The following is a 56,236-nucleotide window of genomic DNA, read 5'->3' as shown; positions in this document are numbered from 1 at the left end:
CCGAACGGCATGCCGTCGGCATCGGTGCCGAGCGGCATGCAGACCGACGGATGGCCGGCCAGGGTGACGGCGTAGGCCAGCGCCAGCCAGTGGTAATAGGATTTCGTCGCCACGCCGTCGATTTCGGCGGGGAACAGCTCGGTCCATGGTCGGGGCTGGATGGTCACCGCCGGTGTGATCAGCACGTCATGCGTCGCGAAGAAGCGCTGCCAGGCTCCGTAGAGCGTGGTCTGCGCGTGCAGGGCGCGGGCGACGTCGGCCGCGGTGTAGCGCAGCCCTTCCTCGACATTGGCGCGGACATTGGGGCCGAGCCGGTCGGGGTCGGTGTGGTAGGTGGCGCCGAAGGAGGCCAGGAAATTGACGGCGCGGAGGATGGCGAAGGTCTCGTCCGCGTGGCGGCAGTCGGGCGTTGCGTCCTCGGCGCTGGCGAAGAGCGGGGCAAGGCGCGCGGCGCGGTCGGCGAAGAGGGCGCGGGTCTGACGCGAGGTGGGCGCGAAGCCGAAATCCGGGGTGAAGGCGGCGCGCAGCGTGCCGAGATCGGCGGCGGCCCGGGAAGCTGCCTCGTCGGTCGAGAGCGGCGCCGAGAGCATGTCGCGCGGATCGTGGCTGGCGGTGGCGTCGAACATCAGGGCGAGGTCGGCGGCGGAGCGCGCCATCGGGCCGAGCACGCCGAGGCCGGAGGGGCCGAGCAGGCGCTTTTCCGAGGGGAACAGGCCGGGCGAGGGGCGCATGCCGACGATGCCGCAAAACGACGCCGGGTTGCGCAGGCTGCCGCCCATGTCCGAGCCGGTGGCGAGCGGGACCATGGCGGTGGCGAGGGCGACGGCGGAGCCGCCGGAGGAGCCGGCGGCGGATTTCGTGGGATCGAACGGGTTGCCGGTGGCGCCATAGACGAGGTTGCGGGTATTGCCGCCGGCGCCGAATTCCGGCGTGTTGGTCTTGCCGAGGACGATGCCGCCCGCCGCCCGGATGGTGGCGACGAGGTGCTGGTCGGCCTTCGGCACATTGTCGCGGAACATCAGGCTGCCATAGGTCGTGCGCAGCCCCTCGGTATCCTCCAGGTCCTTGATGCCGAGCGGCAGGCCATGCAGCCGGCCGAGGCGGTTGCCCGCCATCACCGCGTCCTCGGCGGCATGGGCAGCGGCGCGGGCGCGCTCGAAATCGCGCGCGACCATCGCATTGACGGCGTGATCGACGCGCTCGATGCGGGCGATGCAGCTTTCGGTGAGTTCGACGGGGGAGAGCTTCCGGCTGCCGATCAGGCGGCGCGCTTCGGTCGCTGGCAGGTCGCAGGGTTCGGTCATCGCGGGCGAACATCCTCTGGCTGGGGTCGGATGCGATAACGCCCCGGCGATGCCGCCTGGTCAAGCCGGTCTGCCGCCGCTTTCGTGCATCGGCCGGAACGGGTAATCTCCGCCGCGCCGGGCCTCGGACGCCGCGGCGGGGGAGAGACGGACGTGCGGGAAGCGAGCAAGTCGATCATGCGGCGCCTGACCGATTCGCGATTCGCCACGCGATATTTCGTGGGCGAGGGGATCGATATCGGCTCGGGCCCGGACCCGATTTCCTTCTATGCCGAGCTGTTCCCGCTCATGCGCGAGGTGCGGAGCTGGGATCTCGCGGACGGCGATGCCCAGTATCTCGAGGGTGTGCCGGACGCGAGCTTCGATTTCGTGCACTCCTCGCACTGCCTCGAACACATGCGCGACCCGCTGGTGGCGCTGCGCAACTGGCTGCGGGTGCTCAAGCCGGGCGGGCACATGGTGGTTCTGGTGCCTGATGAGGATCTGTACGAACAGGGCGTTTTCCCATCGACATTCAACGCCGATCACAAATGTACCTTCACGCTGTACAAGAAGACGACCTGGAGTCCCCGCTCGGTGAACGTGCTGGCCCTGATCGCGCAGCTCGACGGCGTGATGCCGTTGAAGGTCGAATTGCTGGATTCGACCTTTCTCTACCGCATGGAGCGCATGGACCAGACGATGCTGCCGGCGTCCGAATGCGCGATCGAGGTCGTGCTGCGCAAGGCCACCGCGGCGGAGGCTGCGCGCGGCGGGCGGCTGCCGGAGCCGCGGAACTGATATTGCCGCCGGCGGGCGGGTTTGCTCTTCTGGCGGGAACGCGACGGACGGACAAAGGAGCAGGACAATGGAAATCTGGCGAAGCGGCGCGCGGGACTCAACGCCTGGACCCCAGGCGTATTTTACCGGATCGGTGCGGATCGATCCGGTCAACACAGCGCCGGAGCCGGCGCGGGTCGCGGCGGCGCATGTCACCTTCGAGCCCGGGGCGCGGACGGCCTGGCACACGCATCCGCTCGGGCAGACGCTGATCGTCACGTCGGGGCTCGGCTGGGTGCAGCGCGAGGGCGGGCCGGTCGAGGAGATCCGGCCGGGTGACGTGGTGTGGTTCGCGCCGGGCGAGCGGCACTGGCATGGCGCCACGCCGACGACGGGAATGAGCCATTACGCGATCCAGGAGCGGCTCGATGGTTCGGCCGTCACCTGGCTCGAGCATGTGACGGACGACGAGTACCGCCGCTGACGTCCGAAATGCGTCTCCGCGGTTGCGGCCGCGGGAGATTGGAGAATATATATAAAAGGTAGAAACGTCGCCCTGACCCGTGTTGAGTGGCGCGGGCCGGCGGCGGCATGAGGCAAGACAGACGGGAATGCGCGCAGGCGCGATCAACGGCGGAGGAACGGAGCGGATATGCAGGTGATGATCATCGGGGCCGGGGGCATGCTCGGCCGCAAGCTGGCGGCGCGGATCGCGGCCGACGGGGCGCTGGAGGGCAAGCCGGTCGAGGCGCTGAGCCTGATCGACGTGGTCGCGCCGGAGGCGCCGGCGGGGTTTGCGGGAAAGGCGTCCTGCGAGGCGGCGGATCTTTCGGCGCCGGGCGTTGCCGCCGCACTGGTCGCCGCACGGCCGGAGGTGATCGTGCATCTCGCCGCCATCGTCTCGGGCGAGGCGGAGGCGGATTTCGACAAGGGATATCGCATCAATCTCGACGGCACCCGCCTGCTGTTCGAGGCGATCCGGGCGGAGGCGGCGAAGGCGCCCTACCGGCCGCGCGTGGTGTTCACCTCGTCGATCGCGGTGTTCGGCGCGCCCTTCCCGGAGGTGATCGACGACGAGTTCTTCTGCGCGCCGCTGACCAGCTATGGCGCGCAGAAGGCGATCGGCGAGCTGCTGCTCAACGACTACACGCGGCGCGGCTTCATGGACGGCATCGCGATCCGGCTGCCGACGATCTGCATCCGTCCCGGCAAGCCGAACGCGGCGGCCTCGGGCTTCTTCTCGAACATCCTGCGCGAGCCGCTGGTGGGGCAGGAGGCGGTGCTGCCGGTGGAGGAGAGCTTGCGGCACTGGCATGCGAGCCCGCGCGCGGCGGTGGGTTTCCTGGTCCGCGCGGCGTCGATGGATCTCGCCCCGCTCGGCAACCGGCGGACGCTGAACCTGCCCGGCCTGTCGGCCACGGTGGGCGAGCAGATCGAGGCGCTGCGGCGGGTGGCCGGCGAGCGGGCGGTGAAGCTGATCCGCCGCGTGCCTGACCCGACCATCGCGCGGATCGTCGCCGGCTGGCCGGAGAATTTCACCGCGACACGGGCGAAGACGCTCGGCTTCGCGGCGGAGACGACATTCGACGAGATCATCCGCGTGCATATCGAGGATGAGCTTGGCGGCAGTCTGCCGGGCTAGAGCATCATCCGATCGGATGGAGTCATCTGATCGGATGAAGATGCTCTAGGTATCAACGAGATAGAGCACGACATCCGATCGATCAGGATCGGAACGTGCTCTAACGCGCAACGGGACGGGAGCGGGATGATGAGCAGGATCGCGATGGTGACGGGGGCCGGCAGCGGCGTGGGGCGGGCGGCGACGCTCGCGCTGCTGGCCGATGGCTGGACGGTGGCGCTGGTCGGGCGGCGGCGCGAGGCGCTGGAGGAGACGATTGCCGAGGCGGGCGCGGGGGCCAAGGCCGAGGCGTTTCCGGCGGATATTACCGATCCTGACGCGGTGGAGGCGCTGTTCGCGGCGGTGCGCGCACGGTTCGGGCGGCTCGACCTGCTGTTCAACAACGCCGGCAACAACGTGCCGACCACCAATTTCGGCGACATGACCTGGGCGCAGTGGCGGCACGTCATCGCGGTCAATCTCGATGGCGCGTTTCTCTGCGCCAACGCCGCCTTCCGGATGATGCGCGACCAGGCGCCGCGCGGCGGGCGGATCATCAACAACGGCTCGATCTCGGCGCATGTGCCGCGGCCCGGCTCGGCGGCCTATACCGCCAGCAAGCACGCGATCACCGGGCTGACGCGCACCATCGCGCTGGACGGGCGGGCGCATGATATCGCCTGCGGTCAGATCGATATCGGCAACGCCGCCACCCCGATGACGCGGCGGATGACCACCGGCGTGCCACAGGCGGACGGCTCGATGAAGGCGGAGCCGACGATGGATGTCGAGTCGGTGGGGCGGACGCTGGTCTACATGGCCGGGCTGCCCGCGGATGCGAACGCGCTGTTCGTCACCGTGATGGCGACCAACATGCCCTTCGTCGGCCGCGGCTGATTTTTGCATCCCCCGCACCCGGCCCGGCGCGAGGCGGGTCGGGTGCGGGGGGTTCGGGAAACCGTCAGTTCAGGCGGTCGAGGATCGAGACGTAGTTGGCGACCCCGGCGCCGCCCATGTTGTAGATGCCGGCGAGGTCGGCGCGGGGGAGCTGCATGTCGCCGGCGGTGCCGGTGAGCTGCATCGCCGCCATCACATGCATCGAGACACCGGTGGCGCCGACCGGGTGGCCCTTGGATTTCAGCCCGCCGGAGCGGTTGACCGGCAGCCTTCCATCCGGCGCGGTGATGCCCTCCAGCACGGCGCGCGCCCCCTGGCCGCGCGGGACGAGGCCCATCGCCTCGTATTCGATCAGCTCGGCGATGGTGAAGCAGTCATGCGTCTCGACGAAGGACAGGTCGTCCAGCGTGAGGCCGGCGGCGGCGAGCGCCTGCGCCCAGGCGCGTTCGCCGGCTTCGAACCTTGTCGGGTCGCGGCGGGAGAGCGGTAGGAAATCATTCACATGGGCGGCGGCCCGGAAACGCACGGCCTGCGGCAAGGCGCGGGCGGTGTCCTCGTCGGTCAGAATGAGGGACGCGGCGCCGTCGCTGACCAGCGAGCAGTCGGTGCGCTTCAACGGGCCGGCGACGATAGGATTTTTTTCCGATTCACGGCGGCAGAACTCGAAGCCGAGATCGCGGCGCATCTGCGCGTAGGGATTGTCGACCCCGTTGCGGTGGTTCTTCGCGGCGATGGCGGCCAGCGCGTCGGACTGGTCGCCGAAGCGCTGGAAATAGCTCTCGGCGATGCGGCCGAACACACCGGCGAACCCGGCCTGGATGTCGCCCTCCTCGCGCCGGTAGCAGGCGCCGAGGAGGTTTTCGCCGACCTGCTCCTTGGGGCAGGCGGTCATCTTCTCACCGCCGAGAACCAGCGCGATGCGGCCGCGGCCGGCGGCGATGAAATCCCGCGCCGCATGGATGGCGGCGGAGCCGGAGGCGCAGGCGTTCTCGTAACGCGTCGCCGGCTTGAAGCGGAGTTCGGGGACGGCCTGCATCGGCAGCGAGGAGGGGAAATCCTGCCTGGTGAAGCCGTTGTTGAAATTGCCGACGAAGACGGCGTCGATCTCGTTCGGGTCGATCCCGGCATGGGCGATGGCGCCGGTGGCGGCCTCGGCCAGGAGATCCTCGAGATCGGGGCTGTCGGATTTGCCGAAACGCGTGTGCGCCCAGCCGGCGATGGCGGTGCTGGTCATGGTGGTCTCCTCGCGGTGCCGCGCAAGCGCGCGGCGTTTTCACGAATATGGGACGCGCCTGCCGCCGAGGGCAAGATGGCGGATCAGAGCTCCGCCACCTCGGCGACGCCGCGGATCATTTTCATCGCCTGGGCGAGGCGGGGCGAGACGTTGAAGCCGCCGGGCAGCGCGATGTCGAGCCGGGCACCGGTGTCGATCCGCGGGGCGAGCAGCACGCGGCCCTTGCCGCGGCCCTCGCGCTCCAGCAGCGCGCGGATCGAGCCGAGCGCCTCGCGCCCCTCGACGGTGATGCGCAGCCCCGCGCCGGCATTGGCCGCCGCCTTGTCGAGCGGTTCGACATCGACCGCGGTGACGCGCAGGCTTTCGCCATCGAGCCGCAGATCGGCGGTGACGAGCAGCATCGCGCCCTCGGCGAGCAGCTCGCGCGCGGTGGCAAGGAGTTCGGAGAACAGCGTGACCTCGAAGCCGCCGGCCTGGTCGGACAGCATGACCCAGGCCATGCGGCTGCCGGTGCGGGTGGTGCGCTCCTTGCGGCCGACCACGGCGCCGGCGAGCTTGACCCGGCCGATGCCGGCCTTCGCCCGTGCCTCGATCAGGTTCGAGGGAACGACGCCGAGGCGGCGCAGCACGGTGTCGTAGGCATCGAGCGGGTGGGCGGTAAGGTGATAGCCCACCGCCTCGGCCTCGAAGCTCAGCCGCTCGAAGGCCGGCCAGTCCGGCACGTCGGGCAGGGGCAGGGGTTCGGGGGCGGCGGCGTCGCCGAACAGGTTGATCTGGCCGGAGGCGCGGGACTCGGCCTCGGCCTGGGCGCGGCGGACCAGCAGCTCGGCGCCGGCGGCGACGCGGGCGCGGTTGGGGTCGATCCGGTCGAAGGCGCCGGCGCGGGCGAGCTGCTCGATCTGCGCCTTGTTGAGCGCACGGGGATCGACGCGGGCGGCGAAATCGGCGAGGTCGGCGAAGGGGCGGTTGGCGCGGGCGCGCACCACGTCCTGCATCGCGCCGGCGCCGACGCGCTTGATCGCGGCGAGGGCGTAGCGGATGGCGAGCGTGCCGTCCGCCTGGCGTTCGACGGTGAAATCGGCCGCAGAGGCGTTGATGTCAGGCGGCAGGACGGGAATGCCGATCCGCACCGCGTCCTGTTTGAGGGCGGCGAGTTTCTCGTGGTTGGCTTGCGAGAGGCTCATCGACGCGGCGATGAAGGCGGCGGGGTGGTTCGCGCGCAGCCAGGCGGTCTGGTAGGAGACCAGCGCGTAGGCGGCGGCGTGGGATTTGTTGAAGCCGTAATCGGCGAATTTCGCCATCAGGTCGAACACCTCGACGGCCTTGGCCTCGGCGGTGCCGCGCGCGACCGCGCCCTCGACGAAGATTTTCCGCTGCGCCTCCATCTCGGCGCGGATCTTCTTGCCCATGGCGCGGCGCAGCAGGTCGGCGGCGCCGAGGCTGTAGCCCGCCATTTTCTGGGCGATCTGCATGACCTGCTCCTGGTAGACCATGATGCCGTAGGTCTCGGAGAGGATCTCGTGGATCGACGGGTCGGGGCTTTCCCAGGATTCGCCGTGCTTGCGGGCGCAATAGGCGGGGATGTTGGCCATCGGGCCCGGGCGGTTGAGGGCGACGGCGGCGATCAGGTCCTCGAACCGGTCGGGGCGCATCTGGCGCAGCACGTCGCGGAAGCCCTGGGTTTCGAACTGGAACACCCCGCCGGCCTCGGCGCGGGAGAGCATTTCGTAGGTTTTCGCATCGTCGAGCGGGATCTTCGCGATGTCGACCGGGGTACCGAGGCCGTCGAGGAAGTTCAGCGCGCGGCTGATGATGGTCAGCGTGGTCAGGCCGAGGAAGTCGAACTTCACGAGGCCGGCCTGTTCGACATGCTTCATCGAATACTGGGTGATGAGCATGTCCGAGCGCGGGTCCTTGTAGAGCGGGACAAGCTCGTCCAGCGGGCGGTCGCCGATGACGACGCCGGCGGCATGGGTGGAGGCGTGGCGGTAGAGGCCCTCGACCTGCATCGCGATCTCGATCAGGCGCTTCACCGATTCATCGGAGTCCCGCATCTCGCGCAGGCGGGGCTCGGCATCCACGGCCTCGGCCAGCGGGATCGGCTTGGCCGGGTTGTTGGGCACGATCTCGGCGACCTTGTTGACCTGGCCATAGGGCAGGCCGAGCACGCGGCCGACGTCGCGCACCGCGGCGCGGGCCTGGAGCTTGCCGAAGGTGATGATCTGGGCGACGCGGTCTGCACCGTATTCGCGGCGGACATAGGCGATCACCTCGTCGCGCCGCTCCTGGCAGAAATCGATGTCGAAATCCGGCATCGAGACGCGCTCGGGGTTGAGGAAGCGCTCGAACAGCAGGTTGAAGGGGATCGGGTCGATATCGGTGATCAGCAGCGCCCAGGCGGCGAGCGAGCCGGCGCCGGAGCCGCGGCCGGGGCCAACCGGGATGCCCTGGGATTTCGCCCACTGGATGAAGTCGGCCACGATCAGGAAGTAGCCGGGGAAGCCCATCTGCTCGATGATGCCGAGTTCGAGGGCGAGGCGCTCGCGGTATTTCGCCGCCGTCGCCGCATCGGCGTTCATCGCGGCGAGGCGGAGCGCGAGGCCTTCCTCGGCCATGGCGCGGAGGGTTTCCGCCTCGGTCGCGCCGTCGCGCACCTTGGGGCAGATCGGCAGCAGCGGCTTGCGGGTGGGGGCGGCGATCGCGCAGCGCCGGGCGATGGCCAGCGTGTTGTCGCAGGCATCGGGCAGGTCGGCGAAGCGGCGGCGCATCTCCGCCGCCGGCTTGAACCAGTGATGCGGTGTTACGCGGCGGCGCTCGGCCTCGGAGAGAACCCGGCCTTCGGCGATGCAGAGCAGCGCGTCATGCGCCTCGTGCATCGTCTCGGTGGCGAAGAAGCATTCGTTGGTGGCGACGAGCGGCAGGCCGGCTTCGTCCGCCAGCGTGATCAGCCCTGGCTCGACCGCGCGCTCAGTTGGCAGGTCGTGACGTTCCAGCTCGACAGCGAGACGGTCGGGGAAGGTTTCGGCGAGGGCGGCGAGCAGGCGCGCGGCCTCGGGGCGCTGGCCGTCGCCGAGCAGGCGGCCGACCGGGCCGAAGCGGCCGCCGGTGAGGAGGAACAGGCCCTCGTGATGGTCGCGCAGCGTATCGAGGCTGATTTGCGGGCGGAGGCCGGGTTCGGTGTCGAGAAAGCTGCGGGAGGAGAGTTTCGAGAGATTGGCGAAGCCGGTGGCGTCCTTCGCGAGCAGCACCAGCGGGTCGGGCGGCAGCCGCGGCAGGTCGGTTCGGGCAAGGCCGATCTGGCAGCCGACGATGGGCTGCACGCCCTTGCCCATGCAGGCCTGGGAGAACTCGATCGAGCCGAACAGGTTCGAGGTGTCGGTGATGGCGACGGCGGGCATCGCGTTGTCGCGCGCGAGGGTGGCGATCTTGTCCGGCTTGATGGCGCCTTCGGAGAGGGAATAGGCGGAGTGGACGCGGAGATGGACGAAATCGGCGTGCGGCATGAGGCCGCTCTAGCACGAACCGGCCGGGCCGGTCAGCCGGCCAGGTCGAGTTCGCTGCAGACGCGGTTGCGGCCGAGTTCCTTGGCCCGGTAGAGTGCCGCATCCGCGCGGCTGACCCAGCTCGCGAGGTTTTCGCCGCCGATGAACTGGGCGACGCCGGCGGACAGGGTAACCTGGGTCAGCTGCTGGCCTGAGGAACGCTTGACCAGTTTGCGATCGGCCATCGACTGGCAGATCTGCCGTGCCACGGAAATGGCCGATCTGAGATCTGCTCCGGCGAGCAGCACCGCGAATTCCTCGCCGCCATAGCGGGCGACGGTGTCGCGGCCCTTGACGCTGTCGGACAGCAGGCGCGCGACGAGGCGGAGGATCAGGTCACCGGTCTGGTGGCCATGGACGTCGTTGAACCATTTGAAGTTGTCGATATCGAACAGGACGAGGCAGGCGACGAGCGGGGCCGCGCCGCGCGTCTGGGTGATGAACCGCCGTGCCTTGGTGTCGAAGGCGCGGCGGTTGGTGATGGCCGTCAGGGAATCGGTGGTGGCTTCCGCCCGGGCGACGCTGAGGGACTGCCTTAGCCGGTTGATCCGCTGGACCGAGTTCGCGAGTTTTTCCTCGAGCGCACGGTTGCGCGCGGCGGCGCGGGTGGTTTCCGCCGTCAGCGCCGCGACCGCGGCAACGAGACTCGCGATGGTCGGCTCATGGTCGAGGCGTTTCGCCCAGCCGGCGAGCGTGTCGCCATAGTCCCTGAGCGCGGACTGATTGCCGGTGATATGGCCGACAAGCGTGTCCGCGGCTTCCTGCAGACCCAGCACGTTGCTCGCGAGGTCCTCGCTGACGGACGAGTCATTGAAGAAGCGCGCGTGCAGCGACTCGATCGCGTCCGGCGTGAGGTTCGCAAGATTCGGGTGGTGCTGGTCGATAAAGTCGCAAAGGGTCGGGTTGTCGCCCCTGCGATAGGCGAAACAGATCTCATAGGCGTGCGGCGTCGGCACGATGCCATGCAGCGCCATCTCGGCCCAGACGGCCTGCGCGACGCCGATGATCGCGACATTGCTGTCGTCGTCGGGCGCGTTGTCAGAAAGAGGAGACCGGTTGATCACCTGTTGCATGAGTCATTGCTATCATCCACAGGTAAAGCCCCGGTTAAATCCGGCGATGACAACAAGTCATTCTTGGCTGTTATACAATAATAAGAAAATAGTCGCATATTGAGACGCGCCGTTTCCGTCCCGCGCATGGAACGGAAACGGTCACGGTTCAGCGGGACAGGCCGTCGAGTTGGCCTTCGAGGGCGGCGGCGAGGATGCGGCGCAGGGCGGCGGTGTCGGCCGGGCGGGGATTGTCCGGCGTGTTCGGATCGCGGAAGGCTTCCTCGGAAAGCTGGTCGAGCATCGGCGCGGTGACGCCCAGCGCCTCCACCGTGTGCGGGATGCCAAGCGCCTTCCGCAGGTCGATCACCCAGTCGCGGAAGCCCTCGAACCCGCCCCCGATGCCGAGGCAGCGCGCGACCTGCACGATTTTCGGCTCGATCGCCGGGCGGTTGAATTCCAGCACGTAGGGCATCAGCACGGCGTTGGTCAGGCCGTGATGGGCGTGGCAGTGCGCGCCGATCGGGTGGCTGAGCGAATGGATCGCGCCGAGGCCCTTCTGGAAGGCGGTCGCGCCCATCGAGGCGGCGGCGAGCATGGTGCCGCGGGCGGCGAGGTTGCGGCCATCGGTCGTCGCGGTGACGAGGCTGCCATGGATCAGCCGCATCCCCTCGACCGCGACGCCGTCCGCCATCGGGTGCCAGGCGTCGATGCAATAGGCTTCGAGATTGTGGGCGAGCGCGTCCATCCCGGTCCAGGCGGTGAGGGTCGCGGGCAGGCCGATGGTGAGTTCGGGATCGAGCACGACGAGGCGCGGCAGCATCTGCGGGTGCAGCAGGATCACCTTGCGGGCGGCCTCCTCGTCGGTGATGACCGAGGCGCGGCCGACTTCCGAGCCGGTGCCGGCGGTGGTCGGCACCGCGAGAATGGGCACCATTGGCCGGTCGAGCGCGGGGGCGGCGAGGGTGATCTCGAAATCCCAGAGCGGCCGGTCGGTCGCGGCGGCGAGGGCGATGGTCTTGCCGCAATCGAGCGCGCTGCCGCCGCCGATCGCGACGACGAGGTCCGCCTCGTGCGCGCGGAAGGCGGCAACGCCGGCGGCGACGTCGCTCGCCAGCGGGTCGGGGTGGGTGCCGGTGAAGCGCGCGGTGGCGATGCCGGCGGCGGCGAAGCCGGCCTCCAGCGGCGCGAAGAAGGGCAGTTTCGCCACCTGCGCGTCGGAGACGAGCAGCGCGCGGCGGGCGCCGAGATCGCGCGCGCGGGCGGCGAGTTCGCCGATGCGGCCCGGCCCGGCAAGCACCTCGGTGGGGAAGCGCCAGGTTCCCTGCAGAATGGTCATCGCGGGTTACATCCTTTCAAAGCAGCGTATGCGTTCCCAGTCGGTCACCGCGGCGGCGAAGGTCTCGACCTCGACCTCGGCCATCCTTGCGTAATGCGCCACCACCTGCTCGCCGAACGCCTCGCGCGCGAAGGCGCTGTGGCGCCAGAGGGCGAGGGCGTCGGAAAGCGTGCGGGGCACGCGCGGCAGGTCGCCGTGATAGGCGTTGCCGGTGAAGGCTGGTTGCGCCGGCAGGCGGCGTTCCATGCCGTCGAGCCCGGCGGCGATCATGCCGGCGAGCGCGAGATAGGGGTTCACGTCGCCGCCCGGCAGCCGGTTCTCGACGCGCAGCGACCGCCCGTGGCCGAGCACGCGGAAGGCGCAGGTGCGGTTGTCATGCCCCCAGACCAGGCCGGTCGGCGCGAAGCTGCCCACGGCGTAGCGCTTGTAGGAGTTGATGTTGGGCGCGAACAGGACGGAAAGCTCGGCGGCGTGGGCGGCGAGGCCGGCGAGGAAATGGCCGAATTCCGGCGCGTGGCCCCCGCCTGCGGCGAAGACCGGACGGTTCGCTTCATCGCGCAGGCTGAGATGGATGTGGCAGGAATTACCCTCGCGCTCGTTGAACTTCGCCATGTAGGTGATGGCGTGGTCCTGCGACTGGGCGATCTCCTTCGCGGCTTCCTTGTAGATCACGTGGCCATCGGCGCATTCCAGTGCCGTGGCGTAGGCGAAGTTGATCTCGTGCTGGCCGAGATTGCACTCGCCCTTGGAATTCTCGACGCGGATTCCCGACGCCTCCAGCGCGTTGCGGATGGCGCGGATGACCTTCTCCACCTTGGCGGTGCCGAGGATCGAATAGTCGACGTTGTAGAGATTGGCGGGATCGAGGTCGCGATAGCCGCGCCGCATGCACTCTTCATAGGTGTTGCGGAAGAGCATGAATTCGAGCTCGGTCGCGGCGAGGGCGGTGAGGCCGGCGGCGGCGAGGCGGTCGAGCTGGCGGCGCAGGATGCTGCGCGGGGCGACCGGCGCCGGGGTGCCGTCATGCAGCGCGATGTCGCAGAGCACGATCGCGGCTCCTTCCTGCCAGGCGGCGCGGCGCAGGGTGGAGAGATCGGGGCGGAAGACGAAATCGCCATAGCCGCGGTCCCATGAGGCGAAATCGTAGCCGGAGACCGGCGTCATCTCGACATCGACGGCGAGCAGGTAGTTGCAGCCCTCGGAGGCGTCGGCCAGGACGTTGTCGAGGAAGAAGCGGGGCATCACCCGCTTGCCCTGCAGCCGTCCCTGCATGTCCGGCGCCGCCATCACGATCGTGTCGATCGCCCCGGCATCGACCGCCGCGCGCAACTCGTCGAGCGTCATGCCGCCGGACGCGGTGATGTTTTGTGCAGAAAGATCGTTGTTCATGATCGCACCTCCCGGCGGAACATCGCATGGCCGCAGTGTGACGATCTTGACATTCGGCGACAAGCGGGCGCCGCGCGCGGGATTGTGTTCTAATGTCAAAGCCGGCCGGGGTGGAATTTGCCACAGTCGGCACGCTGCCGAATTTCGTTGCGCAACCGCCGCGCCGCCCGGCATTCTGGTGCGGCATCGTCGGATTTGAAGGGGATCATGGGTCTGCCTGCCGCCGCGTCCGGATCGACATCCTGCCATGTGCTCGCCGCCGCGGCGTCGGGCGTGACGGCGTTCATCCGCGGAGCCGGGGCGGATCCGGACCTCGTGCTCGGCGAGGCGGGGTTCGATCCGCGCGACCTCGAGGACCCGCGCGCGACCGTGCCGCTCGCCCGCTATGTCGCGATGATGGAACGGGCGGCGGCGCGCAGCGGGGATTCGCATTTCGGCCTGCGCTTCGGCCAGCAGTTCCAGCCGGAGGCGCTCGGGCTGATCGGCGAGCTCGCGCTGGCGGCGCCGGATGTCGGCACCGGGCTTGCCGCCTTCGCCCGGCATTTCATCCAGCACCAGCAGAATACCGAAACCCGCCTCGCGCGGGAGGGCCGCTCGCTGCGGCTGGAATACCGGATCGTCGATCCGCGGATCTGGTCGCGCCGGCAGGATGCCGAGCTGACGATGGGGATGTTCGCCAACCTGCTGCGGCGCGCGCTCGGCGGCGCGCTGGAGATCGAGGAGGTGTGGTTCGAGCATCCGGCGCCGGAACAGGCGCAGGCGCATGCGGCGGCGTTCGGCGCGCCGGTGTTCTTCGCCGCGCCGGCGAACGCGATCAGCTTTCGCGCGGCGGGGCTGGAGCGGCCGATGCCGGCGCGCGACCCGGCGCGCTTCGCCGCACTGGCCGAGGAGCTGCGCCGGATCGGCGGCGGCGGCGGGCCGCGCGACCTGCTCGGCGCGGTGACCAGCGAGATCCGCCGGAAGCTGCCAGAGGGGCCGGCCGGGATCGACCGCGTGGCCGCGAGCCTCGGCCTGCCGCGCTGGACGCTGCAGCGCCGCCTCGCCGAGCACGGGCTCACCTATTCGGACTGCATCGACCAGGTGCGGGCGCGGCTCGCGCTGATGTATCTCGCCGAGCCGCATCTCTCGATCGCCACGATCGCCGAACTGCTCGGCTATTCCGAGGTGAGCGCCTTTTCGCGGGCCTGCCGCCGGCTGCACGGCGCCTCGCCCGAGGCGGTGCGGCGCAAGCTCGGCGCCCGCGCGGCGCCCGACAGCACGACCGGGCGGGAAAGCCCGGCGCACACGGCCTGACGGTCAACATGGGAGACGGAGATGTCGAACGACCAAGATGAGGCGCGGATCCTCGCGGAGGATACCGCAACGCTGCACAAGATGGGCTATGCGCAGGAACTCTCCAGGCGCATGCACGGGTTTTCCAACTTCGCCATCGCCTTTTCGATCATCTGCATCCTTGCGGGCGGAATCACCTCGTTCCAGGCGGCGTTCTCCGCCGCCGGGCCGGGGGGCGTGTTCGTCGGCTGGATCGTGGGGTCGATCTTCTCGATGGTGATCGCGCTGTCGATGGCGCAGATCGCCTCCGCCTATCCGACGGCCGGCGCGCTCTATCACTGGTCCTCGATCCTCGGCGGGCGCGGCTGGGGCTGGGCGACCGCCTTCGTCAACCTGCTCGGGCTGATCTTCGTCGTCGCTTCGGTGAATGTCGGCGCCTACGATCTGTTCACCAGCCTGATCCTCGGCAACATGTTCCATATCGACACGTCGCACTGGGGGTTCTGGCAGCAGACCATCGCGGTCATCCTGATCACCGCGAGCCAGGGCGCGTTCAACCACATGGGCATCCGCACCACCACGCGGCTGACCGATTTCTCCGGCTACCTGATCTTCTTCATCGCCATCGTGCTGACCATCGCGATGCTGGTGGGCGCGCAGCATTACGATTTTTCGCGGCTGTTCACCTTCATCAACTATTCCGGCAAGGCCGGCGGCGGGGTGGTGCCGCATAGCGGCAACCTGTTCTACCTCTTCATGCTCGGCCTGCTGCTACCGCTCTATACCATTACCGGGTTCGACGGCGCGGCCCACACCTCGGAAGAGACGGTGAACGCAAGGCGCACCGTGCCGCGCGGGATCATCAATTCGGTGTTCTGGTCGTTCGCGTTCGGCCTGGTGATGGAGGCCTCGATCCTGCTGGCGATGCCGGATCTCGGCAAGGCGGCGGCGCAGGGCGGCAACGTGTTCTTCAACCTGCTCGCCGGGCTGCCGGTGATCCTGCCGGTGAAATACCTGCTCTATGTCGGCATCGTCGTCGCCAACTATCTCTGCGCGCTGGCGGGGGTGACCTCGACCTCGCGGATGATCTTCGCCTTCGCCCGCGATGGCGGGCTGCCGGGCCACGCGATCTGGCGGCGGGTGAGCCCGACGCACCGCACGCCGGTCGGCGCGATCTGGCTGACGGCGGTGCTCTCCGTCGCGGCCACGCTGTATTCGCCGGCCTTCGCGGCGCTGGCGGCGGGCTGCGCGATGTTCCTCTACATCTCCTACGCCATGCCGGTCGCGGCCGGGCTGCTGGCGGAGGGCAAGACCTGGACCGAGTTCGGCCCGTTCCGCCTCGGCGCGCTCTCGAAGCCGCTTGCGGTCATCTCGATCATCGGCGTGTTCGTGCTGATCTATATCGGCATCCAGCCGCCCAACAATATCCTGATCACCTACGGTCTCGGCCTGATCGTGCTGATGCTGGTGCTCTGGTTCGGCGTGGCGCGGGTGCGCTTCCCCGGCCCGCCGATCAGCCGCGAGGCGATCGCCAGCCGGGCGGCGGAAATCGCGGCCGAGGAACGCGCGGTCCATGAAGGGACGGGAGGCTGAGATGGTTGCATCCCTGCCCACGCAACTGCTGATCGGCGGCGCGTTCGAGGCGGGCGCGGGCGCGCCGGTGCCGGTGGTCAATCCCCGGACCGGCGCCGTCATCGCCGAGATCGCCGAGGCGGATGCCGGCCAGGTGGCCCGCGCGGTGGAAGCCGCCGGGCGCGCCTTTCCGGCCTATGCGGCGCTGCCGCCGGCCGAGCGCGCGGCGATGCTGCTGCGCTTCGCCGATGCGATCGAGGCCGAGGCGGAGGACTTCGCCGCGCTGGAGGCGCTGAACTGCGGCAAGCCGCGCCCGGCCGTGCTGCGCGACGAGATGCCCGCCATCGTCGACTGTTTCCGCTTCTTCGCCGGCGCCGCCCGCTGCCTGTCGGGCAGTGCGGCGGGCGAGTATCTCGCCGGACATACCTCGATGATCCGGCGCGATCCGGTCGGCCCGGTCGCGCAGATCGCCCCGTGGAACTATCCGCTGATGATGGCGGCGTGGAAGATCGCCCCGGCACTCGCCGCCGGCAACACGGTCGTGCTCAAGCCCTCGGAACTGACGCCGCTGACCGCGCTGAAGCTCGCCCGGATCGCCGCCGGCATCCTGCCCGAGGGCGTGCTCAACGTGATTTCGGGCCGCGGGCCGAGCACCGGCCAGGCGCTGATCGACGCGCCGGGGATTGCGATGATCTCGCTGACCGGCTCGATCGGCACCGGCGAGCGGGTGATCCAGGCGGCCTCGGCCTCGATCAAGCGCACCCATCTCGAACTCGGCGGCAAGGCGCCGGTGATCGTCTTCGACGACGCCGATATCGACGCCGCCGTCGCCGCGGTGCGGGACTTCGGATACTACAATTCCGGGCAGGACTGCACGGCGGCCTGCCGGGTCTATGCCGGTGCGAAGGTCTATGACCGGTTCGTGGCCGACCTCGCTTCGGCGGTGACGCAGCTCCGCTACGACCGGGCGGATGATTCGGAGAACGATATCGGCCCGGTGATCTCGGCGCGCCAGCGCGAGCGGGTGGGCGGCTTCGTCGCCCGCGCGGCGGCGCTGCCGCATGTCGAGGTCGTCGCCGGCGGGCGCGATGCGGCGGGGAGCGGCTTCTACTACGAACCCACCGTGGTCGCCGGTGCCGCGCAGGACGACGAGATCGTGCGCCGCGAGGTGTTCGGCCCCGTCGTGTCAGTGACGCGCTTCACCGATCCGGAGCAGGCGATCGTCTGGGCGAACGATTCCGATTACGGCCTCGCCTCGTCGGTCTGGACCCGCGATGTCGGGCGGGCGATGCGCCTGGCCGCCGGGCTGCGCTATGGCGCGACCTGGGTGAACTGCCATTTCATGCTCGCCAACGAAATGCCGCATGGTGGGCTGAAGCGGTCGGGCTACGGCAAGGACCTCTCGGCCTATGCGCTGGAGGACTATACCGTGGTCCGCCATGTCATGGTCCGGCTGGACTGATCCCGCCCGCGCCGGACGATGCGTCAGGGTGCTTTTTTCAGGTGGAAGGATTTCGGCCGGGTCAGATGCTCGAAGCCGATCCGCGACAGGGTGCAGCCGCGGCCGGAATCCTTCACCCCGACCCAGGCCAGCGCCGGGTCGAGATAGTCGCAGCGGTTCATGAACACGGTGCCGGTCTCGATCGCGCCGCCGATGCGCGTCGCGGCCTCGATGTCGCGGGTCCAGACCGAGGCGGTGAGGCCATAGGGGCTGTCGTTCATCAGGCCGATCGCCTCCTCGTCCGAGCCGACCTTCATGATGCCGACGACCGGGCCGAAGCTCTCGCTGCGCATCACGTCCATCCGGTGATCGACATTCACCAGCACCTGCGGCGCGAGATAGGGCGTGCCGGGCCGGCTTTCGGGGAACCGCGCCTCGTCGATCAGCGCGGTGGCGCCGGCGGCGAGGGCTTCGGCGATCTGCCCGCGCACGAAATCGGCCCCGGCGGCGTTGACCATCGGGCCGAGCGTGGTTGCGGGGTCGAGCGAATGGCCGAGGCGATAGGCGTTGGTGGTCTCGACGAAGCGGGCGATGAAGTCGTCATACACCGCGGCGTCGACATAGATGCGCTCGATCCCGCAGCAGGACTGGCCGGAATTGAAGAAGGCGCCGTCGACCAGGTTGTCGGCGGCGTGGACGATGTCGGCATCGCGGCGGACATAGGCGGGGTCCTTGCCGCCGAGTTCGAGGCCGATGCCGGCGAAGCGGTCGGCGGCGGCGCGGACGACGCGATGGCCTGTCGCCACCGAGCCGGTGAAGGCGATGAAATCGACGCGCGGATCGCGGATCACCGCCTCGGCGTCGGCATTGGCGAGGTGGAGCACCTGGAAGACGTGCTCGGGCAGGCCGGCGGCGGCGAAGGACGCGGCGAAACGCTCGGCGCAGAGCAGCGTCTGCGAGGCCTGTTTCAGCACCACGGCGTTGCCGGCGAGCAGCGCGGGGACGACGCTGTTGACGGTGATCAGATAGGGATAGTTCCAGGCGCCGATGACGAAGACGACGCCGAGCGGCTCGCGGGTGATGAACCGCTCGAAGCCGGCGACCGGCGCGGGCCGGACCGGCGCGAGCGACTCCGCGGCAAGCGAGATCATCATCCGCGCGCGTTCGGCGACACCGCGGATTTCTCCCGGTGTCTGGCTTACCGGCCGTCCCATCTGCGCGCTGATCTCGGCGGCGATCGCAGCACCATTGGCGGTGAAATGCGCGACGAAGCGCTCGCAGATCGCCATGCGCTCGGCGAGGCCGACGCGCCGCCAGGCCTTCTGCGCGGCGGCGGCCCGCTCCAGCGCCTGCTCGATCTCCGCCGGCCCGGCAAGGGCGCGGGCGGCGACCTCGGTGCCGTCGGCGGGGGAGAGGATGCGGTGAATCCGGGGATGCTCGGCCACGGCGGGAACTCCATTCTGCGCCCGCGCAGTCTGCCACGCCGCCGCGCGGCCCGGCAATGACATCAGAGCGCAGAATGGCGGGCCGGCCCGTCAGCCTTGCGGGACGAGCTTGTCCTGCGTGCGGGTTTCGAAATCCGAGGCGTCGTGCCGCTCGTGCAGCTGCTCGGCGGGGTCGCCGAAGGTGCGGTTGACCATGCGGCCGCGGCGGACGGCGGGACGCGCCAGGATCTGTTCGGCCCAGCGCACGACGTTGCGGTATTCATGCACCTGCAGGAATTCGGCCGCGTTGTAGAGCCAGCCCAGCACGAGCCCCCCATACCAGGGCCAGACGGCCATGTCGGCGATCGTGTATTCCGTGCCCGCGAGGTACTCCGCCTCGGCGAGCCGGCGGTCGAGCACGTCGAGCTGGCGCTTGGTTTCCATCGCGAAACGGTTGATCGGATATTCGAACTTCTCCGGCGCATAGGCGTAGAAATGGCCGAAGCCGCCGCCGAGATAGGGGGCGCTGCCCATCTGCCAGAACAGCCAGGAGAGGCATTCGGTTCGCGCATCGAGGTCCTTCGGCAGGAATTCGCCGAACTTCTCCGCGAGATAGAGCAGGATGGCGCCGGACTCGAACACCCGGCGGGGCTTGCCGCCACCATGGTCGACCAGGGCGGGAATCTTGGAGTTCGGGTTGGCGGCGACGAAGCCGCTGCCGAACTGGTCGCCCTCGCCGATGCGGATCAGCCAGGCGTCGTATTCGGCGCCGGCATGGCCGCGGGCGAGCAGCTCCTCGAGCATGACGGTGACCTTCACCCCGTTCGGCGTCGCGAGCGAATAGAGCTGGAGCGGATGCCGGCCGACCGGCAGTTCCTTCTCATGGGTGGGGCCGGCGATCGGGCGGTTGATGCTGGCGAAACGTCCGCCGCTGGGCTGCTCCCACGTCCAGATTTTCGGGGGTGTGTAGGCGGTCTCGCTCGTCATGGTCTGTCTCCACGTTTCAAATTCTGGAATCGTCAGCCCGGCGGGGCTGCGCCGATTGTGCCGGATGGCACGCGCGACGGGAGATGGGGCCAGGAGGCGCGTTTTTCAGGCCCCTGGCGCGGGGTCGATCAGGCGGGCACGGGCACCGGGTGCGGCCGCGCGGCACTGCGCCGGATCGCAGTGGGCGGCGCGTCCTGCGCCGTGCGGAAGCCCGCCGCCTGCGCGGCGAGCTTCGCGGTTTCCTCCTTCAGCGACACGGTGGCGGCCGCGGTCTGCTCGACCATGGCGGCGTTCTGCTGCACGGCCTGGTTCATCTGCCCGGCGGCGGCATTCACCTCGGCAAGGCTGCGCGCCTGGCGGTTGGCGGAGCCGGAAATCTCGGTGATGAGCTGTTCGAGCGCGACCACGTTCTGCGCGATCGTCTCCAGCGCGGCGCCGGTCTCGCCGACCAGGCGAACCCCGTCGCCCACCTGTTTCGAGGACCGGGCGATGAGTTCCTTGATCGATTTCGCGGCCTCGGCCGAGCGGTGGGCGAGGGCGCGCACCTCGGAGGCGACGACGGCGAAGCCCCGCCCGGCATCGCCGGCGCGCGCGGCCTCGACCCCGGCATTGAGCGCGAGCAGGTTGGTCTGGAACGCCACCTCGTCGATCAGGCCGATGATCTGGTCGATCTCGCGCGAGGAGGTTTCGATCTGCCGCATCGCGGCGACGGCGTTGGCGACGATATTGTGCGACCTGTCGGCGGCGGCGTTGGCCGTCTGGGCCGCGGTGTTCGCGCGCGCGGCGTTCTCCGCCGTGCTCTGCACGCCGGAGGTGATCTCGTTGAGCGCGGCACTGGTCTGTTCGAGGCTGGCGGCCTGCTGCTCGGTGCGGCGGGCGAGATCCTCGGCGGCGCGGGCGATCTCGTCGACGCCGTTGTTGATCTCGCCGGTGCTCTTGCGGACGCCCGAGAGACTGTCCGACAGGCGGCTGAGGGCGCCGTTGAAATCGTCGGCCAGGCGATGATAGTCCTCCGGCAGCCCTTCGGTGATGCGGTAGGACAGGTTGCCCTCGGCCAGCGCGGTAAGGGCGCGGCCGAGCGTATCCATTACCACGCGGTTGGTCGCGGCCGCCTTGTCCTCGGCCTCGCGGCGCCGGCGGTCGAGTTCCTCGAGATAGACGGCGATCGCGAGATCCATGTCGAGGAAGGTGGCCTTGACCAGCGCGCCGAGATCGGCGGCCGGGCTGGTTTCGGCGTCGCGGCGGAACAGGGGGCGCCGTTTCGGTTTCCGCGAATCGAGCACGCCGGCGATGATCTGTTCGAGGATGAGCGCGTAACCGGCGATATACCAGCGCGGCTCGAGCCCGATCCTGGCGTGCACCTCGCCGACTCGGGTGACGGCGTCGACATAGTCGGTGTCGAACCGCGCCTCGGCGATGCGGGTCCAGTGGCCGGCCTGGCGGGATCGGGCCGTGCCGATCGAGGCGTCGGTGGCGAAGAAGGCACGGGCTTCCGGGCTGCGGCGGATGCGCTCGTAGAAATCCGCGAGTGCGGCCGGCACCGCCTGCGCAAGCACCGGCTGCATGTCCCGCAGACGGCCCCTGACCTGTTCGTCGAGCCCGATGAATTCCAGTCGCTGCGCGAACGTTTCCCGGCAAGTGTTCATCGTGGTTGACCCATTCTGTTGAATGCAAATATCTATGTTTTCGAATAATTAAGAGCCGCCTAACGTTACAATTTTAATTTCGATTATTGAGATACTGCATTCGACCAGGCTTGATCTGCACAGCAGGCGAATGTTCGAATTCCGGAAAACGAACATTGAAGCCGAGGATCGGGATGTTCGTTTCGGGCGGCTGGCATTCGGCGGCCCGCTGCGCGACAAAGGCTACCGCGGAAGGGAGACACAGATGACCATGACGATGAGCACCAATTCGGACCTGCAGCGGGCGCGCCGGTGATGGACGGCGCCTCGCCCCGCGCGGGAAGCCGCCGACAGGCCGAGATCATGAGCCTGTTGCAGGAAGCCGGGCGGGTCTCGGTCGAGGATCTGGCGGCGCGCTTCGGCGTGACGCCGCAGACGATCCGGCGCGATCTCAACGAATTGTGCGAGGTCCACCGCCTGACCCGGGTGCATGGTGGCGCGATGATCGCCTCCAGCGTCGCCAATCTCGCCTATGACGCGCGCAAGCTCGTGGCGCAGCCGGTCAAGCAGCTGATCGGCGAGGCGGCGGCGCGGCTGATCCCGGACAATTCCTCCCTGCTGATCAATCTCGGCACCACCACCGAGGAGGTCGCCCGCGCGCTCGCGCAACACAGCGGCCTGCTCGTCATCACCAACAACCTGCATGTGGCGGCGGAGCTGTATCGCCTGCCCGGCGTCGAGCTCATCATGGCGGGCGGCACGGTGCGCCGGGCCGATGGCGGCATCGTCGGCGCGACGACGGTGGAGCAGATCCGCCAGTTCCGCGCCGATTTCGCGGTGATCGGCACCTCGGCGATCGACCGCGACGGCACGCTCCTCGATTTCGACAGCCGCGAGGTGCAGGTCTCCCGCGCAATCATCGAATGCGCCAGGCGGGTCATGCTGGTGGCCGACAGCAGCAAGTTCACCCGCTCCGCGCCGGTGCGGATCGCGCATCTGAAGGATGTCGACGTGCTGGTGACCGACCGGCTGCGCACGCCCGAAAGCCGCGAACTCTGCGAACGTCTCGGCATCGAAGTGGTGGAAACGGCGGGGGAGGAAGACGCCGACACGGCCGACTGAGTCGGTCGATATTCGTTTCATATTTCGTTTTGAGTGTTGACGCCCGGTTTTTGTTCGTATTAACGTTCGCTTCGACAAGCGATCGAATACGAAACGCAAACGCGGGAGGTTTGCCTGATGGCGTCCGCAACGGACACTTCAGTGGTCCACGACATCGCGATCATCGGCGGTGGCATCAATGGCTGCGGCATCGCGCGCGATGCGGCGGGGCGCGGCTGGTCGGTCTTTCTCTGCGAGGCGGGCGATCTCGGCGGCGCCACCTCGGCGGCCTCGACCAAATTGATCCATGGCGGCCTGCGCTATCTCGAATATTACGAGTTCCGGCTGGTGCGCGAGGCGCTGATGGAGCGCGAGGTGCTGTGGGGCATCGCGCCGCACATCATCTGGCCGTTGCGCTTCGTGCTGCCGCACCACAAGGGGTTGCGCCCGGCCTGGATGCTGCGGCTCGGCCTCTTTCTCTACGATCATCTCGGCGGGCGGAAGAAACTGCCGCCGACGCGCGTGGTGCGGTTGCGGCGCGATCCCGCCGGCCGCCCGCTCGATCCGCGCTTTGTCCGCGCCTACGAATATTCGGATTGCTGGGTGGAGGATTCGCGCCTCGTCGTGCTGAACGCGCGCGATGCGGCGGATCGGGGCGCGGTGATCGAGCCGCGCACCCGCTGCATCAGCGGCGCGCGCGAGGGCGGGCTGTGGACCCTCACCGTGCGCGACGAGCGCAGCGGCGAAACCCGCACGGTGCGCGCCCGCGCCCTGGTGAACGCCGCCGGGCCCTGGGTCGCCGAGGTGCTGCAGAAGGTGCTGCGGGCGAACACGCCGGCCTCGGTGCGCGCCGTCCAGGGCAGCCACATCGTCGTTCCCCGGCTCTACCCCGAGGATCATTGCTACATCTTCCAGAACGCCGATGGCCGCATCTTCTTCGTCATCCCCTATGAGCGGGATTTCACCCTGATCGGCACCACCGACCGCGACTATCAGGGCGACCCCGCCGAGGTGCGCGCCTCGGCTGACGAGATCGCCTATCTCTGCGAGTCCGCCAGCGCCTATTTCACGAAGCCGGTCACGCCGGCGGATGTCGTCTGGGCCTATTCCGGCGTCCGCCCGCTCTATGACGACGGCGCCTCGAAAGCCCAGGCCGCCACGCGCGACTACGTGCTGGAGATGGACGCGCCGGCCGATGGCCCCGCCCTGCTCTCGGTCTTCGGCGGCAAGATCACGACCTACCGCCGCCTGGCCGAATCGGTGCTCGGCAAGCTCGCGCCGCACCTGCCGCCCGCCACCGCGCGGAAGCAGGGCTGGACCGGCGACGAGCCCCTGCCCGGCGGCGATTTCCCGACCGACGGGTTCGACGCCCAGGTGGCGGCGCTGTTGCGCGACTATCCGTTCCTCGCGCCGGCCACCGCGGCGCGGCTGGTCAGGGCCTATGGCACCCGCGCGCGCGTCCTGCTCGGCGATGCGCGGCGGGCGGAGGATCTCGGCGCCATCTTCGGCGCCGACCTGACCGAGGCGGAACTGCGTTACCTGCACGCCCACGAATTCGCGCTGACCGCGGAGGACGTGGTGTGGCACCGCAGCAAGTTCGGCCTGCGGCTGAGCGATGCCGAGATCGCCGCTGTCGAGCGGTTCATGCAGACCCTCGCCGCACAGGACGCCCACGCATGATGCGCGAGGCGCAACAGAAATTCCGGAGTCCGGCGGAATCCGGCGCCCGCCGCGCCAGGGGCGCGCCAGAGCCGGCTGCACTGCTACCCGGACGTTAGTTCACATCGTTGCCAGCAAAGGGAGGAATAAAATGTCGCGTTATGTAGGGGCCATAGACCAGGGCACGACGAGCTCGCGCTTCATCGTGTTTGACAAGGGCGGGAACATCGTTTCCGTCGCCCAGAAGGAGCACCGGCAGATCTATCCGAAGCCGGGCTGGGTCGAGCACGACCCGATGGAGATTCTCTCCAACACCAACGAGGTCATCGGCGCCGCCCTCGCGCGGGCAAACCTCACCGCGTCCGACCTCGCCGCCGTCGGCATCACCAACCAGCGCGAGACCACCCTGCTGTGGGACCGCAAGACCGGCCAGCCGCTCTGCAACGCGCTGGTCTGGATGGACACCCGCACCGACCAGCTCGTCCAGCAGTTCACCCGCGATGGCGGGCAGGACCGCTTCCGCGCCAAGACCGGCCTGCCGCTGGCCACCTATTTCGCCGGGCTGAAGCTGCGCTGGATTCTCGACAATGTCGAAGGAGCGAAGGCCAAGGCCGAGGCGGGCGACGCGCTGTTCGGCACCGTCGATTCCTGGCTGACCTGGAACCTGACGGGTGGCGTGAATGGCGGCCACCACGTGACCGACGTGACCAACGCCAGCCGCACCATGCTGATCGACCTCGCGACCTGCGCCTGGGATGACGACATGCTGAACGCGTTCGGCATTCCGCGCGCCTGCCTGCCGAAGATCGTGCCGTCCTCCGCCGTCTATGGCGAAATCCGCACCGCCCCGCTGCAAGGCACGAAACTCGCCGGCATGCTGGGCGACCAGCAGGCCGCCCTGGTCGGGCAGACCTGCTTCGCCCCCGGCGAGGCGAAGAACACCTATGGCACCGGCTCGTTCCTGCTGATGAACACCGGCACCGAGCCCGTGCAGTCCAAGGCCGGGCTGCTTACCACGCTCGCCTACCAGCTCGGCGACGAGAAGCCGCGCTACGCGCTGGAGGGAGCGATCGCCATCACCGGCGCGCTGGTGCAGTGGCTGCGCGACAACCTGAAACTGTTCGACGTCGCCCCGCAGATCGAGCCGCTCGCCCGCAGCGTCGAGGACAATGGCGATGTGTATATCGTGCCCGCGTTCTCCGGGCTCTACGCGCCCTACTGGAAGGACGACGCCCGCGGCGTCATCGCCGGGCTGACGCGCTATGCGACCCGCGCCCACCTCGCCCGCGCCGCCCTCGAATCCACCGCCTACCAGGTGCGCGACGTCGTCGAGGCGATGCAGGAGGATTCCGGCATCCGGCTCGCGGCGCTGAAGACCGATGGCGGCATGGTCGCCAACGAATTGCTGATGCAGTTCCAGGCCGACATCCTGAACGCCCCGGTGGTCCGCCCGAAAATGACCGAGACCACCGCGCTGGGTGCCGCCTACGCCGCCGGCCTCGCCGTCGGCTACTGGGCGAATCTTGAGGATCTGCGCGCCAACTGGGGCGTGGACAAGACCTGGGAGCCGTCAATGCCCGCCGAGACGCGCGAAAAATACTATCGCTCATGGAAGAAGGCCGTGCAGCGTTCCTTCGCCTGGGTCGATTGACGAAAAACAAACCAGTCATCAAGAGAAATCAAGAAATGTCCATTTTCACGGGTGAATTCCTTGGCACCGCGACACTGATCTTGTTCGGTGACGGTGTCGTGGCCGGTGTGCTGCTTAACCATTCCAAGGCCCAGAATTCGGGCTGGATCGTCATAACGACGGGGTGGGCCTTCGCGGTGCTGGCGGGTGTGTTCGTCGCCAAGGCCTGCGGTAGTCCGGCTGCGTATATCAATCCGGCCTTCGCGATCGGCATCGCGGTGGATCACAATAACTGGACCGGAATTCCGCAGGCCATTGCGGGGGATTTTCTGGGAGCATTCTTCGGCGGCATTCTCGTCTTCCTGCAATACCTGCCGCACTGGAAGGAAACGCCGGATCAGGGTCTGAAGCTCGCGGTGTTCTGCACTGCACCGGCCATCCGGAACACGGTCGCGAACCTGATCAGCGAAATTATCGGCACCTTCGCACTGACGTTCATCATCGGTGCGATCTTCTCGAAGGCGGCCTCGCCCCACGGGATTGCGGATGGCATCGGCCCCTATCTGGTCGCGGCGCTTGTCTGGGGGATCGGTTTGTCCCTCGGTGGCACGACCGGTTATGCGATCAACCCGGCGCGTGATCTCGGGCCGCGCATCGCCCATGCGGTATTGCCGATCCCGGGCAAGGGCGGGTCGGATTGGGGCTATGCTGCAATCCCTGTCGTCGGGCCGGTGATTGGCGCGGCGCTGGCCGGGCTTGCCATGGCCGCTTTCCATATGTGAGCAGAAATGCCGCCAGCTATCCGCTCCTGAAATTCTCGCGTGAATTTCGGGATCAGTCAGAGTCACGTACGCTCGCGTGATCGCGCCCGCCCGGAGCAAACCTCCGGGCGGGTTTTTCACATCGCCTCGGCGATGACGGGAATGGATTTCGCCGCCGGCGTCAGCGCAAGCTCGTCGTGGTGGTAAAGCGGCAGCAGCGGGTTGGCTTCGGGATAGTAGGCGCCGATCGACCCTTTCGGAATATTGTAGGGCAGGGCGGTGAGATTCCCGACCGACCGGTCCACGCCATCCTCCGAGACGGTTCGCAGCCGGATCCTGTCGCCCGCGGCGATGCCGCGTTCGGCCATGTCCTGCTCGTTCATGAAGGCCACCATCCGGTCGCCCTTCACGCCGCGATAGCGGTCGTCCAGGCTGTAGATCGTGGTGTTGTACTGGTCATGGCTGCGAAGCGTGGCAAGGCGCAGCGTGCCGGGATTCCGCTCCCGCGCCGGATCTTCCGCCACGCCGCGGAAGACGAGAAAATTCGCCCGGCCCGTATCCGTCTTCCACACCCGCTCGCTGGCCGGGTTGTAGAGGCGGAAGCCGCCGGGCTGGCGGAGGCGTTCGTTGAAATCATGGAACAGATCGGGATAGACCGCCTCGATATCGTCGCGGATGCGGGCATAGTCCGCGACATAGCCATCCCAGTCGATCCGGGGGGGCCGGTCGCCGAGGATCGCCTTCGCCATGCCGCAGACGATCGCGACCTCCGAGCGCAGCTGCGGGCTCGCGGGCTCCAGCAGGCCGCCGGAGGCATGGACCATGCTCATCGAGTCCTCGATCGTCACCGATTGCAGGACGCCGTTCTGCGGGTCGAGCTCGGAGCGGGCGAGGCAGGGCAGGATCAGCGCGTCTTGCCCGTGCACGACATGGCCGCGATTGAGCTTGGTCGCCACGCTGACGGTCAGGCCGATGCGGCGCATCGCGGCATCGGCCAGCGGCGTGTCCGGCACGGCGGCGGCGAAATTGCCGCCCATGCCGATGAAGACGCGAACGTCGCCGCGCAGCATGGCCTCGAGCGCGGTGACGACATTATGGCCATGTTCGCGCGGCGGCTCGAAGTTGAAGACCTTGCCGAGACGGTCGAGATACGCCGCCGAGGGCTGGTCGTCGATGCCGACGGTGCGGTCGCCCTGCACGTTGGAATGGCCACGCACCGGCGAGATGCCCGTCCCCGGCCGGCCGATATTGCCGCGCAGCAGCAGCAGGTTCACGCATTGCTGGATGTTCTGCGAGCCGTGACGATGCTGGGTGATTCCCATGCCGTACATCAGGATGACGTTCCTTGACGCCGCGTAGATGTCGGCGATCTGCTGCAGGGTCTCCCGCGAGAGGCCGGACGTCTCGAGAATGGCGTCCCAGGCCGTGGCGTCGAGATCGGCAACGAAAGCGTCGAATCCGCTGGTGTGGGCGGCAATGAAGTCGTGATCGAGAACCGGGGTGCGGCCGTTCGCCCGAGCGTTGCGGTCGGCCTCGACCAGCAGCTTCATCACGCCTTTCAACGCCGCAACGTCACCGCCGACTTTCACCTGGCAATACAGATGGGCGATGCGCTGGCCGCGATTGGTGAGTATGTCGCCCGCGTCCTTCGGGTCGGCAAAGCGTTCGAGCGCGCGCTCGCGCAGCGGGTTGAGCACAACGATGCGCGCGCCGCGCCTTGCCGCGTCGCGCAGCGTGCCCATCGCCCGCGGGGAATTGGTGCCGGGGTTCTGGCCGATCGAGAGGATCATGTCGGCGTGTTCGAAATCCTCGAGGGTCGAGGTGCCCTTGCCGATGCCGATCGACTGCGGCAGGCCGCGGCTGGTGGGCTCGTGGCACATGTTCGAGCAATCGGGGAAGTTGTTGGTGCCGATCAGGCGGCCGAGCAGGGCGAAGAGGAACGCGGCCTCGTTCGAGGTGCGGCCGGAGACGTAGAACTCCGCCTGGTCGGGGTGGTCCATCGCGGCGATGTGACGGGCGATCATGGCGAAGGCGTCGTCCCAGGCGATGGGGACGTACCGGTCGGTCGCGGGGTCGTATCGCATCGGCTCGGTCAGGCGGCCCTGGCTTTCCAGCCAGTGGTCGGACTGCTTCGCGAGATCGGCGAGGGTGTTTTGCGCGAAGAAATCGCGGGTGACGCGGCGGTCGGTCACTTCCCAGGCGACCGCTTTTGCGCCGTTCTCGCAGAATTCGAAGGAGGAGGTGTGGCGCGGGTCGGGCCAGGCGCAGCCGGGGCAGTCGAATCCTTCGGGCTGGTTGGTGGCGAGCAGGGCGCGGCTGCCGCGGGCGACGGCACTTTGCTGGCGCAGCGCGCGGGCGGTGGCGGCGAGCGCGCCCCAGCCTCCGGCGGGAGCATCGTAGGGGGCGAAGATATCGTCGGGATTGGCCATCCTGTCCTCCTTCCGTGGCCCGATTCACATGGAGGGCGGAGGTGGCGATGCAACCGGCGGCGGAACACGATCCGCCTCGGCAACAATGGCGTCGGCCTCAGCCGAACAGGCGGCCCGAGCTGGGGACGAGGCGGAGTCGGAGCCAGTCGTGCAGGGCCTCGCCGCTCATCGGCATCGCGAACAGGCTGCCCTGTCCCTCCTCGAAGCCGAGTTCGATCAGGCTGACGCGGTGATGATCGGTTTCCATGCCCTCTGCGGTGATGGTGAGGGCGACATCGCGCGCCATGCGGCCGATATGGAAGAGAATGGTCCGCCGGCGGGGATCATCCATCGCGTCCTTGATCAGGGAACGGTCGATCTTCAGCCGGTCGAAGCGGAAATAGTACAGGGTCGAAATCGAGGAATAGCCGGAGCCGAAATCGTCGAGCGCGAGGCGGCAACCGAGTGCCGTGATCGCCTCAAGGATGCGGCGGGTCTCGGGCGAGACGTCGAGGATCGCGGTTTCGGTCAGTTCGAACTCGATCCGGCCCGGGCCGAGGCGGTGGCGGACGAGGGCGGCGCCGATCCGCTCGATCAGCGCCGGATCGTGAAGCTGTACGGGCGAGAGATTGACCGCAACCGCGATGTGATCGGGCAGGGTGGCGGCGTAGGCGCAGGCGGCCTCGATGACGAAGGCGCCGATGCGAATGATGGCGCCGTTATGCTCCGAAGCCCGAATGAACTGGTCCGGCGGGAGAATGCCGTATTCCGGATGCTTCCAGCGGACCAGCGCCTCGACGGTGGTCACCGCGCCGCTGTCGAGCCGGACGATCGGCTGGTATTCGAGGAAGAAAACCTGCTTTTCGAATTCGTTCACCAGCGCGGCATCGATCTGGCGGAGGCGGGTCGTGTGCCGGTCGTTTTCCGGATCGAACAGGCGGGCGGAGCCACGGCCGCTCGCCTTGGCGCGGTAGAGCGCGAGGTCGGCGGCATGGCGGGCATCCTCCGGCAGGATGCCGGGGCGGGTGATCATCGCGATGCCGGCGCAGGAGCCGATCGCCACCGTGACGTCGGCGAGGCGAAAGGGATCGGCCAGCCGATCGATGATACGGCCGGTGACCGCCTCGGCATCGGCGATCGTCGCATCGGGCAGGAGGATCGCGAATTCGTCGCCGCCGAGGCGGAAGCAGCGATCATGGCTGCGCACGCATGACAGGATGCGGCGGGCGACCGCATGCAGCAGTTCGTCGCCGGTCTTGTGGCCGAAACGGTCGTTCACCGACTTGAAATGGTCGAGGTCGAGACAGATCAGCCCGGTGCCGACACCGACCGGCCCCGAGCAGGCCGCCTGTAGCGCCTCGTCGAAACTCATGCGGTTGCCGAGGCCGGTCAGGCTGTCGTGGCTGGCGATGTGGGCGATCTTGCGTTCGGCCAGGCGGTGGGCGGTGACGTCGGACCCGACGCCGCGATAGCCGATGAAGACCCCTTCGCGGTCGAACACCGGCTTGCCGGCAATCGACCAGCACCGCTCCTCGTTGCTGAAATGCAGCGGGGTCCGGGGTTCATTGAAGGTTTCCCGCCGCCCGATCCGGTGGATCAGGTTGCCGACCGCGGCGTTGCACGAATGATCCGGCCCGGCTCGGCCGTGTTCGACGAGAAAGCGGATGATCGACATGCTGGCGAGTTCCGCCGGCGTCGAACGCGCGACCTCGGCGAAGCGCAGCGAGGGGCGGATCAGCGTCAGCGAGGCATCGGTCTCCCAGAGGAAGTCGCTCGCCCCCTCCTCGAAATCGCGGAGGAGGAGGTTGATTACCTCGCTCTGGCGCTCGGCCTCGAGGCGGCGCAACTCGCGCTCCATCGTGTTGGCGTTGACGTAGAGGATGGTCGAGAAGGTGAGGAAGGCGTAGCTCGCGAGACCGATCAGCGTCGCGGCCGGGGGGATTGCCGAGTCCGCCATGATGGCGATGACGGAGCCGATCGTCACCGGTGTCCAGAGGGCGAGGGCGTAGAGTGCTGGACCCGAGAAGGCCGAGGTCGACATCAGCCCGATCGCGACCGCGTAGAGCATGCTCGTCTGCACCGGATCGGCATGGTGCAGCCCGCCGATCAGGATGAACGACCAGAATATGCCGATCATGAGGGCCAGGCCGGAAAAGGCGAGCTTGAAAACGACGGGCCGCACGTCCGCCGGTCGGCGGGCCCAGAGAATCGCGGAGATCGAGAGCAGGACGTAGCCGGTGAACAGGCCGGCGAAGCCACCGGTCAGCAACGGCGCGCCATGCAGCCGGTTCCAGAAGCTCCAGCACAGCGCACCCGAGACGAGCCCGCCTGTGACCACCATCCGGGGGACCAGCGCGGTTCTCATGTCCAGTAGCGATATGTCGATCTGACGTCGTGTTTGCGGCAACAGATCGAGGGTAGTCTGGCCTGACTGTCTCAATTTCAGTTTCTTTGCGACAGCGAATGGAAAATGATCAAATTCAAAATCCATCTTCCGACAACTTGCAAACCACTATAGGTTGAAATGATTTGTTAAATCTTAAAGCAGATCGGTTAAATTGCAAACGCGAACAACTTTCGGTGGAGACCAAAATGGTATATTCCCCCTTGGATACCGATGTCGAGCCGCGCACGGGCGTGAAGCGGCTGCGCGAGACCGGCAATATCATCGAGGCACAGCTGGTCACGTCGCCGCAGCAGGCGCGCCTGGCCTACGGCATGCGCTACGACGCCTACCGTGAATACGGCTTTGTCGGCGAACGGCCGGATGGCCTGTTCAGTGACGAATATGATACGAGGCCGAATTACTCCACGATCCTGGTATTCCGCAACGGAACGCCGGCGGCGACGATCCGCGTCGCGCTGTTCGATCCGGGCCACCCTGATCCGGTGTTTCACCGGACCCAGGCCATGGAGATCTTCGAGGCGGAGATCCGGGCGGTCGTCGCGGCCGAACGCCGGCCCGGCACCGCGGGCAGCGCGATCGAGCTTGGCAAGCTCGCGCGGGCGGCCGATGCGGCGAACGATGTCGAGGTGCTGTTCGCAGCCTTCCGCGCGGCGGGCTATATCGGGTTGCATCACGACGTCGATGCCGTGCTGAACGCGGTGCGCGCGCATCACATGCCGATGTACCGCCGCTGCGGTTTTCGCGTGCTGGAGCGGCCGCGGCCCTATCCGGGACTGACCTTCCAGACCGGGCTGATGGGGCTGTTCAGAGACCAGTATGCCGTGGCGCAGCATACCGTTCCGTTCATGGCCGGGATGGCGGCCGGCGACCCGACGCATCAGGCGCTGATGGCGGGCGAACCAGCGCGGCTTTCGGTGTTCTCTGCCCTCGAATGCTTGGCGGCGCGTGCGGCACCCCTGGCGATGCCGGCCGTTGCCGCGTCCTGAGGCGGCGGTACTCAGCGACGGGCGACGAAGTTCTCGAGCCAGTGGATCGTGTATTCACCGGAGCGGAAACCGGGGTCGTCGAGGATACGCAGGTGCAGCGGGATCGTCGTCCTGATGCCTGAAAGGGCGAATTCCTCGAGCGCGCGGCGCATCCGGGCGATGGCTTCGGCCCGGCTGCGCCCATGCACGATCAGCTTGGCGACCAGGCTGTCGTAATGGGAGGGCACGCGATAGCCGGCATAGATCGCTGAATCGAGCCGCACGCCGAGGCCGCCGGGGGCGTGGAACACCTCGACCTTGCCCGGCGAGGGGGCGAAGGTTTCCGGATCCTCGGCGGTGATGCGGCATTCGATGGCGTGGCCGTTGAACGAGATGTCGGCCTGGCCGTAGCCGAGCGTCTCGCCGGCGGCGATGCGGATCTGCTCGCGCACGAGATCGACGCCGGTGACCATTTCGGTGACCGGATGCTCGACCTGCAGGCGCGTGTTCATCTCGATGAAGGCGAACTGACCGTCCTGATACAGGAATTCGAGCGTGCCGGCGTTGCGGTAGCCGAACTTCGTCAGCGCCGCGGTGGCGATCTCGCCGAGTCGGTCGCGCTCCTCGCGGGTGATGCCGGGCGAACCCGCCTCTTCCAGCAGCTTCTGGTGGCGGCGCTGCAGCGAGCAGTCGCGCTCGCCGAAATGCACCACGTTGCCGTGATTGTCGCCCAGCACCTGAAGCTCGACGTGGCGCGGCCGGTCGAGATATTTCTCGATATAGACGGCGTTGTTGCCGAAGGCCGCACCGGCTTCGGCGCGGGCGGTGCGGAAGGCTTCCTCGACCTCGTCAAGGGTGCGGGCGACCTTCATGCCGCGCCCGCCGCCGCCGGCCGCGGCCTTGATCAGCACCGGGCAGCCGATTTCCGCGGCGACGCGCTTCGCCGCCTCGACATCCGGCACCTCACCGTCCGAGCCGGGGACGAGCGGCACACCGAGATCCGCCATCGTCGTCTTGGCGGTGATCTTGTCGCCCATCATGCGGATATGGGTGGGCGAGGGGCCGATGAAGGCGAGGCCATGGGCTTCCACCATCTCGGCGAAATCGGCGTTCTCGGAGAGGAAGCCGTAGCCGGGATGCACCGCCTCCGCCCCGGTGATCAGTGCCGCACTGATGAGGGCGGGCATGTTGAGATAGGAGTCGCGCGCGGCGGCGGGGCCGATGCAGACACTCTCATCGGCGAGGCGCACATGCATCGCATCGGCATCGGCGGTGGAATGCACCGCGACGGTGGCGATGCCCATCTCGCGGCAGGCGCGCTGGACCCGGAGCGCGATTTCGCCCCGGTTGGCGATCAGGATCTTCGAGAACACGGGCACCGGCCGTTTATTCGACGATGACGAGCGGTTCGTCGTATTCGACCGGCTGGCCGGAGGCGACGAGGATGGACTTCACGGTGCCGGCGCGCGGCGCCTTGATCTGGTTGAAGGTCTTCATCGCCTCGATCAGCAGCAGCGTCTGCCCGGCCTCGACCGTCGAGCCGACGCTGATGAACGGTGCCGCCCCCGGCTCCGGCGAGAGGTAGGCGACGCCCACCATCGGCGACTTCACCGTGCCCGGATGGCTCGCCGCGGCGGCGGGGGCGGCCTCGGGCGCGGCGGCGGCCGGCACTGGCGCCGGGGCGGCCTGCGGCATCGCGTAGGGCGGCGCGGGATAGGCGGGCGCGGCGACAAACTGTGCCGCCTGCGCGCTGGCGCGGGCCAGGCGCAGCCGCCGGTCGCCTTCCTCAAGCTCGATCTCGGCCAGGTCGCCGTCCTTGAGAAGGGCGGCGAGGGCGCGCAGCACCTCGGGGTCGAAGGAGAGACTCATGCTTCCTGCTCCACAATCTCGGCGATCGCCTGAAGCGCCAGCCGGTAGCCGGTGAAACCAAGGCCGCAGATCACGCCGCGCGCGGCCTGCGATACGTATGAATGATGGCGGAACGCCTCGCGCTGATGGATGTTGGACAGATGCACCTCGATGACCGGAAGGTCGACCGCGTGCAGCGAGTCCATCAGCGCGATCGAGGTGTGCGAGTAGCCCGCCGGGTTGATGATGATGCCGGCGGCGCGGCCGCGGCATTCCTGCACCCAGGTGATCAGCTCGCCTTCGCCGTTGGTCTGGCGGAAATCGATGGCGAGGCCCAGTTCCTCGGCCGCCTCGGCGCAGAGCGCCTCGAGATCGTCAAGGGTCTGGATGCCGTAGATTTCCGGCTCGCGCAGCCCCAGCATGTTCAGGTTCGGGCCGTTCAGCACGGCGATCAGCGGTACAGGCATGATGCGCGCCTATCACAGGCCGGCGGAAAGGGAAACCGGCGAGGGTTCGAGCGTGGTCTTTCCGGCGGGCGAATCGAGGATATAGGTCGGCAGGGCATGGCCGGAAATCGTGCCGCGCAGGGCGGCGATCAGCGCCCGGCCCTCGACGATCGGCACGTGGAAGCGGGCGGTGCCGGGGGCGGGGTCGAGCTGGTGCAGGTAATACGGTTTCACGCCGCATTCGAGCATGGTCTCGAACAGGGCGCGCAGCGTGTCCGCCGAATCGTTGACGCCGCGCAGCAGCACCGACTGGCCGAGCAGCGGAATCCCGGCGCGGCGCAGCGCCCTCAGCCCGGCGCGGGCCTCGGCGCCGAATTCGCGCGCGTGGTTGGCGTGCAGCACGAGGAAGAGCGGCGGGTCGAGATCGAGCGCCGCGAGCAGCGCCGGCGTGATCCGCGCCGGATCGGCCAACGGCACGCGGGTGTGCAGCCGCAGCCGGCTGATATGCGGGATCGCGCGCAGCCGGGCGAAGATCGCGCCAAGGCGGCGGGGCGAGAGGATGAGCGGGTCGCCGCCGGTCAGGATTACCTCACTCACCGCATCGTGATCCGCGAGCCAGCGGAACGCCGCCTCGAGCTCTGCTTCGGACAGCACGCCACCCTCCGGGCCGACATGCTCGCGGCGGAAGCAGAACCGGCAATAGACCGGGCAGGCAAGGGTGGGCTTGAGCAGCGCGCGGTCGGGGTAGCGGTGGACGATGCCGGGCACCGGGGAGAGCGCGTCATCGCCGATCGGGTCGGCGCGCTCGTGGGGGGCGGTTTCGAGCTCGGCGGGGTCGGGGATGAACTGAAGGCCGATCGGGTCCGCCGGATCACCGATCAGGGCGGCGAGCGGTGCCGGGATCGCGGTGGCGTAGCGCGCGGCGACGGCCTCGAGCCCCGCGCGGGCGGCGGGCGGGGCGAGCCCGGCCTCGATCAGCTGGTCTGCGGTGCGGAGCGTGGGAGTGGCCATGCGGCGGTGCTATCCTGCGGCGCATGGCCAGACAAGCATGGGACCCCGACCGCCTCGCCGCCCGGCTGCCCTTCCTGCGGCGGCGCGGGCTGCTCGCGCAGGCGACGCGCGCCTTCTTCACCGCCCGCGGATATATCGAGGTGGAGACGCCCTGCCTCGTCCCCGCGCCGGGCGAGGAAGTGCATCTCGCCGCCCTGTCGACCATTGTGCATGCGCCGGATGGCGCGGCGGCGCGGAAATGGCTGCATACCAGCCCCGAATTCGCGATGAAGAAGCTGCTCGCCGGCGGCGCCGGGCGGATGTTCCAGCTCGCCCGGGTCTGGCGCGACCATGAGGGGTCGGACACGCATGCGCCCGAATTCACCATGCTCGAATGGTATCGCCCGGGGGCCGATTTTTCCTCCATGATCGAGGAGACGACGCAGCTCCTCCGCGCCGTGCTGCCGCCGGTCGTGACGTGCCGGGGGGTGACGACCGATCTTGCCGCGATCGAGGTGCTGAGCGTCGCCGAGGCCTTCGCGCGCCATTGCGGTGTCGATGTGCTGGCGAGCGTCGGCGATGCCGACCGGCTGGCCGCCGATGCCGGGGTGGCGCGCCGCGACGGCGAGGACTGGGAGGACCTGTTCTTCCGCCTCATGCTCGGGCGGATCGAACCGCATCTCGGTCGCCAAAATCCGACCTTCCTGACCGACTGGCCGGCGCCGCTCGCCGCCCTCGCGCGGCGGCGGGCGGACGATCCGCGCGTCGCCGAGCGCTTCGAGCTGTATGTGTGCGGGATGGAGCTTGCCAACGCGTTCGCCGAGCTGACCGATCCGGTCGAGCAGCGGGCCCGCTTCGAGGCCGACCGGGCGCGGCGGCACGCGCTGTATGGCCGCGAGGACTGGCCGCTCGATGAAGATTTCGTGGCGGCGGTGGGGCGGATGCCGGATTGCGCGGGGATTGCCCTGGGGTTCGACCGCCTGGCGATGATCGCCGCCGGCGCCGCGCGCATCACCGATGTGTTATGGCTCTGATATAAGCCGGAAACGGACCCACTGTAGACATTCCACATCACCAACGGGCCAAGGCCCGGAGACGAGGAGCGTGCGATGCGAAGGAAGCTTGTTCTGGCTGCGCCGGTCGTGGCCCTGGTTCTGGCCGGCTGCGCGGTGGGGCCAAGCCTTGCCGAGCGGATGTCGGCCTATGTCGGGCGGCCGGAATCGGCGCTGGTGGCCGCACTCGGCGTGCCGGACCGCAAGATCACGGTCGATGGCAAGACCTATTTCGCCTATGTCGAGCGGTCGTATTCCTACCAGCCGGGCTTCGTGCCGCCCTATCCGGGCTTCTACGGCCCCTATTACGGCCCGTTTTTCCAGCCCGATACCTATACGCGGCAATGCACCGTCACCTTCGCGCTCGAGGGCGGCATGGTGAAATCCTTCACCTTGCGCGGCAACGATTGCTGACCGCCCCGCCGCCGGCGCTGCCTGCCTCGCCGCTCTGGCTGCCCTTCGCGCCCGGCCCCTACCGGCCGGCGATGGGGCTGATCGCCCGTCCGCCCGCGGAACTGACCGCCTTCGGCGCCGACTACCCTGCGCAGATGGCGGAACGCCGGGCGCTGCTCGGCCTGCGCCGGGCCGAGGTGTTCGGCGCGCTGCCGTCCAGCGAGGCGGCGCGGCGCGAGACATTGCTCCTGGTCGCCGGCCACCTGCTCGCCGATCGTGCGCCCTGGTTCGCCCTGGCCGGCGCGATGCTGGAAAACCGCCTCACCGGCGAGCGGTGGAACCTTGCGGCGCCGGAATGCGACCCGCTCGAACTCGCCGGAAGGCTGGTGCAGGAGGATCTCTGCCTGCTCGACCCGGCGACGGCGACGCTCACGGCGGCGGTGCTATGCTTTCCCTCGCGCTGGCGGCTGGCGGACAAGCTGGGCCGCGACCTTGCCGCCATCCATACCCCGGTACCGCTCTATGCCGAGCGGCTGGACCGCCCGGTGGCGCGGTTCATCGCCGCGCTGGCGCCGGGCCGGCTGGTCGAGCGCTTCAACTGGACGATCCATGACGGATCGGACCTGTTCCAGCCGGAGCCGCATATCGCCCCCGGCCCGGCGGTCACCGCCGGCACCGCTCCGGCGCGGCTGCATCTGCGGGTCGAACGCCAGACGCTGAGCCGGCTGCCGGAGAGCGGGGCCGTGCTGTTCACGATCCGCACCCGGCAGGCGGCGCTGGCCGAGGTGATGGCGGTGCCGGGCGCCGCGGCGGCGCTGGCCGAGGCTGTGCGCGGGCTGCCCGAAACTGTGGCGGCCTATCGCGGCATCGCCCCGTTCCGTGCCGCCCTGCTCGCCGCGCTGGACCGGGTTGCCCCGCCGCGCTAGAGCAAGGCCCGGCCGGCGGGGCCGGAATGCCCGCGTTGTCAGACGGATAGAGCCTGCTGCCCGGAACGGGCGGCGTGGCTGCGGGCCGAGCGGAAAGGAAAAGCGGCATGAGTGAGGGCGATCTCGACCTGTTGCGGCGCATGTTCGCGGCGGCGGTAGACGCTGCCGCGCCCTCGCGCTGCGTGCCGCCGCATCTGCCGCCGCCGCCGAAGGGGCGGACCGTGGTGATCGGCGCCGGCAAGGCGGCGGCGGCGATGGCCGAGGCGGTCGAGGCGCACTGGCCGGACGAAGCGCCGATGTCCGGCCTCGTGGTCACCCGCTACGGGCATGGGAGCAAAAAGCCGCTCGGGCGGATCGAGGTGGTCGAGGCATCGCACCCGGTGCCGGACGCGGCCGGGCAGGCGGCGGCGGCGCGCATCCTCGCGATGGTGCGGGGGCTGACCGCGGACGATCTGGTTCTCGTGCTGATGTCCGGCGGCGCCTCTTCGCTGCTGGCGCTGCCGGCGCCGGGGATTTCGCTGGCCGACAAGCAGGCGGTGAACCGCGCCCTGCTGAAGAGCGGTGCGAACATCCAGGCGATGAACTGCGTGCGCAAGCATCTCTCGGCGATCAAGGGCGGGCGGCTCGCCGCCGCGGCGGCGCCGGCGGCGATCGTGACCCTGATGATTTCCGACGTGCCGGGCGACGATCCCTCGGTGATCGGCTCGGGGCCGACCGTGCCGGACGCGACCACGGCGGAGGATGCGCGGGCGATCCTGCGCCGCGCCGGGATCGCGGTGCCGGAACCGGTTGCCGCGTGGCTGGCGCGGCCGGAGGCGGAGACGCCGAAGCCCGGCGATCCGGCCTTTGCCCGCGCCCGCGAAATCATGATCGCCACCCCCTTCGCCTCGCTGGAGGCGGCGGCCGCGGTCGCCCGCGCGGCCGGGGTGACGCCGCTGATCCTCGGCGATGCGATCGAGGGCGAGGCGCGCGAGGTGGCGGCGGTGATGGCCGGAATGGCGCGGAGCTGTGCCGCGCATGGCGCGCCGCTCGCCCCGCCCTGTGTGCTGGTTTCGGGCGGGGAGACGACGGTGACGGTGCGCGGCGGTGGGCGCGGCGGGCGGAATCTGGAGTTCCTCGCCGGTCTCGCGGTCGCCCTCGGCGGGGCGCCGGGGATTCACGCCATTGCCGGGGATACCGACGGGATCGACGGCACCGAGGACAATGCCGGAGCCGTGCTGGCGCCGGACACGCTGGCCCGCGCCCGGGCGATCGGCCTCGATCCCGCGTCATGCCTCGCCGACAATGACGGCTACGGGCTGTTCGCCCCGCTCGGCGATCTCGTGGTGACCGGGCCGACCCGCACCAATGTCAACGATTTCCGGGCGATCCTGATCCGCTGAGTGTTTTTTCTCCGGCGAGGGCGAGCGGGCTCTGGGCGATGCCCGCCGCCGCACCTTTCGGGCCACAGATCGTCGCGGCGAGCGGGAGGGTCGTCTCGCCGCCTGGCCAGGCGATGCGCAATGCGGCCACCTTCATGCAGGCATTGCGGGTGTAGACCGGATCGGCCACCCAGCGCAGCGCGGTCGTCGCCGCAGCGCCCGCCTCAAGGCGGACCGGCAGCACCACGGGGCCGGGGTGCATCCCGACGGGCGGGCGGCGGACGACCGGAAGCTCGTGATCCGCGGCATCGAGAAAGACGAGGCGCGGCAGGCCGGGCAGGGTGCAGGGCGCCGGCCCCGGATTGCGCAGCACCACTAGCGTGCCGGAATGCGACATGCCGTCGAACGCGCCGCCTTCGGAATCGGTGCGTGCCACGATCCGCGCGCCGGAGCAGACCGTCACCGCCGCCGGCCGCGCGCAGCCCGCCACCAGCAAGGGCAGGGCGAGTCCGGCGGCGGCTCTCATTTCGGCTCGTAGCCAGGCTTCTTGTAGAGCGTCTCCGCCCTGGAGCGAATGTCCGGCTCGAAAACTTTCTCGTTCCAGTGCTCGGGATCGACGTCTTCGATACTGACCGACACCGCAGCCTCGCTGCTCCCCGCCGAGGCCATCACCGCCTGCGCGACCGCCTCGGCGATCTGGTGCTTCTGCGCCTCGCTGCGGCCGGCATAGAGCTTGATAATGACATGAGGCATGGCGCGGGTCCTTCTCTGGAGGGCGATCAGCCTACACCAGCCCGTCAGGTGCGGGCAGGGGGGAGTGGACCGGTGGAATGATATAACATATCATTTCTGCCGAAGGGTCGCAGGAGGACCGGGGGACATGGCGAAACGGCGGGGACTTCTGGCCGGGCTGGTGGCGGCGCCGTGGATCGCCCGCGCCGCCGGTCGCATCCCGGCGGTGGGGATCGAGAGCCAGTATGCCGACGTGATCGCCGCGATCGGTGGCGACCGGGTCGAGGTTGCCGCCATCGAGACCAATCCGAACGCCGATCCGCACGGCTTCGAGGCGAGCCCGGCGGTGGCGCGGCGAATCGCCGCAGCGCGGCTCGTGGTGCTCAACGGGCTTGGTTACGATTCCTGGGCGCGGCGGATCATCCGCGCGACGGCGGGCAGCGCGCGGGGGCGGCATGTGATCGCCGCACAGAACGTGCTCGGCCTGCCGGATGCGACGCGCAACCCGCACATCTGGTACGATCCGGCGGCGATGCCGAAAGTGGCGGCGGCGATCGCGCAGGCGCTGGCGGCGATCGACCCGGCGGGGGCGGCCGTCTATCGGCGGAACCTCGCCGCGTTCGAGGCCTCGCTCGCCCCGTGGCGGGCGGCGATCGGCGCGTTCCGGGCGCAGCATGCCGGCATCCGCGCGGCGGTGACCGAACCGGTGGGCAATGACCTGTTCCGGGCGATGGGCATCGCGGTCGCCACACCCTGGAGCCTGCAGGCGGCGGTGATGAACGGCACCGATCCCGCGCCGCAGGACATCGCCGCGCAGGAGAAGCTGCTGCGCCGGCGGGAAGTGTCGTTTCTCGGCTATAACCGGCAGGTGATCGGCCCGCTGACGCGGGCGATGCTCGATGCCGCGCGGGCGGCTCAGGTGCCGGTGGTCGCGCTGTATGAGACGATGCCGGCGGGGTACCATTTCGGCGGCTGGATGCTGGCGGAGACCGCGGCAGTGACCGGGGCGGTTGCGCATGGCACCTCCACCAGCGCGCTCGTGGCTGGCGAGGTGAGGGGGGCGAGGTGAGCGGGGACGCGCTCGCGCTGGAGGGTGTCGCGGTCGGCCATGGCGGGCGGGCGGTGTTGTCCGGCGTGGGGTTCAGCCTCGCGCCGGGGAGTTTCGCCGGGCTGATCGGGCCGAACGGCTCGGGCAAGACGACGCTGCTGCGTGCGATCCTCGGCCTCGTGCCGCTGCTGGACGGGCGCGTGACGATCGGCGGGCGCGGGCAGGTGGGCTATGTGCCGCAGAGCATCGCGCTCGACCGGTTCATGCCGGTGCGCGCGCGCGACGTGATCGCGCTCGGGCTGGATGGGCACCGGCTCGGCATTCCGCTGCCCTCGCGCCGCCGCCGCGCGCTGGTGGACGAGATGATCGACGCGGTGGGTGCTACCGGCTTCGCCGATCGCAGGGTGGGCGACCTCTCGGGCGGGCAGCAGCAGCGGGTGATGATCGCCCATGCGCTGATCCGCCGCCCCGACGTGCTGCTGCTCGACGAGCCGCTGGCCAGTCTCGATCTGCGCAGTACCGCCGAGGTGGTGTCACTCCTCGCCCGTCTCGCCCGCGAGGCGAAGGTGGCGGTGCTGATGTCGGCGCATGACATGAACCCGCTGCTGCCGGCTATGGACCGCATCGTCTATGTCGCCGAGGGGCGCGCGGTGGCTGGCACGGTGGCGGAGGTGGTGCGCGGCGCGGTGCTGAGCGCGCTGTATGGCGCGCATATCGACGTGCTGCGCGTGCATGGGAGGGTGCTGGTGGTTGCCGCCGGCGGCGGGCCGCACGACCATGACCATGATCACGCGCATGGCGAGGATGCGATGCATGTCGTCCGCATTCCCTAAGGGCTGCTCATGAGCGCGGTGGGGTTGTCCGCCCTCGGGCCGGTCGGCGTGGCGCTGGCGGTGAGTTTTGCCGCCGCCCTGGTGTCCGCCGTGGTCGGCGTGTTCACCGTGCTGCGGGGGCAGGCCTTCGCCGGGCATGCGCTGGGCGATATTTCCGGCGCGGGTGGGGCGGCGGCGCTGCTGTTCGGCATCCGCCCGCTCGCCGGTTTCGTGGCGATGGCGCTGGCCGGGGCGGCGGCGATGGCGCTGGCCGGCGGGCGGCGGATCGCCGAGCGGGATCTGGCGAGCGGCGTGGTGCTGGGCGCCGGGCTCGGGCTTGCGGCGCTGTTCCTGTATCTCGACGCGACGATGAGCGGCGCCGGCGGTGCGGCGAGCACTGTGATGTTCGGCTCGATGTTCGCGATCCCGCCGGGGATGGTGCTGCCGGCCGCCCTCTGCGCGGCGGCGGCGCTGGCGGCGATGGCCGCCCTGGCGCGGCCGCTGGCGCTGATCGCGATCGGCCCCGATCTCGCGGCGAGCCGGGGGGTTCGGGTGCAGCTCGTCGGGTTCGCGCATCTCGCCGTGCTGGCGCTGGCGGTGGGGCTCGCGGCGATGAGTGTGGGGGCGGTGCTGGCGACCGCGCTGCTGATCGGCCCGGCTTCGGCGGGGCTGCGGGCGGCGCGCACCCTGCCGGGGGCGGTAGCGCTGGCGGCGGCGATCGGCGTCGGCGCGAGTTGGGGCGGCATCGCGCTGGCCTATGAAAGTTACGGCTGGGGCGGGCGGCATGGCTGGCCGGTGAGTTTCTTCGTGGTGGCGCTGGTCGTCGTTGCCTATGCCGCCGCGGGGCTCGTCGCGCGGGCGCGGCGCTGAGATGTTTTCCGCCTTCATGCTCAACGCCTGGGCGGCGGGCCTCATCGTCGCGGTCACGGCGGGGGTGGTGGGGTTTTTCGTGGTGCTGCGCGGCGCCTCCTTCGCCGCCCATGCGCTGCCGCTCGGCACGTTTCCGGGGGCGGCGGCGGCGGTGCTGCTCGGCATCGCGCCCTCCGCCGGGGTTGCGGGGTTCGGGCTCGCCGGCGTGGTCGCGATCTGGGCGCTCGGTCGGCGCGGTCGGCCCGAGGTGGCGACGGCGCTGACTTTGGTGATGCTGCTCGCGACCGGCGCGTTGCTGCTTTCCTGGACCGATCGCTATGCCGCCCAGGTCTATGCGCTGCTGTTCGGCCAAGTACTCGGCGTTTCGCGGGCGGCACTCGGCGGGATGGCGCTGGCCGGGGCGGGTGCGGTGGCGGCGGTGTTGGCCGGCTTCCGCCCGCTGCTGCTCGGCGCGATCGGGGCGGATCTCGCGGCGGCGCGTGGCGCGCGGCCGGCGCTGTGGGAGTTTGGCTTTCTCGCCGCCATCGCGCTGGCGGCGGCGGTTGCCGTGCCGGTGGTGGGCGCGCTGCTGACCTTCGCGCTGATGGTCGGCCCGGCGTCGTGCGGGCGGGCGGTTTCGGCGCGGCCGGGGGTGGCGCTTGCCGCCTCGGTGGCGATCGCGCTGGCGCTGATGGCCGGCGCCATCGCGCTCTCTTATCTCACGAACTGGCCGGTCGGCTGTTTCGCCGGGCTCGGTGGCGCTGGCTGCTACGCGCTGGGCCGGGCACTGCTGTGATCAGGGCAGGTCGACGACCTCGACCCGGCGGCCGCGCGCGGCGAGGGCGATGCGCCCGCCCTTGAGGCGCAGCGCGTCGTTGCCGAACAGTTCGGCGCGCCAGCCTTGCAGGCAGGGCAGGTTCGGCGCGTCCTCGCTGGCGAGGCGGTCGATATCCTCGGCGGAGGCGATCAGCCGGGCGGCGACGTGGTTCGCCCCGGCCCGCTCGGCGAGCAGGACCTTGAGCAAGGCCACGAGGCCGGCGGGCGGGCGGGCGCTTTCGGGGGCGCGCGGCGCCTCCGGCAGTTCGGCATCGGGGATCGCCTTCGTCGAGGCGATCACCTCCAGTAGCGCCCGGCCGGACTTGCCGCCGGCGAAGCCGCTGGAAATGCCGCGCACCCGCGTCAGCCCCTCGGCATCCGCCGGGGCGAGGGCGGCGAGTTCGGGGATCTGCTCGTCGCGCACGATGCGCTGGCGCGGCACGTTCACCCGCATCGCCTCGCGCTCGCGCCAGGCGGCGATCGCCTTGACCAGCGCGAGCTGCCGGCGATTGCCGCCGCGCAGCTTGAGCCGGCGCCAGGCATCCTCGGGCTCGGTGCGGTAGGTCGCGGGATCGGCCAGCACCGCCGCTTCCTCGGCCACCCAGTCGAGCCGGCCTTCCCGCGTCAGCCGGGCGCGCAGGCCTTCATAGACCGGGCGCAGCCAGGTCACGTCCGCCGCGGCATAGGCGATCTGCGCGCGGGAGAGCGGCCGGGCCGACCAGTCGGAGAAGCGGTGCGCCTTGTCGATCCGGCCGCCGGCAAGCGAGGAGACCAGCGTGTCATACCCGACCTGGTCGCCGAAGCCGGCGACCATCGCCGCCACCTGGGTGTCGAACAGCGGTGCGGGCACGGCGCCGAATTTCAGCAGGAAGATCTCGATGTCCTGCCGGCAGGCGTGGAACACCTTGGTGACCGCCGGGTTGGCGAACAGCGCGCCGAGCGGGGCGAGGTCGAGCCCCTCGGCCTGCGCGTCGATCACCGCGACATCGTTCGCACCGCCGAGCTGGACCACGCAGAGCTCGGGAAAATAGGTCTTTTCCCGCATGAACTCGGTATCGACGGTGACGAAGGGCTCGGCCGCCAGACGGTCGCAAAGGGCGGCGAGGGCCTCGGTGGTCTCGATCAGCACGGGTTCGGGAAAGCTCGGGCTCGGTTTCATGCGCGATCAACTGGCACGCAACGTCTTGACAGGAAAGACCCGCGCCGCTCATTTGCCGCTGTTTTCTGTCAGGACTGGCTCCCCATGCACGAATATCGCACCCATGATTGCGGCGCCCTGCGCGCTGCCGATGCCGGCATCACCGCGCGCCTTTCGGGCTGGGTGAACGTGAAGCGCGACCATGGCGGGCTGCTCTTCATCGATCTGCGCGACCATTACGGGATCACCCAATGCGTGTTTCCTGCCGGCTCGCCGGTGTTCGCCGCGGCCGAGGCGCTGCGGGCGGAGAGCGTCATCACCGTTACCGGCCGGGTGGTGAAGCGCGATGCCGACACGGTGAACCCCCGCCTGCCGACCGGCGAGATCGAGCTGGTGGCCGAGACGGTCGAGGTGCAGTCCACCGCCGACGTGCTGCCGATCCAGGTTGCCGGCGAGGCCCAGTTCCCCGAGGAGCTGCGCCTGCGCTACCGCTTCCTCGACCTGCGCCGCGAGAAGCTGCACCGCAACATCATGCTCCGCGCCAACGTGATCGCCTGGCTGCGGCGGGAGATGACGGCGCGCGGCTTCACCGAGTTCACCACGCCGATCCTGACCGCTTCCAGCCCCGAGGGCGCGCGCGACTTCCTCGTGCCATCGCGCGTGCATCCGGGCCAGTTCTACGCGCTGCCGCAGGCGCCGCAGCAGTTCAAGCAGCTGCTCATGGTCGCCGGCTTCGACCGCTATTTCCAGATCGCCCCCTGCTTCCGCGACGAGGCGAGCCGCGCCGACCGCGCGCCCGGCGAGTTCTACCAGCTCGATTTCGAGATGAGCTTCGTGACGCAGGAGGACGTGTTCGCCACGATCGAGCCGGTGCTCGGCGGGCTGTTCCGCGAATTCGGCGGCGGGCGCGGCGTCACGCAATGGCCGTTCCCGCGCATCGCCTATGACGAGGCGCTGCTGAAATACGGCTCGGACAAGCCGGACCTGCGCAACCCGCTGCTGATCACCGACGTGACCGAGGCGTTCCGCGATTCGGGCTTCGGCCTGTTCGCGAAGATCGTCGCCGGCGGCGGCGTGGTCCGCGCCATTCCCGCGCCGGGCACGGGGGGCAATCCGCGCTCCTTCTTCGACAAGCTCAACGACTGGGCGCGGTCGGAAGGGGCGGGCGGCCTCGGCTACATCATCTTTGCTCCGGACGGGGCCAAGGGGCCGATCGCGAAGAACCTCGAACCGGCTCGCGCCGAGGCCATCCGGGAGGCTACGGGCGCCAGCGTCGGTGACGCCGTCTTCTTCGCCGCCGGCAAGCCGCTGGAGGCGGCGAAATTCGCCGGCACTGTGCGCACGAAGCTCGGCACCGATCTCGGCCTGATCGATGGTGCAAAATTCGAGTTCTGCTGGATCGTCGATTTCCCGATGTACGAGCGCGACGAGGAGACCGGGCAGATCGTGTTCAGCCACAACCCGTTCTCGATGCCGCAGGGCGGGCTGGAGGCGCTGAACGGGCAGGACCCGCTGACGATCAAGGCGTTCCAGTACGACATCGTTTGCAACGGCGTCGAACTGTCGTCGGGGGCGATCCGCAACCACCGGCCGGACATTATGCTGCGCGCCTTCGAGATCGCCGGCTACGGCGCCGAGGAGGTCGAGGCGCGGTTCGGCGGCATGCTCAACGCCTTCCGCTATGGCGCGCCGCCGCATGGCGGCTCGGCACCGGGGGTGGATCGCATGGTGATGCTGCTGGCCGACGAGCCCAACCTGCGCGAGGTCATCGCCTTCCCGCTCAACCAGCAGGGCCAGGACCTGCTGATGGGCGCACCGGCGCCGGTCCCCGCCGCGCGGCTCAAGGAACTCTCGCTCGCCATCGCGCTGCCGCCCGCGCCGAAGAAGGGCTGAGACGCCGCCGTCCCTGTGCATCGGCGCCGCCGCCCGCTAAACCGGGGGTAGAACGCCGATCACCGGTGAGGAGGAGCGAACATGTCCGACGAATTCCGCGCCCTGGTCATCCGCAAGGACGAGTCCGGCCAGAGTTGCCGCGCCGAGACCCTGCGCGATGCTGATCTGATGGAGGGCAGCGTCACCGTCGCGGTCAGCCATTCCACGGTGAACTACAAGGACGGGCTGGCGATCACCGGCAGCGCGCCGATCGCCCGGCGGTTTCCGCTGATCCCGGGGATCGACTTCGCCGGCACCGTCACCGCCAGCGCCGATCCCCGCTTCAAGCCGGGTGACGCCGTGCTGCTCAACGGTTTCGGCGTCGGCGAGACGCATCACGGCGGCTATGCCGGGCGCGCCCGCGTTCCCGGCGACTGGCTGATCCATATCCCCGCCGGGCTCAGCGCCGCCGAGACCATGGCCATCGGCACCGCCGGCTACACGGCGATGCTCGCCGTCATGGCGCTGGAGGCGCAGGGGATCAGCAAGGAGAACGGGGATATTCTCGTCACCGGTGCGGCGGGCGGCGTGGGGTCGATCGCGATTTCGCTGCTCGCCCATGCCGGGTATCGCGTGCTCGCCTCGTCGCGCCGGGCGGAGCAAGAAGCCGATTACCTGACCTCGCTCGGGGCGGCCGAGATCATCGATGCGGCGACGCTGTCGGCGCCCGGGCGGCCCTTCGGCAAGGAGCGCTGGGCGGGGGCGATCGATTCCGTCGGCAGCCACACGCTGGCCAATGTGCTGGCGCAGACGCGCTATGGCGGGGTGGTCGCCGCTTGCGGCCTCGCCCAGGGGAGCGACCTGCCGGCGACCGTGCTGCCGTTCATCCTGCGCGGGGTTACCCTCGCCGGGATCGATTCGGTGATGGCGCCGCGGGCGAAGCGCGAGGCGGCCTGGGCGCGCCTTGCCGCCGAACTCGACCGCGCGACGCTGGCCCGGCTGACCACGACGATCGGCTTCGAGGGGATCGGGGCGGCGGCGGCGGAGATCGTCGCCGGCAAGGTGCGCGGGCGCATCGTCGTCGAGATCTGAGGCGCTGTCTCAGGTCCGCTTCGGGTGAGTCCGTGGGCCGAGACGCAGCGCGAGAAGGGCGGCGGCGAGCAGGATCGCGACCAGCAGCCAGAGAATGTGCAGCGGCGGGACGGCGGAGGAGATCAGCCCGAGACCCATCAGCCCGACCGCCGCCAGCCCATTCGAGAGGCCGAGCGCGATGCCGGAGCCGAGCGAGCGGTTCTCGGGGAAGATGTCCTGCCCCACGAGGATGCCGACCGGCAGGGTGGCGAACAGGGCGATGCCGAGCAGGCCGAGGGCGATCCATTGCGCGGCGCCGCTGGTGAGCAGGAAGGCCGCGAGCAGTGCCGCGCCGGCGAGGCTGGAGCCGGCGAGGATCGGGCGGCGGCCGATCCGGTCGGCCAGGTGCCCGCCGCCGACATTGCCGATGATGCCGACCACGAGCATCACCGTGATCAGCGCCGCCCCCGCGGTCAGGCTGTGGCCGCGCAGGTGCCAGAGCACGGGCAGGAAGGTGGTGGTGCCGAAAATCGCCAGTGCACGCAGCGACTGGAAGGCGACGAGCGCGCTCATCGGCCCGAGATGGCGCCGCCAGGCGATCGGCTGTGCCGCGACATGGCGCGGCGGCTGCACCGGCAGCACCGCCCAGAGCAGCAGGATGCTCGCCACCGCCGGGATCGCCAGCAGCGAGAGCGCCTTCAGCCCCCAGGTGACGACGACGAAGCTCGCGATCAGCGGCCACAGCCCGCGCCCGACCTCGCCGCCGACCAGGAACAGCGACATGCCGAGCCCGACGCGCGGCCCGCTGAGCTGGCGCGCCCCCGCCAGCGCCTGCGGGTGGAACATCGCGTTGCTGATCCCGATCAGCACCAGCGCCGGGAGCAGCAGCGCAAGACTGCCGGAGCGGCCGATCAGCGCCGCCGCCAGCGCGGTGCCGAGCACGCCGGCGGCGATGAAGCCCCGGCCGCCGAAACGGTCCGCCAGCAGGCCGGTGCCGACCTGCAACGCCTGGCCGATCAGCAATGCCGCCATCACCGTGCCGGCGAGGGAGACGGGTTCCCCCATCGCCAGCAGCACCGCCGGCAGCACGCCGGGCAGGTAGTTGGCCGAACCGTCATTGAGGAAATGCAGCCAGCTCAGCGCCGCCAGCCGACCATAGCGCACCGTGCCGCCGACCGTCCGCAATCCCTGGTCCATCACCACCGCCATCGGTTTTCTCCGCCGGCCGCCGCGCCTGGCGCCGGGTTTTCACAAAAAGGGGAAGTTTGCATGACCAATCCGGCGGGGATTTGCAACCCGGCGGGCGGCGAGCCTTGGGCGGAGCCGCTATCCGCCAGCCTCGCGCTCCATCATCTCGCGCATGATGAATTTCTGGATCTTGCCCGTCACCGTCATCGGGAACTCCTCGACGATGCGCACGATGCGGGGGATCTTGTAATGCGCGATCCGCCCCTCGCAGAAGCCGACCACCTCCGCGGGCGTGAGGGTCTCGCCGGGGTTGGGCTTCACCCAAGCGCAGGGCACCTCGCCCCATTTCGCATCCGCGATGCCGAAGACCGCGACGCTGGCGATCCTGGGGTGGGTGAACAGGAATTCCTCCACCTCGCGCGGGTAGATGTTCTCGCCGCCGCGGATCACCACGTCCTTGCTGCGGCCGACGATGGTGCAATAGCCCTCCTCGTCGATCACGCCGAGATCGCCGGTATGCATCCAGCCGGCGGCGTCGATCGCCTCGGCCGTTTTCGCAGCGTTCCCCCAGTAGCCGAGCATCACCGAATAGCCGCGCGTGCACAGCTCGCCCCGCTCGCCGCGTTTGACGATCCGGCCCTCGGCGTCGATCACCTTGACCTCGAGATGCGGGTGGATGCGCCCGACCGTCGCCACCCGGCGCTCGGGCGTGTCGTCGGTCGCGGACTGGAAGCTGACCGGAGAGGTCTCGGTCATGCCGTAGCAGATGGTGATTTCGGGCATGTGCATCCGGTTCATCACCCGGCGCATCACCTCGATCGGGCAGGAGGTGCCGGCCATGATCCCGCCGCGCAGCGAGGAGAGGTCGAATTCCTCGAACCCGGGATGTTCGAGCATGGCGATGAACATGGTCGGCACGCCGTAGAGATGGGCGCAGCGCTCCTCGGCCACGGCGGTCAGCGTTGCCAGCGCATCGAACCCGGCGGCGGGGTAGACCATCGTCGCGCCATGGGTGATGGCGGCGAGATTGCCCATCACCATGCCGAAGCAGTGATAGAGCGGCACCGGGATGCAGATCTTTTCTCCGTCTCGCAGGCCGATGCCCCGGCCGACGAAATAGCCGTTGTTGAGGATGTTGTGGTGCGAGAGCGTGGCGCCCTTGGGCGCGCCGGTCGTCCCCGAGGTGAACTGGATGTTGATCGGGTCGTCGAATTGCAGGTCGGCGCGCAGGGTCGCGAGGGTGGTGCGGCTCGCCGGGGTCGCGGCGGCGGCGATGGTGGCGAAGGGGGTCATGCCGGCGGGCAGATCAGCGGCGCTTTCCGCCGGGACGCCGATGACGAAGCGGCGTTCGAGATGCGGCAGGCGGTCCGGCGGAATGCTGTCCAGCATCGCCACGTAGTCGCTCGACTTGAAGGTCCGGGCGAGGACGAGGGCGCGGCACTGCACGTCGTTCAGCACGTATTCGAGCTCGGCGGTGCGATAGGCCGGGTTGATGGTGACGAGGATGATCCCCGCCCGCGCGGAGGCGAATTGCAGGATCGCCCATTCGGCATTGTTGGGCGACCAGATGCCGATGCGGTCGCCGCGGCGCATCCCGAGCGCGAGCAGGCCGGCGGCGACATCGTCCACCGCGCGGTCGAACGCTGCATAGGTGAAGCGCTCGCCGGTCTCGCGCACCACCAGCGCCTCGCGGTCGGGGTGGCGCCGCGCGGTTTCGGCCAGCGCCTCGCCGATGGTCACGCCGAGGCGCGGTGTGTCGCCCGGTCCCTGGACGTAGCTGATGCTCGTCATGGCTCGTTCTCTCCCTCCTGCCGAGCGTAATGCAGCCGCCGGGCGGCGCAAGGGGGCGGGTGGCAGTGCCGCTTCAGCCGCTCTATAACGGGGCGATGATCCCCCCGCCCGACCGCGCCTGATGCCGGCCCGCCCCAGCGCCACGATCGAGCGCCGGCTGGATGAAGCCGCCGCCGCCTGTGCTGCCGCCGGCCGGCAGCTCACCCGGCAGCGCCGCGCCGTGCTTGGCCTGATCCTTGCCGCCGACGGGCCGCTGACAGCCTACGAACTGCTCGACCGGCTGCGCGAGAGCCATCGCGGTGCGACCCCGGCGACGATCTATCGCGCGCTCGAATTCCTCATCGCGGCGGACCTCGTGCACAAGGTGGAGAGCCTGAGCGCCTATGTCTCCTGCGCCGACCCGGCGGGCGAGGCGCAGGGCCACACCCATGCGGCGCAGTTCTTCATCTGCCGCCAGTGCGGCGCCGTCGCCGAGCTGGAGGACGAGGCGGTGGCCGCCGCCCTTGCCGCCGCCGCGGCGCGGATCGGCTTTGCCGCCGGCAGCGCGATCGTCGAGGTCGGCGGGCTCTGCGCCGCCTGTGCTGCGGGTTAGGATACCTTTGCGCGGGTCGGCGTAGACCGGCGGACTGGATTGCCGATTTCCGTGGCGGAAGTGATGCGGACGGTGGGGCCTGGGGGCGCTGCGGCGATTTGCCGGCGGGGTGGGGAGTGTGGCGCTGGTGCTGGTCCCGGCGGTGGCGCTGGCGCTGCCGCAGGGCGGGCAGGTGACGGCGAGATCGGCGAGCATCGCGCACACCGGCAACACGCTGACGGTCACGCAGACGAGCGGCAAGACCGCGATCGACTGGCAGGGGTTCAGCATCGGCGCCGGGCAGAGCGTGAAGTTCCGCCAGCCCGGGGCGATCATCGCTCAAGGCGGCGTGGTCCTGCTGAGTGCTTCGGCGAAGGCCGCGCTGCTGCGGACGGTGGTGAGCGAGACCGGGCTCGTCGAGGTCGGCAGTGCTGTGTGTCGCAGCGCGGGACGATCACGCTGCCGGGCGGCGCGTCGGGCGCCGTGGCGGTGTCGGGCACGCTTGATGCGCACTCTTCTGCCGGTGCGGGCGGATCATGGCGACGGGTGCGATCCGCGGCGGGACGATCGCGGTGCGCGGCGGCGCGCGCGGCGGGCTGGGCGGGTTTGTCGAAACGTCGGGGGCATCACCTCGATACCTCGATGTCACCGGCGCGTCGGTGCGGACAGCCCGCTCCTGACCTTCTCCGGCACGTTCGAGGGTCTGGGCCACACGATCTCGAACCTCAAGGTTACGGGCGGTAGCGATGTCGGCCTGTTAGAGAATGAATCTGAATGATAGTGCAACTATCGGTTGCGTGCGATTTTCCTTGTGAGCAGGCGGATATGGGCAAGGAAGAGCCATGCGGTGGCGCTGGTAATGGTTGCCTCGAAATCCTTTGCGAGGCGCCGGCATCTGCCGAGCCAGGCGAAGGTTCTCTCAGCCACCCAGCGTCGCGGCAGGAGTTCGAACCCGCTGGCGGCGTCGGAGCGCTTGACGATCCGTATGGTCCATTTGCCGATTTTGGCGAGGCGTCCGTTGAGTTTGGGACCGGCATAGCCGCCGTCGGCGAACACGTGCCGCAACCAGGGATACAGGGATTTGACGGATTTGAGCACGTCGGGCGCCCCATCCCGATCCTGAATACCGGCATGATGAACGACGGCACCGACGAGGTGGCCAATTGTATCGGTGACGATGTGGCGCTTGCGCCGCTTGATCTTCTTTCCGGCATCGAACCCGCGCGGGCCCCCGGCTTCGGTGGTCTTGACCGACTGGCTGTCGATCACGCCGGCTGTGGGCGACGCCTCTCGTCCGGCTATTTCCCGCGCCTGCATGACCAGGACGTGATTGATACGATCAAACGTGCCGTCGCGACAGAAGCGGTAGAAATAGCCCTGCACAGTGGTGAACGGCGCGAATTCCTTCGGAATCTGCCACCTCCGGCGGCATTCCACCTGCTCCGCAGGCGGAACCTTGAGCCGCCTCCGCCACTGGCAGCCGGTCGACAGCATGTAGAAGATGGCCTCCACAATCCTTCGCAGCGCCACCGTTCGGGGCCGGCCTCGATGCGGCGGCAAAGGGTATGAATGGTTCGATCAAGGCCCATTCGGCGTTGGTGAGGGCGCTTGCGTAGCGCAATCCGGCCCGTCAATATCGTGCCGGGCGATATCAGTCCAGGCCATCGTGTCTCCGTCCGTCTTCGCAAACGAACTGAATCACAACCCGCTGAAATCGCTCAACTTATCTTTTGCGGTCCGGCTCTGAGAGATGCTGGCGTCTGCTTTTCCATAGGTCCTGGCTGGAGTCCGGCGTCAGTATTTGAATATCTTCGCGAACAAGGTTTGATAATCGGCTCCTGCCAAAGGGCATTTTGGCGTAGGCCCAATAATTATTTCATAGAAGAAATAAAATAACTTTACTCATTTTTATCGAATTCGCTTGCCGACGTGGAGGACTGCCGCGCCGGCTAACGCCGACGATAGCTGAGCGGTCGCCCGAGAACCCGCTTATGGAGCCGCTTGGCAGTCCCGCGAAGGCATTGGCACTTCGGGATCTGATTAGGTGATATTATCACATACAAGCTCACGGCGGGCTGGCGGCCTTATCTATTGCAGGTCCGGTCCGATGCACCATATCTCCAACAGCCATGCGCAAGATCGCCGCATTGACTTCGCTCCTTGTCCTTGGAGGATGTTCCGTGTTCGGAATCCGGTCCGGCACGCCGCAGCCTGACTATACCGTCACCGGACGGGTTGGCGCGGTGCAGCTTCGCGCCTACGGACCGCGGCTCGCGGCGGAAACGACTGTCAAGGGCGGAGAAATCGACTCCCGTTCCATCGGCTTCCGCAGGCTTGCATCCTATATCTTCGGGGCCAACACCAAGCCGGGCGGCGGCAGTGGCAAAATCGCGATGACCGCCCCCGTCGAACAGGATGGCGCCGGCAGCAGCCGGATTGCGATGACTGCGCCGGTCGCCCAGCAAGGCGGCGACGGTAGTTGGACCATCCGCTTCTTCCTGCCCGCCGGCATGACGATGGCCACGGCCCCGCGCCCGCGGGATCCATTGGTCCACCTCGTCGAGGTTCCCGCCGTAACGATGGCGGTCCTGCGCTTTTCCGGCAGTCCGGGCGCCCGCGTGGTCGCGGCGCACAGCGAAAGGCTGCTCGCGACGCTGGCCCACTCCCCCTGGAAGCCCGACGGCCGCGTCGTCGCCTGGTTCTACGATCCGCCCTGGACACTGCCCTGGCTGCGCCGCAACGAGGTCGCCGTCCCCGTCGAGCGCCGCTAGAAGCGCTGGGAATTCGATTCTTACGCATGATAATGCTTTTATCATGCAGAGAAGTTGCAGCGTTTCGGCTGATCTCTCCGGCTATTCGCTCGCGCGCAGGTCAGCGCCGTTGAACAATCCCGCCCGCTGGTCCGCTTTCCGCCCACGACGGCTGCGCAATCGCGCGGACACCGGAGGTGACCTCCGAATTGCGCGGCAAAGCCACTGACGTTTTCATGGTAATATTATTTAAAATGCGGCCCGAGGGCCTGCTCCATCTGTCGAAGGCCATCGTCGGGCGATCGAAGACCGCCTGGAGACCACGAAGAACGAATTCGCCTCGACCACAGCGAGACCCGGTCCTGGCACGGGTGGCATCGTCACGTCTCGTTCGTGATGCTCGCCCCCGTCGCGATGGCGGTGGTCCGATATCGAGCCAACGATACGACGTCCCCAAAAAAGAAGGCCGAGCATGCCGACCCTCAGGAACGGATACTCTGGCCTGTTCAGGAAGTCAGCTGTATCGCGCAACAAGCGCGCTCAGCGCCGGATCGAACCCGCCGACATCATCGCGTGGCTATGCTGGCGATGCACTCACCATGCCGCACCCAGACGGGTTCATCAAAATCTGAAATGCGACCGCAATGCCAGCTTCAACTCGGACCACTCACTGGGGGCCGGTCACTTCATCCCGTCGGCATCGGGGCACTCCTCGTGCTTCACCAAATTGCTTTGTCGCATTAGAACTTTCGCCGATTCAGGGCCCTGATGCGGCTGCCCCATGAGAAATGCGGGTTAACCCCTCAAGCCCTCTTGAAGCGCTGTGCTCCATGGCGCAGAACGATTCGACACTGACATTGGGGGTACCCGTGAGTCTCAGGGGCAAGGTTGCGCTGGTAACCGGTTCGACCAGCGGTATCGGTCTTGGCATTGCGCGTGCGCTGGCTGCACAGGGTGCGGACATCATGCTGAACGGGTTCGGCGACACAGCGAAAATCGAGGATTTGCGGGCCTCTCTTGGCGGGGAGTTTGGTGTTCGCGTCGCATTCGACGGGGCGGATCTGACCCGCCCGGCGGAGATCAGGCGACTGGTGACGCGGGCCGAAGCTGACCTCGGCTCGATCGATATTCTGGTGAACAATGCCGGGATCCAGCATGTGGCACCGGTCGAGGATTTTCCCGACGAGAAGTGGGATGCAATCATCGCGCTCAACCTTTCCGCCGTATTTCACGCAATGAAGTCCGCGGTGCCGCTGATGCGCCGGCGCGGTTGGGGGCGGATCGTCAATATTGCCTCCGCTCATGGACTGGTCGCGAGCGGGCAGAAGATCGCCTATGTCGCGGCGAAGCACGGCGTGGTCGGGGCGACCAAGACGGTTGCGATCGAGTGCGCGAACGACGGCATCACGGTAAATGCGATCTGTCCCGGCTGGGTCCTGACGCCGCTCGTCGAGGCGCAGATCGAGGCACGGGCGGCATCGAACCGCACCACGGTGCAGGACGAGGCCAAGGCGTTGCTCGCAGAGAAGCAGCCGATGCTCGAATTCACCACGCCAGGCAAGATCGGCGCCTTTGTCGCTTTTCTCTGCTCCGAAGCGGCTTCGACCGTCACAGGCGCGGCCCTTTCCATCGACGGTGGCTGGGTTGCCCACTGAGCGGGGTGAAGCGGCGCATATCGCCGCGCTGCTCCGGCGCGGCGCCGCGCTGAAGCAGGCTCTCGCCGAGGCGCCCGAACCGGTGATAGCCATCGTTGACGCCTGTGAGGCGGCGATTCGCGCCGGGAACAAACTGATGTTCTGCGGCAATGGGGGATCGGCGGCCGATTCCCAGCATCTGGCGACGGAATTGCTGATCCGCCTGCGCGGCAGCGTGGCGCGCGACTCCTGGCCTGCGTTGGCGCTGACGCTCGATCCCGCCGCCTTGACCGCCGCGGGGAACGATTTTGGCTTCGACGAGGTTTTCGCCCGACCGCTTGCCGGCCTCGGCCGCAGCGGCGATGTGCTGTTTGGAATTACCACGTCCGGCCGTTCGCCCTCAGTCCTGCGGGCGCTGGAGGTGGCGCGGGACAAGGGGATCGTCACGGTGGGCATGCTGGGCGGCGATGGCGGGCCGGCACTGGCGTTGTGCGATCATGCCATAATCGTGCCGGACGACACCACGGCGAGAATTCAGGAATGCCATATCACGCTTGGC

Annotated in this window: 48 protein-coding genes and 2 pseudogenes (2 of these 50 only partly in view); 29 read left to right on the top strand and 21 right to left on the bottom strand. The window is 68.8% G+C overall.

The window, feature by feature from the left end:
• Nucleotides 1-1,304, bottom strand: the 5' portion of a protein-coding gene (locus ACRY_RS14510; protein ID WP_012040030.1) for an amidase. The gene continues 175 nt to the left of window position 1, outside the view; the window shows 1,304 of its 1,479 coding nt (coding positions 1-1,304); the start codon lies at nt 1,302-1,304; the stop codon falls past the left edge of the window.
• A 153-nt stretch (nt 1,305-1,457) separates the two neighbouring features.
• Here ACRY_RS14510 and ACRY_RS14505 point away from each other — a divergent pair, with 153 nt between their 5' ends.
• From ACRY_RS14505 to ACRY_RS14490, 4 genes are all read left to right on the top strand, one after another.
• On the top strand, nt 1,458-2,084 hold the full coding sequence (locus tag ACRY_RS14505) for a methyltransferase domain-containing protein (RefSeq protein ID WP_007424359.1): 627 nt from the start codon (nt 1,458-1,460) through the stop codon (nt 2,082-2,084).
• A gap of 67 nt (nt 2,085-2,151) precedes the next feature.
• A complete protein-coding gene (locus ACRY_RS14500; protein WP_012040029.1) occupies nt 2,152-2,547 on the top strand; it encodes a cupin domain-containing protein in 396 nt (131 codons plus the stop codon).
• 177 nt (nt 2,548-2,724) lie between these two features.
• Nucleotides 2,725-3,705 carry a D-erythronate dehydrogenase gene (gene denD, locus ACRY_RS14495; protein ID WP_231295422.1) on the top strand — a complete coding sequence of 327 codons (981 nt, stop codon included), beginning with the start codon at nt 2,725-2,727 and terminating at the stop codon, nt 3,703-3,705.
• A gap of 126 nt (nt 3,706-3,831) precedes the next feature.
• A complete protein-coding gene (locus ACRY_RS14490) occupies nt 3,832-4,581 on the top strand; it encodes an SDR family oxidoreductase (RefSeq protein ID WP_012040027.1) in 750 nt (249 codons plus the stop codon).
• Nucleotides 4,582-4,645: 64 nt separating this feature from the next.
• Here the strand turns inward: ACRY_RS14490 and ACRY_RS14485 are convergent, their stop codons facing one another.
• The 5 genes from ACRY_RS14485 to ACRY_RS14465 all read right to left on the bottom strand — a co-directional run bounded on the left by ACRY_RS14485 (nt 4,646) and on the right by ACRY_RS14465 (nt 13,137).
• Complete coding sequence (locus tag ACRY_RS14485; RefSeq protein WP_007424363.1) at nt 4,646-5,815, bottom strand: acetyl-CoA acetyltransferase; 1,170 nt, start codon at nt 5,813-5,815, stop codon at nt 4,646-4,648.
• An 83-nt stretch (nt 5,816-5,898) separates the two neighbouring features.
• A complete protein-coding gene (dnaE, locus tag ACRY_RS14480; RefSeq protein ID WP_007424364.1) occupies nt 5,899-9,318 on the bottom strand; it encodes a DNA polymerase III subunit alpha in 3,420 nt (1,139 codons plus the stop codon).
• Between the two features lie 32 nt (nt 9,319-9,350).
• The gene (locus tag ACRY_RS14475; protein WP_007424365.1) at nt 9,351-10,430 is read right to left on the bottom strand and encodes a GGDEF domain-containing protein; all 1,080 of its coding nucleotides are present in this window, start codon (nt 10,428-10,430) and stop codon (nt 9,351-9,353) included.
• A 148-nt stretch (nt 10,431-10,578) separates the two neighbouring features.
• Nucleotides 10,579-11,748 carry an iron-containing alcohol dehydrogenase gene (locus tag ACRY_RS14470; protein ID WP_012040026.1) on the bottom strand — a complete coding sequence of 390 codons (1,170 nt, stop codon included), beginning with the start codon at nt 11,746-11,748 and terminating at the stop codon, nt 10,579-10,581.
• Nucleotides 11,749-11,754: 6 nt separating this feature from the next.
• On the bottom strand, nt 11,755-13,137 hold the full coding sequence (locus ACRY_RS14465) for a glutamine synthetase family protein (RefSeq protein WP_196796269.1): 1,383 nt from the start codon (nt 13,135-13,137) through the stop codon (nt 11,755-11,757).
• 207 nt (nt 13,138-13,344) lie between these two features.
• Between ACRY_RS14465 and ACRY_RS14455 the strand changes: the two genes are divergently transcribed.
• Genes ACRY_RS14455 through ACRY_RS14445 form a run of 3 tightly spaced genes read left to right on the top strand, consistent with a single transcriptional unit; the run spans nt 13,345 to nt 17,443 of the window.
• On the top strand, nt 13,345-14,430 hold the full coding sequence (locus ACRY_RS14455) for an AraC family transcriptional regulator (RefSeq protein WP_050751123.1): 1,086 nt from the start codon (nt 13,345-13,347) through the stop codon (nt 14,428-14,430).
• Nucleotides 14,431-14,451: 21 nt separating this feature from the next.
• A complete protein-coding gene (locus tag ACRY_RS14450) occupies nt 14,452-16,002 on the top strand; it encodes an amino acid permease (RefSeq protein WP_012040023.1) in 1,551 nt (516 codons plus the stop codon).
• A complete protein-coding gene (locus ACRY_RS14445) occupies nt 15,983-17,443 on the top strand; it encodes a gamma-aminobutyraldehyde dehydrogenase (protein ID WP_012040022.1) in 1,461 nt (486 codons plus the stop codon). Before ACRY_RS14450 ends, ACRY_RS14445 begins: the two co-directional genes overlap by 20 nt.
• A gap of 23 nt (nt 17,444-17,466) precedes the next feature.
• Here ACRY_RS14445 and ACRY_RS14440 read toward each other — a convergent pair whose 3' ends face one another.
• From ACRY_RS14440 to ACRY_RS14430, 3 genes are all read right to left on the bottom strand, one after another.
• Nucleotides 17,467-18,867: an aldehyde dehydrogenase family protein gene (locus ACRY_RS14440; protein ID WP_043509220.1), complete on the bottom strand. Its 1,401-nt coding sequence runs from the start codon at nt 18,865-18,867 to the stop codon at nt 17,467-17,469.
• A 90-nt stretch (nt 18,868-18,957) separates the two neighbouring features.
• Nucleotides 18,958-19,833, bottom strand: a complete 876-nt coding sequence (yghU, locus tag ACRY_RS14435; protein WP_012040020.1) for a glutathione-dependent disulfide-bond oxidoreductase — start codon at nt 19,831-19,833, stop codon at nt 18,958-18,960.
• Between the two features lie 128 nt (nt 19,834-19,961).
• The gene (locus tag ACRY_RS14430) at nt 19,962-21,479 is read right to left on the bottom strand and encodes a methyl-accepting chemotaxis protein (RefSeq protein ID WP_012040019.1); all 1,518 of its coding nucleotides are present in this window, start codon (nt 21,477-21,479) and stop codon (nt 19,962-19,964) included.
• A gap of 130 nt (nt 21,480-21,609) precedes the next feature.
• Here ACRY_RS14430 and ACRY_RS19765 point away from each other — a divergent pair, with 130 nt between their 5' ends.
• The 5 genes from ACRY_RS19765 to ACRY_RS14410 all read left to right on the top strand — a co-directional run bounded on the left by ACRY_RS19765 (nt 21,610) and on the right by ACRY_RS14410 (nt 26,630).
• Nucleotides 21,610-21,774 (top strand): hypothetical protein, encoded by a 165-nt coding sequence (locus ACRY_RS19765; protein WP_013640796.1) that lies wholly within the window; start codon nt 21,610-21,612, stop codon nt 21,772-21,774.
• Entirely contained in the window at nt 21,774-22,580 is an 807-nt protein-coding gene (locus ACRY_RS14425; RefSeq protein WP_012040018.1) for a DeoR/GlpR family DNA-binding transcription regulator, read from the top strand. The genes ACRY_RS19765 and ACRY_RS14425 overlap by 1 nt, the downstream gene beginning before the upstream one ends.
• A gap of 117 nt (nt 22,581-22,697) precedes the next feature.
• Nucleotides 22,698-24,239: a glycerol-3-phosphate dehydrogenase gene (gene glpD / locus ACRY_RS14420; RefSeq protein ID WP_012040017.1), complete on the top strand. Its 1,542-nt coding sequence runs from the start codon at nt 22,698-22,700 to the stop codon at nt 24,237-24,239.
• Nucleotides 24,240-24,369: 130 nt separating this feature from the next.
• Nucleotides 24,370-25,869 carry a glycerol kinase GlpK gene (gene glpK, locus ACRY_RS14415; protein ID WP_007424080.1) on the top strand — a complete coding sequence of 500 codons (1,500 nt, stop codon included), beginning with the start codon at nt 24,370-24,372 and terminating at the stop codon, nt 25,867-25,869.
• A gap of 35 nt (nt 25,870-25,904) precedes the next feature.
• Entirely contained in the window at nt 25,905-26,630 is a 726-nt protein-coding gene (locus ACRY_RS14410) for an MIP/aquaporin family protein (RefSeq protein WP_012040016.1), read from the top strand.
• Nucleotides 26,631-26,746: 116 nt separating this feature from the next.
• Here ACRY_RS14410 and ACRY_RS14405 read toward each other — a convergent pair whose 3' ends face one another.
• Together ACRY_RS14405 and ACRY_RS14400 are read right to left on the bottom strand one after the other, a co-directional pair.
• A complete protein-coding gene (locus ACRY_RS14405; protein ID WP_012040015.1) occupies nt 26,747-29,038 on the bottom strand; it encodes an FdhF/YdeP family oxidoreductase in 2,292 nt (763 codons plus the stop codon).
• A gap of 97 nt (nt 29,039-29,135) precedes the next feature.
• On the bottom strand, nt 29,136-31,382 hold the full coding sequence (locus ACRY_RS14400; protein ID WP_231295276.1) for a putative bifunctional diguanylate cyclase/phosphodiesterase: 2,247 nt from the start codon (nt 31,380-31,382) through the stop codon (nt 29,136-29,138).
• 164 nt (nt 31,383-31,546) lie between these two features.
• Between ACRY_RS14400 and ACRY_RS14395 the strand changes: the two genes are divergently transcribed.
• On the top strand, nt 31,547-32,410 hold the full coding sequence (locus ACRY_RS14395) for an N-acyl amino acid synthase FeeM domain-containing protein (protein ID WP_231295275.1): 864 nt from the start codon (nt 31,547-31,549) through the stop codon (nt 32,408-32,410).
• 11 nt (nt 32,411-32,421) lie between these two features.
• Here the strand turns inward: ACRY_RS14395 and accC are convergent, their stop codons facing one another.
• The 4 genes from accC to ACRY_RS14375 are packed head-to-tail and all read right to left on the bottom strand — an operon-like array spanning nt 32,422 to nt 35,694.
• A complete protein-coding gene (accC, locus tag ACRY_RS14390) occupies nt 32,422-33,762 on the bottom strand; it encodes an acetyl-CoA carboxylase biotin carboxylase subunit (RefSeq protein ID WP_196796294.1) in 1,341 nt (446 codons plus the stop codon).
• A 13-nt stretch (nt 33,763-33,775) separates the two neighbouring features.
• Nucleotides 33,776-34,258, bottom strand: coding sequence for an acetyl-CoA carboxylase biotin carboxyl carrier protein (gene accB, locus ACRY_RS14385; RefSeq protein WP_012040011.1), 483 nt, complete (start codon nt 34,256-34,258; stop codon nt 33,776-33,778).
• Nucleotides 34,255-34,704, bottom strand: coding sequence for a type II 3-dehydroquinate dehydratase (aroQ, locus tag ACRY_RS14380; protein WP_007423443.1), 450 nt, complete (start codon nt 34,702-34,704; stop codon nt 34,255-34,257). The genes accB and aroQ overlap by 4 nt, the downstream gene beginning before the upstream one ends.
• A gap of 12 nt (nt 34,705-34,716) precedes the next feature.
• Nucleotides 34,717-35,694 carry a lysine-2,3-aminomutase-like protein gene (locus ACRY_RS14375; RefSeq protein ID WP_012040010.1) on the bottom strand — a complete coding sequence of 326 codons (978 nt, stop codon included), beginning with the start codon at nt 35,692-35,694 and terminating at the stop codon, nt 34,717-34,719.
• Nucleotides 35,695-35,717: 23 nt separating this feature from the next.
• On the opposite strand from ACRY_RS14375, the gene epmA reads away from it, so the two are divergent.
• From epmA to ACRY_RS14355, 4 genes are all read left to right on the top strand, one after another.
• Nucleotides 35,718-36,707 (top strand): EF-P lysine aminoacylase EpmA, encoded by a 990-nt coding sequence (gene epmA, locus ACRY_RS14370; protein ID WP_007423441.1) that lies wholly within the window; start codon nt 35,718-35,720, stop codon nt 36,705-36,707.
• Between the two features lie 75 nt (nt 36,708-36,782).
• The gene (locus ACRY_RS14365) at nt 36,783-37,139 is read left to right on the top strand and encodes a hypothetical protein (RefSeq protein ID WP_007423439.1); all 357 of its coding nucleotides are present in this window, start codon (nt 36,783-36,785) and stop codon (nt 37,137-37,139) included.
• Complete coding sequence (locus ACRY_RS14360; RefSeq protein WP_043509218.1) at nt 37,133-38,044, top strand: heme-dependent oxidative N-demethylase family protein; 912 nt, start codon at nt 37,133-37,135, stop codon at nt 38,042-38,044. Before ACRY_RS14365 ends, ACRY_RS14360 begins: the two co-directional genes overlap by 7 nt.
• Nucleotides 38,045-38,151: 107 nt before the next feature.
• The gene (locus tag ACRY_RS14355; protein ID WP_007422863.1) at nt 38,152-39,426 is read left to right on the top strand and encodes a glycerate kinase type-2 family protein; all 1,275 of its coding nucleotides are present in this window, start codon (nt 38,152-38,154) and stop codon (nt 39,424-39,426) included.
• Here ACRY_RS14355 and ACRY_RS14350 read toward each other — a convergent pair.
• Together ACRY_RS14350 and ACRY_RS14345 are read right to left on the bottom strand one after the other, a co-directional pair.
• Nucleotides 39,395-39,931, bottom strand: coding sequence for a DUF4232 domain-containing protein (locus ACRY_RS14350; protein ID WP_007422864.1), 537 nt, complete (start codon nt 39,929-39,931; stop codon nt 39,395-39,397). The genes ACRY_RS14355 and ACRY_RS14350 overlap by 32 nt on opposite strands.
• On the bottom strand, nt 39,928-40,158 hold the full coding sequence (locus ACRY_RS14345; RefSeq protein ID WP_007422865.1) for a tautomerase family protein: 231 nt from the start codon (nt 40,156-40,158) through the stop codon (nt 39,928-39,930). The genes ACRY_RS14350 and ACRY_RS14345 overlap by 4 nt, the downstream gene beginning before the upstream one ends.
• A gap of 127 nt (nt 40,159-40,285) precedes the next feature.
• Between ACRY_RS14345 and ACRY_RS14340 the strand changes: the two genes are divergently transcribed.
• From ACRY_RS14340 to ACRY_RS14325, 4 genes are read left to right on the top strand one after another with little or no spacing between them, the layout of a single operon-like run.
• Complete coding sequence (locus ACRY_RS14340) at nt 40,286-41,206, top strand: metal ABC transporter solute-binding protein, Zn/Mn family (RefSeq protein WP_012040008.1); 921 nt, start codon at nt 40,286-40,288, stop codon at nt 41,204-41,206.
• On the top strand, nt 41,203-42,018 hold the full coding sequence (locus ACRY_RS14335) for a metal ABC transporter ATP-binding protein (protein ID WP_012040007.1): 816 nt from the start codon (nt 41,203-41,205) through the stop codon (nt 42,016-42,018). The genes ACRY_RS14340 and ACRY_RS14335 overlap by 4 nt, the downstream gene beginning before the upstream one ends.
• A 9-nt stretch (nt 42,019-42,027) precedes the next feature.
• Nucleotides 42,028-42,867 carry a metal ABC transporter permease gene (locus ACRY_RS14330; protein ID WP_012040006.1) on the top strand — a complete coding sequence of 280 codons (840 nt, stop codon included), beginning with the start codon at nt 42,028-42,030 and terminating at the stop codon, nt 42,865-42,867.
• 1 nt (nt 42,868) lies between these two features.
• On the top strand, nt 42,869-43,642 hold the full coding sequence (locus tag ACRY_RS14325; protein WP_012040005.1) for a metal ABC transporter permease: 774 nt from the start codon (nt 42,869-42,871) through the stop codon (nt 43,640-43,642).
• On the opposite strand, the gene rnd is transcribed toward ACRY_RS14325, so the two are convergent.
• The gene (gene rnd / locus ACRY_RS14320; protein ID WP_012040004.1) at nt 43,643-44,821 is read right to left on the bottom strand and encodes a ribonuclease D; all 1,179 of its coding nucleotides are present in this window, start codon (nt 44,819-44,821) and stop codon (nt 43,643-43,645) included.
• An 84-nt stretch (nt 44,822-44,905) separates the two neighbouring features.
• Here rnd and aspS point away from each other — a divergent pair, with 84 nt between their 5' ends.
• Complete coding sequence (aspS, locus tag ACRY_RS14315; protein WP_012040003.1) at nt 44,906-46,693, top strand: aspartate--tRNA ligase; 1,788 nt, start codon at nt 44,906-44,908, stop codon at nt 46,691-46,693.
• A gap of 81 nt (nt 46,694-46,774) precedes the next feature.
• The gene (locus ACRY_RS14310) at nt 46,775-47,764 is read left to right on the top strand and encodes an MDR family oxidoreductase (protein WP_012040002.1); all 990 of its coding nucleotides are present in this window, start codon (nt 46,775-46,777) and stop codon (nt 47,762-47,764) included.
• A 9-nt stretch (nt 47,765-47,773) separates the two neighbouring features.
• Here the strand turns inward: ACRY_RS14310 and ACRY_RS14305 are convergent, their stop codons facing one another.
• Both ACRY_RS14305 and ACRY_RS14300 read right to left on the bottom strand, forming a co-directional pair.
• Complete coding sequence (locus tag ACRY_RS14305; RefSeq protein WP_012040001.1) at nt 47,774-48,952, bottom strand: MFS transporter; 1,179 nt, start codon at nt 48,950-48,952, stop codon at nt 47,774-47,776.
• 117 nt (nt 48,953-49,069) lie between these two features.
• Entirely contained in the window at nt 49,070-50,722 is a 1,653-nt protein-coding gene (locus ACRY_RS14300; RefSeq protein ID WP_012040000.1) for an AMP-binding protein, read from the bottom strand.
• A 121-nt stretch (nt 50,723-50,843) separates the two neighbouring features.
• Between ACRY_RS14300 and ACRY_RS14295 the strand changes: the two genes are divergently transcribed.
• Nucleotides 50,844-51,314: a Fur family transcriptional regulator gene (locus ACRY_RS14295; protein WP_012039999.1), complete on the top strand. Its 471-nt coding sequence runs from the start codon at nt 50,844-50,846 to the stop codon at nt 51,312-51,314.
• Nucleotides 51,315-51,441: 127 nt separating this feature from the next.
• Nucleotides 51,442-52,071, top strand: coding sequence for a hypothetical protein (locus ACRY_RS14290; RefSeq protein ID WP_231295274.1), 630 nt, complete (start codon nt 51,442-51,444; stop codon nt 52,069-52,071).
• An 8-nt stretch (nt 52,072-52,079) separates the two neighbouring features.
• On the opposite strand, the pseudogene ACRY_RS14285 reads toward ACRY_RS14290, so the two are convergent.
• Nucleotides 52,080-52,958: pseudogene (locus ACRY_RS14285) on the bottom strand (IS5 family transposase).
• Between the two features lie 464 nt (nt 52,959-53,422).
• On the opposite strand from ACRY_RS14285, the gene ACRY_RS14280 reads away from it, so the two are divergent.
• From ACRY_RS14280 to ACRY_RS14270, 4 genes and pseudogenes are all read left to right on the top strand, one after another.
• Nucleotides 53,423-54,064: an SOUL family heme-binding protein gene (locus tag ACRY_RS14280; protein WP_172637329.1), complete on the top strand. Its 642-nt coding sequence runs from the start codon at nt 53,423-53,425 to the stop codon at nt 54,062-54,064.
• A 259-nt stretch (nt 54,065-54,323) separates the two neighbouring features.
• A pseudogene (locus tag ACRY_RS19760) lies at nt 54,324-54,502 on the top strand (IS701 family transposase); the annotation flags it as partial.
• A gap of 371 nt (nt 54,503-54,873) precedes the next feature.
• Entirely contained in the window at nt 54,874-55,698 is an 825-nt protein-coding gene (locus ACRY_RS14275) for a 3-hydroxybutyrate dehydrogenase (RefSeq protein ID WP_048858214.1), read from the top strand.
• Nucleotides 55,679-56,236, top strand: partial view of a D-sedoheptulose-7-phosphate isomerase gene (locus tag ACRY_RS14270; RefSeq protein ID WP_241763129.1) — the 5' portion only. The gene runs 51 nt beyond the window's last position; the window shows 558 of its 609 coding nt (coding positions 1-558); its start codon is at nt 55,679-55,681; its stop codon lies beyond the right edge, outside the window. The genes ACRY_RS14275 and ACRY_RS14270 overlap by 20 nt, the downstream gene beginning before the upstream one ends.

The organism is Acidiphilium cryptum JF-5 (assembly GCF_000016725.1).
In the GTDB taxonomy this organism is placed as follows: Bacteria; Pseudomonadota; Alphaproteobacteria; order Acetobacterales; family Acetobacteraceae; genus Acidiphilium; species Acidiphilium multivorum.
Note: the sequence above shows the minus strand (reverse complement) of the source record. Positions and strands in the feature narration are given on the sequence as shown.

Excerpts from the sequence above, each read along its gene's own strand:
- ACRY_RS14485 (WP_007424363.1), bottom strand. The coding sequence starts at position 5,815 with ATGACCAGCACCGCCATCGCCGGCTGGGCGCACACGCGTTTCGGCAAA.
- ACRY_RS14465 (WP_196796269.1), bottom strand. The coding sequence starts at position 13,137 with ATGAACAACGATCTTTCTGCACAAAACATCACCGCGTCCGGCGGCATG.
- ACRY_RS14490 (WP_012040027.1), top strand. The coding sequence starts at position 3,832 with ATGATGAGCAGGATCGCGATGGTGACGGGGGCCGGCAGCGGCGTGGGG.
- denD (WP_231295422.1), top strand. The coding sequence starts at position 2,725 with ATGATCATCGGGGCCGGGGGCATGCTCGGCCGCAAGCTGGCGGCGCGG.
- ACRY_RS14365 (WP_007423439.1), top strand. The coding sequence starts at position 36,783 with ATGCGAAGGAAGCTTGTTCTGGCTGCGCCGGTCGTGGCCCTGGTTCTG.
- ACRY_RS14400 (WP_231295276.1), bottom strand. The coding sequence starts at position 31,382 with ATGAGAACCGCGCTGGTCCCCCGGATGGTGGTCACAGGCGGGCTCGTC.
- ACRY_RS14470 (WP_012040026.1), bottom strand. The coding sequence starts at position 11,748 with ATGACCATTCTGCAGGGAACCTGGCGCTTCCCCACCGAGGTGCTTGCC.
- dnaE (WP_007424364.1), bottom strand. The coding sequence starts at position 9,318 with ATGCCGCACGCCGATTTCGTCCATCTCCGCGTCCACTCCGCCTATTCC.
- ACRY_RS14325 (WP_012040005.1), top strand. The coding sequence starts at position 42,869 with ATGTTTTCCGCCTTCATGCTCAACGCCTGGGCGGCGGGCCTCATCGTC.
- ACRY_RS14345 (WP_007422865.1), bottom strand. The coding sequence starts at position 40,158 with ATGCCTCATGTCATTATCAAGCTCTATGCCGGCCGCAGCGAGGCGCAG.
- aspS (WP_012040003.1), top strand. The coding sequence starts at position 44,906 with ATGCACGAATATCGCACCCATGATTGCGGCGCCCTGCGCGCTGCCGAT.
- ACRY_RS14275 (WP_048858214.1), top strand. The coding sequence starts at position 54,874 with ATGGCGCAGAACGATTCGACACTGACATTGGGGGTACCCGTGAGTCTC.
- accB (WP_012040011.1), bottom strand. The coding sequence starts at position 34,258 with ATGAGTCTCTCCTTCGACCCCGAGGTGCTGCGCGCCCTCGCCGCCCTT.
- aroQ (WP_007423443.1), bottom strand. The coding sequence starts at position 34,704 with ATGCCTGTACCGCTGATCGCCGTGCTGAACGGCCCGAACCTGAACATG.
- ACRY_RS14310 (WP_012040002.1), top strand. The coding sequence starts at position 46,775 with ATGTCCGACGAATTCCGCGCCCTGGTCATCCGCAAGGACGAGTCCGGC.
- ACRY_RS14445 (WP_012040022.1), top strand. The coding sequence starts at position 15,983 with ATGAAGGGACGGGAGGCTGAGATGGTTGCATCCCTGCCCACGCAACTG.
- ACRY_RS14295 (WP_012039999.1), top strand. The coding sequence starts at position 50,844 with ATGCCGGCCCGCCCCAGCGCCACGATCGAGCGCCGGCTGGATGAAGCC.
- ACRY_RS14410 (WP_012040016.1), top strand. The coding sequence starts at position 25,905 with ATGTCCATTTTCACGGGTGAATTCCTTGGCACCGCGACACTGATCTTG.
- ACRY_RS14340 (WP_012040008.1), top strand. The coding sequence starts at position 40,286 with ATGGCGAAACGGCGGGGACTTCTGGCCGGGCTGGTGGCGGCGCCGTGG.
- glpD (WP_012040017.1), top strand. The coding sequence starts at position 22,698 with ATGGCGTCCGCAACGGACACTTCAGTGGTCCACGACATCGCGATCATC.
- ACRY_RS14355 (WP_007422863.1), top strand. The coding sequence starts at position 38,152 with ATGAGTGAGGGCGATCTCGACCTGTTGCGGCGCATGTTCGCGGCGGCG.
- ACRY_RS14280 (WP_172637329.1), top strand. The coding sequence starts at position 53,423 with ATGCGCAAGATCGCCGCATTGACTTCGCTCCTTGTCCTTGGAGGATGT.
- ACRY_RS14450 (WP_012040023.1), top strand. The coding sequence starts at position 14,452 with ATGTCGAACGACCAAGATGAGGCGCGGATCCTCGCGGAGGATACCGCA.
- ACRY_RS14455 (WP_050751123.1), top strand. The coding sequence starts at position 13,345 with ATGGGTCTGCCTGCCGCCGCGTCCGGATCGACATCCTGCCATGTGCTC.
- ACRY_RS14330 (WP_012040006.1), top strand. The coding sequence starts at position 42,028 with ATGAGCGCGGTGGGGTTGTCCGCCCTCGGGCCGGTCGGCGTGGCGCTG.
- ACRY_RS14350 (WP_007422864.1), bottom strand. The coding sequence starts at position 39,931 with ATGAGAGCCGCCGCCGGACTCGCCCTGCCCTTGCTGGTGGCGGGCTGC.
- glpK (WP_007424080.1), top strand. The coding sequence starts at position 24,370 with ATGTCGCGTTATGTAGGGGCCATAGACCAGGGCACGACGAGCTCGCGC.
- ACRY_RS14305 (WP_012040001.1), bottom strand. The coding sequence starts at position 48,952 with ATGGCGGTGGTGATGGACCAGGGATTGCGGACGGTCGGCGGCACGGTG.
- ACRY_RS14405 (WP_012040015.1), bottom strand. The coding sequence starts at position 29,038 with ATGGCCAATCCCGACGATATCTTCGCCCCCTACGATGCTCCCGCCGGA.
- ACRY_RS14375 (WP_012040010.1), bottom strand. The coding sequence starts at position 35,694 with ATGGCCACTCCCACGCTCCGCACCGCAGACCAGCTGATCGAGGCCGGG.
- ACRY_RS14425 (WP_012040018.1), top strand. The coding sequence starts at position 21,774 with ATGGACGGCGCCTCGCCCCGCGCGGGAAGCCGCCGACAGGCCGAGATC.
- ACRY_RS14500 (WP_012040029.1), top strand. The coding sequence starts at position 2,152 with ATGGAAATCTGGCGAAGCGGCGCGCGGGACTCAACGCCTGGACCCCAG.
- ACRY_RS19765 (WP_013640796.1), top strand. The coding sequence starts at position 21,610 with ATGTTCGAATTCCGGAAAACGAACATTGAAGCCGAGGATCGGGATGTT.
- yghU (WP_012040020.1), bottom strand. The coding sequence starts at position 19,833 with ATGACGAGCGAGACCGCCTACACACCCCCGAAAATCTGGACGTGGGAG.
- ACRY_RS14300 (WP_012040000.1), bottom strand. The coding sequence starts at position 50,722 with ATGACGAGCATCAGCTACGTCCAGGGACCGGGCGACACACCGCGCCTC.
- ACRY_RS14475 (WP_007424365.1), bottom strand. The coding sequence starts at position 10,430 with ATGCAACAGGTGATCAACCGGTCTCCTCTTTCTGACAACGCGCCCGAC.
- ACRY_RS14430 (WP_012040019.1), bottom strand. The coding sequence starts at position 21,479 with ATGAACACTTGCCGGGAAACGTTCGCGCAGCGACTGGAATTCATCGGG.
- rnd (WP_012040004.1), bottom strand. The coding sequence starts at position 44,821 with ATGAAACCGAGCCCGAGCTTTCCCGAACCCGTGCTGATCGAGACCACC.
- epmA (WP_007423441.1), top strand. The coding sequence starts at position 35,718 with ATGGCCAGACAAGCATGGGACCCCGACCGCCTCGCCGCCCGGCTGCCC.